At 38.0% G+C, this 57,671-nt stretch carries 51 protein-coding genes (1 of these 51 running past the window's edge); 26 read left to right on the top strand and 25 right to left on the bottom strand.

The features are described 5' to 3' along the window. From ACFSR8_RS14935 to glyA, 3 genes are all read right to left on the bottom strand, one after another. A protein-coding gene (locus ACFSR8_RS14935; protein WP_380293458.1) for a hypothetical protein crosses the window boundary here: on the bottom strand, positions 1-299 show its 5' portion. 259 nt of this gene lie to the left of the window's left edge; 299 of the gene's 558 nt are visible here — the first part of the coding sequence; its start codon is at positions 297-299; its stop codon lies off the left edge, out of view. Between the two features lie 4 nt (positions 300-303). After that, entirely contained in the window at positions 304-627 is a 324-nt protein-coding gene (locus ACFSR8_RS14930; protein WP_380293456.1) for a hypothetical protein, read from the bottom strand. A gap of 362 nt (positions 628-989) precedes the next feature. Next, entirely contained in the window at positions 990-2,264 is a 1,275-nt protein-coding gene (gene glyA / locus ACFSR8_RS14925; RefSeq protein WP_380293454.1) for a serine hydroxymethyltransferase, read from the bottom strand. A gap of 192 nt (positions 2,265-2,456) precedes the next feature. Here glyA and fahA point away from each other — a divergent pair, with 192 nt between their 5' ends. The 3 genes from fahA (at position 2,457) to ACFSR8_RS14910 (ending at position 5,612) form a co-directional block, all read left to right on the top strand. After that, a complete protein-coding gene (gene fahA, locus ACFSR8_RS14920; RefSeq protein ID WP_380293452.1) occupies positions 2,457-3,740 on the top strand; it encodes a fumarylacetoacetase in 1,284 nt (427 codons plus the stop codon). Positions 3,741-4,003: 263 nt separating this feature from the next. Next, positions 4,004-4,270 carry a hypothetical protein gene (locus ACFSR8_RS14915; protein ID WP_380293450.1) on the top strand — a complete coding sequence of 89 codons (267 nt, stop codon included), beginning with the start codon at positions 4,004-4,006 and terminating at the stop codon, positions 4,268-4,270. A 154-nt stretch (positions 4,271-4,424) separates the two neighbouring features. Then, complete coding sequence (locus tag ACFSR8_RS14910) at positions 4,425-5,612, top strand: hypothetical protein (protein ID WP_380293448.1); 1,188 nt, start codon at positions 4,425-4,427, stop codon at positions 5,610-5,612. 120 nt (positions 5,613-5,732) lie between these two features. Here the strand turns inward: ACFSR8_RS14910 and ACFSR8_RS14905 are convergent, their stop codons facing one another. From ACFSR8_RS14905 to ACFSR8_RS14895, 3 genes are all read right to left on the bottom strand, one after another. After that, positions 5,733-7,181 carry an ATP-dependent nuclease gene (locus ACFSR8_RS14905; RefSeq protein WP_380293446.1) on the bottom strand — a complete coding sequence of 483 codons (1,449 nt, stop codon included), beginning with the start codon at positions 7,179-7,181 and terminating at the stop codon, positions 5,733-5,735. Positions 7,182-7,446: 265 nt separating this feature from the next. Then, positions 7,447-9,135, bottom strand: a complete 1,689-nt coding sequence (locus ACFSR8_RS14900; RefSeq protein ID WP_380293444.1) for an RluA family pseudouridine synthase — start codon at positions 9,133-9,135, stop codon at positions 7,447-7,449. Further along, entirely contained in the window at positions 9,122-9,526 is a 405-nt protein-coding gene (locus ACFSR8_RS14895; protein WP_380293442.1) for a gamma-glutamylcyclotransferase family protein, read from the bottom strand. The genes ACFSR8_RS14900 and ACFSR8_RS14895 overlap by 14 nt, the downstream gene beginning before the upstream one ends. A 141-nt stretch (positions 9,527-9,667) precedes the next feature. On the opposite strand from ACFSR8_RS14895, the gene ACFSR8_RS14890 reads away from it, so the two are divergent. From ACFSR8_RS14890 to ACFSR8_RS14875, 4 genes are all read left to right on the top strand, one after another. Further along, entirely contained in the window at positions 9,668-12,412 is a 2,745-nt protein-coding gene (locus ACFSR8_RS14890) for a sensor histidine kinase (protein ID WP_380293440.1), read from the top strand. A 52-nt stretch (positions 12,413-12,464) separates the two neighbouring features. Further along, the gene (locus tag ACFSR8_RS14885) at positions 12,465-13,085 is read left to right on the top strand and encodes a response regulator (RefSeq protein ID WP_380293438.1); all 621 of its coding nucleotides are present in this window, start codon (positions 12,465-12,467) and stop codon (positions 13,083-13,085) included. A 76-nt stretch (positions 13,086-13,161) separates the two neighbouring features. Then, positions 13,162-15,549 (top strand): T9SS type A sorting domain-containing protein, encoded by a 2,388-nt coding sequence (locus tag ACFSR8_RS14880; RefSeq protein ID WP_380293436.1) that lies wholly within the window; start codon positions 13,162-13,164, stop codon positions 15,547-15,549. Between the two features lie 98 nt (positions 15,550-15,647). Continuing rightward, positions 15,648-16,400 (top strand): LamG domain-containing protein, encoded by a 753-nt coding sequence (locus ACFSR8_RS14875; protein WP_380293434.1) that lies wholly within the window; start codon positions 15,648-15,650, stop codon positions 16,398-16,400. A gap of 95 nt (positions 16,401-16,495) precedes the next feature. Here the strand turns inward: ACFSR8_RS14875 and ytxJ are convergent, their stop codons facing one another. Beyond that, a complete protein-coding gene (gene ytxJ / locus ACFSR8_RS14870; protein ID WP_380293432.1) occupies positions 16,496-16,882 on the bottom strand; it encodes a bacillithiol system redox-active protein YtxJ in 387 nt (128 codons plus the stop codon). Positions 16,883-17,235: 353 nt separating this feature from the next. Between ytxJ and clpB the strand changes: the two genes are divergently transcribed. Together clpB and deoC are read left to right on the top strand one after the other, a co-directional pair. Beyond that, entirely contained in the window at positions 17,236-19,839 is a 2,604-nt protein-coding gene (gene clpB / locus ACFSR8_RS14865; protein ID WP_380293430.1) for an ATP-dependent chaperone ClpB, read from the top strand. A 271-nt stretch (positions 19,840-20,110) separates the two neighbouring features. Next, positions 20,111-20,872 carry a deoxyribose-phosphate aldolase gene (gene deoC, locus ACFSR8_RS14860; RefSeq protein WP_380293428.1) on the top strand — a complete coding sequence of 254 codons (762 nt, stop codon included), beginning with the start codon at positions 20,111-20,113 and terminating at the stop codon, positions 20,870-20,872. On the opposite strand, the gene ACFSR8_RS14855 is transcribed toward deoC, so the two are convergent. The 4 genes from ACFSR8_RS14855 to ACFSR8_RS14840 are packed head-to-tail and all read right to left on the bottom strand — an operon-like array spanning position 20,869 to position 24,407. Next, the gene (locus ACFSR8_RS14855; RefSeq protein WP_380294050.1) at positions 20,869-21,717 is read right to left on the bottom strand and encodes a 5-oxoprolinase subunit C family protein; all 849 of its coding nucleotides are present in this window, start codon (positions 21,715-21,717) and stop codon (positions 20,869-20,871) included. The genes deoC and ACFSR8_RS14855 overlap by 4 nt on opposite strands. Further along, positions 21,710-22,435: a 5-oxoprolinase subunit PxpB gene (gene pxpB / locus ACFSR8_RS14850; RefSeq protein WP_380293426.1), complete on the bottom strand. Its 726-nt coding sequence runs from the start codon at positions 22,433-22,435 to the stop codon at positions 21,710-21,712. The genes ACFSR8_RS14855 and pxpB overlap by 8 nt, the downstream gene beginning before the upstream one ends. Further along, positions 22,435-23,175 carry a 5-oxoprolinase subunit PxpA gene (gene pxpA / locus ACFSR8_RS14845; RefSeq protein WP_380293423.1) on the bottom strand — a complete coding sequence of 247 codons (741 nt, stop codon included), beginning with the start codon at positions 23,173-23,175 and terminating at the stop codon, positions 22,435-22,437. The genes pxpB and pxpA overlap by 1 nt, the downstream gene beginning before the upstream one ends. Beyond that, positions 23,175-24,407 carry an Nramp family divalent metal transporter gene (locus ACFSR8_RS14840; RefSeq protein WP_380293421.1) on the bottom strand — a complete coding sequence of 411 codons (1,233 nt, stop codon included), beginning with the start codon at positions 24,405-24,407 and terminating at the stop codon, positions 23,175-23,177. The genes pxpA and ACFSR8_RS14840 overlap by 1 nt, the downstream gene beginning before the upstream one ends. 330 nt (positions 24,408-24,737) lie before the next feature. On the opposite strand from ACFSR8_RS14840, the gene ACFSR8_RS14835 reads away from it, so the two are divergent. After that, positions 24,738-27,197: a BNR-4 repeat-containing protein gene (locus ACFSR8_RS14835; protein ID WP_380293419.1), complete on the top strand. Its 2,460-nt coding sequence runs from the start codon at positions 24,738-24,740 to the stop codon at positions 27,195-27,197. A gap of 204 nt (positions 27,198-27,401) precedes the next feature. On the opposite strand, the gene ACFSR8_RS14830 is transcribed toward ACFSR8_RS14835, so the two are convergent. Further along, on the bottom strand, positions 27,402-27,986 hold the full coding sequence (locus tag ACFSR8_RS14830; RefSeq protein WP_380293417.1) for a hypothetical protein: 585 nt from the start codon (positions 27,984-27,986) through the stop codon (positions 27,402-27,404). A 322-nt stretch (positions 27,987-28,308) separates the two neighbouring features. On the opposite strand from ACFSR8_RS14830, the gene ACFSR8_RS14825 reads away from it, so the two are divergent. Both ACFSR8_RS14825 and ACFSR8_RS14820 read left to right on the top strand, forming a co-directional pair. Continuing rightward, positions 28,309-28,686 carry a hypothetical protein gene (locus tag ACFSR8_RS14825; protein ID WP_380293415.1) on the top strand — a complete coding sequence of 126 codons (378 nt, stop codon included), beginning with the start codon at positions 28,309-28,311 and terminating at the stop codon, positions 28,684-28,686. Next, positions 28,676-29,602 carry an IS3 family transposase gene (locus ACFSR8_RS14820; RefSeq protein WP_380294048.1) on the top strand — a complete coding sequence of 309 codons (927 nt, stop codon included), beginning with the start codon at positions 28,676-28,678 and terminating at the stop codon, positions 29,600-29,602. Before ACFSR8_RS14825 ends, ACFSR8_RS14820 begins: the two co-directional genes overlap by 11 nt. A 340-nt stretch (positions 29,603-29,942) precedes the next feature. On the opposite strand, the gene ACFSR8_RS14815 is transcribed toward ACFSR8_RS14820, so the two are convergent. The 4 genes from ACFSR8_RS14815 to ACFSR8_RS14800 all read right to left on the bottom strand — a co-directional run bounded on the left by ACFSR8_RS14815 (position 29,943) and on the right by ACFSR8_RS14800 (position 32,686). Further along, on the bottom strand, positions 29,943-30,356 hold the full coding sequence (locus ACFSR8_RS14815) for a hypothetical protein (RefSeq protein WP_380293413.1): 414 nt from the start codon (positions 30,354-30,356) through the stop codon (positions 29,943-29,945). Beyond that, complete coding sequence (locus ACFSR8_RS14810) at positions 30,353-31,252, bottom strand: hypothetical protein (protein ID WP_380293411.1); 900 nt, start codon at positions 31,250-31,252, stop codon at positions 30,353-30,355. Before ACFSR8_RS14810 ends, ACFSR8_RS14815 begins: the two co-directional genes overlap by 4 nt. 119 nt (positions 31,253-31,371) lie before the next feature. Beyond that, entirely contained in the window at positions 31,372-32,172 is an 801-nt protein-coding gene (locus ACFSR8_RS14805) for a hypothetical protein (RefSeq protein WP_380293409.1), read from the bottom strand. A gap of 160 nt (positions 32,173-32,332) precedes the next feature. Continuing rightward, entirely contained in the window at positions 32,333-32,686 is a 354-nt protein-coding gene (locus tag ACFSR8_RS14800) for a 4Fe-4S dicluster domain-containing protein (RefSeq protein WP_380293407.1), read from the bottom strand. A gap of 84 nt (positions 32,687-32,770) precedes the next feature. On the opposite strand from ACFSR8_RS14800, the gene ACFSR8_RS14795 reads away from it, so the two are divergent. The 8 genes from ACFSR8_RS14795 (at position 32,771) to ACFSR8_RS14760 (ending at position 41,200) form a co-directional block, all read left to right on the top strand. Next, positions 32,771-33,829 (top strand): acyl-CoA reductase, encoded by a 1,059-nt coding sequence (locus tag ACFSR8_RS14795; RefSeq protein WP_380293405.1) that lies wholly within the window; start codon positions 32,771-32,773, stop codon positions 33,827-33,829. A 77-nt stretch (positions 33,830-33,906) separates the two neighbouring features. Continuing rightward, entirely contained in the window at positions 33,907-34,971 is a 1,065-nt protein-coding gene (gene serC, locus ACFSR8_RS14790) for a 3-phosphoserine/phosphohydroxythreonine transaminase (RefSeq protein ID WP_380293403.1), read from the top strand. 139 nt (positions 34,972-35,110) lie between these two features. Beyond that, positions 35,111-36,061 (top strand): D-2-hydroxyacid dehydrogenase, encoded by a 951-nt coding sequence (locus tag ACFSR8_RS14785; protein WP_380293402.1) that lies wholly within the window; start codon positions 35,111-35,113, stop codon positions 36,059-36,061. A 116-nt stretch (positions 36,062-36,177) separates the two neighbouring features. Beyond that, positions 36,178-36,813 carry a DUF937 domain-containing protein gene (locus ACFSR8_RS14780; RefSeq protein WP_380293400.1) on the top strand — a complete coding sequence of 212 codons (636 nt, stop codon included), beginning with the start codon at positions 36,178-36,180 and terminating at the stop codon, positions 36,811-36,813. 226 nt (positions 36,814-37,039) lie between these two features. Next, a complete protein-coding gene (locus ACFSR8_RS14775; protein WP_380293398.1) occupies positions 37,040-37,483 on the top strand; it encodes a DUF6146 family protein in 444 nt (147 codons plus the stop codon). A 35-nt stretch (positions 37,484-37,518) separates the two neighbouring features. Further along, a complete protein-coding gene (locus ACFSR8_RS14770) occupies positions 37,519-37,821 on the top strand; it encodes a DUF6787 family protein (protein ID WP_186563970.1) in 303 nt (100 codons plus the stop codon). A 363-nt stretch (positions 37,822-38,184) separates the two neighbouring features. Continuing rightward, positions 38,185-40,620, top strand: a complete 2,436-nt coding sequence (locus tag ACFSR8_RS14765; RefSeq protein ID WP_380293396.1) for a TonB-dependent receptor — start codon at positions 38,185-38,187, stop codon at positions 40,618-40,620. 13 nt (positions 40,621-40,633) lie between these two features. After that, positions 40,634-41,200, top strand: a complete 567-nt coding sequence (locus ACFSR8_RS14760) for a type 1 periplasmic binding fold superfamily protein (RefSeq protein WP_380293394.1) — start codon at positions 40,634-40,636, stop codon at positions 41,198-41,200. Positions 41,201-41,252: 52 nt separating this feature from the next. Here the strand turns inward: ACFSR8_RS14760 and ACFSR8_RS14755 are convergent, their stop codons facing one another. Both ACFSR8_RS14755 and folE read right to left on the bottom strand, forming a co-directional pair. Further along, complete coding sequence (locus ACFSR8_RS14755) at positions 41,253-41,519, bottom strand: hypothetical protein (protein ID WP_186563973.1); 267 nt, start codon at positions 41,517-41,519, stop codon at positions 41,253-41,255. 69 nt (positions 41,520-41,588) lie between these two features. Next, positions 41,589-42,176, bottom strand: coding sequence for a GTP cyclohydrolase I FolE (folE, locus tag ACFSR8_RS14750; protein ID WP_380293391.1), 588 nt, complete (start codon positions 42,174-42,176; stop codon positions 41,589-41,591). Between the two features lie 156 nt (positions 42,177-42,332). On the opposite strand from folE, the gene ACFSR8_RS14745 reads away from it, so the two are divergent. Beyond that, positions 42,333-42,995, top strand: a complete 663-nt coding sequence (locus ACFSR8_RS14745) for an ABC transporter ATP-binding protein (protein ID WP_380293389.1) — start codon at positions 42,333-42,335, stop codon at positions 42,993-42,995. Here the strand turns inward: ACFSR8_RS14745 and ACFSR8_RS14740 are convergent. Then, entirely contained in the window at positions 42,992-44,170 is a 1,179-nt protein-coding gene (locus tag ACFSR8_RS14740) for an MFS transporter (protein WP_380293387.1), read from the bottom strand. The two genes, ACFSR8_RS14745 and ACFSR8_RS14740, sit on opposite strands and share 4 nt — an antisense overlap. Positions 44,171-44,243: 73 nt before the next feature. Here ACFSR8_RS14740 and ACFSR8_RS14735 point away from each other — a divergent pair, with 73 nt between their 5' ends. The 5 genes from ACFSR8_RS14735 to ACFSR8_RS14715 all read left to right on the top strand — a co-directional run bounded on the left by ACFSR8_RS14735 (position 44,244) and on the right by ACFSR8_RS14715 (position 49,797). Then, positions 44,244-45,029, top strand: coding sequence for a TIGR02757 family protein (locus ACFSR8_RS14735; RefSeq protein WP_380293385.1), 786 nt, complete (start codon positions 44,244-44,246; stop codon positions 45,027-45,029). 243 nt (positions 45,030-45,272) lie between these two features. Beyond that, positions 45,273-45,623 carry a 50S ribosomal protein L19 gene (gene rplS, locus ACFSR8_RS14730; RefSeq protein ID WP_380293383.1) on the top strand — a complete coding sequence of 117 codons (351 nt, stop codon included), beginning with the start codon at positions 45,273-45,275 and terminating at the stop codon, positions 45,621-45,623. Between the two features lie 865 nt (positions 45,624-46,488). Next, positions 46,489-48,699 carry an NADP-dependent isocitrate dehydrogenase gene (locus ACFSR8_RS14725; protein WP_380293381.1) on the top strand — a complete coding sequence of 737 codons (2,211 nt, stop codon included), beginning with the start codon at positions 46,489-46,491 and terminating at the stop codon, positions 48,697-48,699. 53 nt (positions 48,700-48,752) lie between these two features. Beyond that, positions 48,753-49,577 carry an N-acetylmuramic acid 6-phosphate etherase gene (murQ, locus tag ACFSR8_RS14720; RefSeq protein WP_380293379.1) on the top strand — a complete coding sequence of 275 codons (825 nt, stop codon included), beginning with the start codon at positions 48,753-48,755 and terminating at the stop codon, positions 49,575-49,577. Further along, a complete protein-coding gene (locus ACFSR8_RS14715) occupies positions 49,561-49,797 on the top strand; it encodes a DUF6095 family protein (RefSeq protein WP_380293377.1) in 237 nt (78 codons plus the stop codon). The genes murQ and ACFSR8_RS14715 overlap by 17 nt, the downstream gene beginning before the upstream one ends. Before the next feature lies 1 nt (position 49,798). On the opposite strand, the gene ACFSR8_RS14710 is transcribed toward ACFSR8_RS14715, so the two are convergent. The 6 genes from ACFSR8_RS14710 to ACFSR8_RS14685 all read right to left on the bottom strand — a co-directional run bounded on the left by ACFSR8_RS14710 (position 49,799) and on the right by ACFSR8_RS14685 (position 57,539). After that, on the bottom strand, positions 49,799-50,299 hold the full coding sequence (locus ACFSR8_RS14710) for a hypothetical protein (protein WP_380293375.1): 501 nt from the start codon (positions 50,297-50,299) through the stop codon (positions 49,799-49,801). Between the two features lie 150 nt (positions 50,300-50,449). After that, positions 50,450-52,885: a helix-turn-helix domain-containing protein gene (locus ACFSR8_RS14705; RefSeq protein ID WP_380293373.1), complete on the bottom strand. Its 2,436-nt coding sequence runs from the start codon at positions 52,883-52,885 to the stop codon at positions 50,450-50,452. 443 nt (positions 52,886-53,328) lie between these two features. Continuing rightward, the gene (locus ACFSR8_RS14700; protein ID WP_380293371.1) at positions 53,329-53,703 is read right to left on the bottom strand and encodes a hypothetical protein; all 375 of its coding nucleotides are present in this window, start codon (positions 53,701-53,703) and stop codon (positions 53,329-53,331) included. Next, positions 53,700-55,385 (bottom strand): hypothetical protein, encoded by a 1,686-nt coding sequence (locus ACFSR8_RS14695; protein ID WP_380293369.1) that lies wholly within the window; start codon positions 55,383-55,385, stop codon positions 53,700-53,702. The genes ACFSR8_RS14700 and ACFSR8_RS14695 overlap by 4 nt, the downstream gene beginning before the upstream one ends. 3 nt (positions 55,386-55,388) lie before the next feature. Further along, entirely contained in the window at positions 55,389-56,084 is a 696-nt protein-coding gene (locus tag ACFSR8_RS14690) for a hypothetical protein (protein ID WP_380293367.1), read from the bottom strand. 117 nt (positions 56,085-56,201) lie between these two features. Continuing rightward, positions 56,202-57,539 carry an exonuclease domain-containing protein gene (locus ACFSR8_RS14685; protein ID WP_380293365.1) on the bottom strand — a complete coding sequence of 446 codons (1,338 nt, stop codon included), beginning with the start codon at positions 57,537-57,539 and terminating at the stop codon, positions 56,202-56,204. Between the last annotated feature and the right edge of the window lie 132 nt (positions 57,540-57,671).

The raw sequence follows: 57,671 nt of genomic DNA, 5'->3' as shown, positions 1-57,671 counted from the left end.
TTAAAATCTTTCAAAATTGACTTTAATATGAAATTGGACAGTCCAAATATATGATCGATGGTTTCTGCTGAAGTTCGTCCTGAATCACTGGGTTTATAGGCCAAATCTTCCGGCCGTAAGCCTTCCGTAGCCCAATAGTAACGAAACCCCAAACCGTCCACCATTCTTGAAGCTACAGTTCCGGCTGTATAGTTTTCTGCATGGTCTGGAATTTCGGCGTAAGGTAATTTAGTGTTATCCTGTGCCATAAAATTTGTGGAGATTAAAAGGGAAATTAGTACTAATCTTAGTTTCATCATTTTGTTATTTGGGATCTAGGCTCATGACATAGTCATAGCTCTGGTTAAACAATTTGGCCATTTTATCCAAATCCTCAAGCAAAGCATCAGGTATCAACACATAGCCTTTCATTACGGCTCCATAGGATTTGTAGAGCGAAGAATTAAATTCAGAAATGTATTTTTCTTGCACCTCCTTGGAGAATCGCACTCCTATCTCCCCTGCTTTATTCAGTAACGTAAACATGTGCCCATTCGCAGAGGTATAAATCATGGATTTTCCTTTCCTTTCAAACCGCGGACATTTGTCCACAATGGCGTCGTAAATCTTTAGTTTTTCTTCCCACATGTTTTCTGAGTTGATTATGACTTTAAATATAAGGCTTCTTAAATTTGATTGCCTAAAAGAAATCTAAAAAAATGATACAGGTTTTGCCAGATTTAAATTGAACATGCCTGCTTCCGCGTTAAGGATAGAAGCGGCATCCTTTTGCTTGGTTGGAGTTGGGCACGAATCTTAAAAATTTAGAACTGGATTTTCGATGGATTCCTGCCTTTGCACGAATGACAGAAAGCAAAAGATATAGCGGATAGCCTGACCCGAGGACGATTGTTTCAAATAACACCCTAAGCTTGCATCGAGGGTAACGCCCAAAATGAAAAAGCCCGAATATTGAATTCAGGCCTTAAACTATATTATATATTGTTTTTTTATGCCACAAACAACGGCTTATCAGCCATCATGGCATTCACCTTGTTCTTTACACCTTCAATAATTGCTTCATCTTCATGGTTGCTCACCACTTCATCAATGAGGTCGGCAATCGTTGCCATGGCATCCTCTTTTAGGCCACGCGTTGTAACGGCGGCAACACCCAAACGAATTCCTGAAGTTACAAATGGTGATTTGTCATCAAATGGCACCATGTTTTTGTTCACGGTGATGTCGGCTTTTACCAAAGCTTCTTCTGCTTCTTTACCAGAAACGTTTTTATTGCGAAGATCGATCAACATACAGTGGTTGTCGGTACCACCAGAAATAATCTTATAATCCTTATCTACCAATGCCTGGGCCAAAGTAGCCGCATTCTTTTTCACCTGTAATTGGTACTGTAAAAATTCATCCGTTAAGGCTTCGCCAAAAGCGATGGCTTTAGCCGCAATGATATGCTCTAAAGGTCCTCCTTGGTTCCCTGGGAAAACAGCAGAATCCAACAAAGAAGACATCTTTCTTAATTTTCCACTCTTTAAGGTGATTCCGAATGGGTTTTCAAAATCCTGACCCATCATAATCAGTCCACCTCTTGGTCCTCTTAAAGTCTTATGAGTGGTCGTGGTTACAATATGACAATGCGGTAATGGATCATTTAAGATACCCTTGGCTATTAATCCTGCTGGGTGAGAGATATCGGCCAACAGAATGGCACCAACGCTATCTGCAATTTCCCTAAAACGTTTAAAATCTATATCGCGCGAATAAGCAGATGCACCGCAAATGATCAATTTTGGTTGCTCTGCCGTTGCTATCTCATGTATTTTATCGTAGTTTAAAACCCCGGTTTCTTCCTCAACTCCGTAGAACGCAGGATTGTACAACTTTCCTGAAAAGTTTACTGGCGACCCGTGGGTTAAATGCCCACCGTGCGATAAATCGAAACCTAGGATTTTATCACCGGGCTTTAAGCAAGCGGCAAATACTGCCGTATTCGCTTGACTTCCAGAATGTGGTTGTACGTTAACGTAAGCCGCGCCGAACAACGCTTTTGCCCTGTCTATAGCAATTTGCTCTATTTCATCAACTACCTCACAGCCTCCATAATAGCGCTTACCCGGGTAACCCTCGGCATATTTATTGGTTAAAACGGAACCTGCCGCCTCCATCACCTGTTGGCTTACAAAATTCTCCGATGCGATTAGTTCGATACCATGTAATTGGCGCTCTTTTTCGGCCTGAATTAATTCAAAAATTTGTTCGTCGCGTTGCATAACTTTTACGTGTCGTTTAATAATTCGGCAAAAGTAACAAATAGAATAGTTAAAAACATCAAAAAGGGTAGATTTACTTACCAAGTTATGCACGATTTATTAACCCTAATCTTAAACTTAGATTTTGTCGTTTTTTTTATCATTTAAATGAAAAAATTATGTAGGTTTGGAATAGACTAAAAACAAAACCCTATGCCTTTGTCCGCCAACAATCCAGATAGAACGTCGTGGTTGCACGTCGATAAAAATTCCGATTTCCCCATACAGAATATCCCTTTTGGTGTGTTTTTAACCCGTGATGACATCATCACCATCGGGACGCGTATTGGGGATACGGCCATCGATTTGGGTGCTCTGCACCAATTGGGCTACTTTGACGGGATAGCATTGACCGATGACATCTTTTTGCAAGATTCGTTAAATGATTTTATTGCTGATGGTCGAAAGACCTGGCGCTCGGTGAGAAATCGTATTGCTGAAATATTTGATGCTGAAAACCCCATTTTAAAAGGGAATAAAAAACATAAGGAAATTGTATTGTTCCGATTGGATGAAATTGAAATGAAGTTACCCGTGGATGTTGGCGATTATACCGATTTTTATTCCAGTATTGAACATGCCACCAATGTTGGAAGCATGTTCCGCGACCCAGAAAATGCATTATTGCCCAACTGGTTGTATATACCAGTAGGGTATCATGGCAGGAGCTCGTCCATTATTCCATCGGGAATACCGGTGCATCGACCTCAGGGACAAACACTTCCCGGAGATGCAAAAGAGCCCGTTTTCGGGCCTAGTAAATTAGTTGATTTTGAATTGGAAATGGCGTTTATTACTACGGACGCCAACGACTTAGGCGAACCCATTCCCATTGAAGAGGCCGAGGAATACATTTTTGGATTGGTGCTGCTTAACGATTGGAGCGCTCGCGATATTCAGAAATGGGAATATGTGCCTTTAGGACCATTCTTGGCTAAAAATTTTGCTTCGTCCATTTCACCTTGGATTATCACTTTGGATGCATTGGAGCCTTATCGTGTTGATGGGCCAAAACCAAAGAAAAAACAACTACCCTATTTACAATCCAAAGGCCCAAAAAGTTTTGATATCAACCTAGAAGTAGCCATTCAACCCCAAGGCTCAAAGGAAACTACAGTAAGCAAGTCCAATTTCAAATATATGTACTGGAATATGGCGCAACAATTGGCACACCATACCGTAAACGGTTGCCCTGTAAACTCTGGTGATATGATGGGTAGCGGTACAATTTCGGGGCCGACGGAGGACAGTTACGGCTCCATGCTGGAACTCACCTGGAAAGGTGAAAAACCACTGAAAATGGCCGATGGCTCCGAACGGAAATTCATCAACGACAATGATACCGTAATTATGCGGGGCTACTGCAAAAAGGATGGCACCCGAATTGGTTTTGGCGAGGTCTCTACCAAATTGTTGCCTGTTTTTGGAAAAAAGTAAGCCCCTCCTTCCCGATAACTATCGGGACTCCCATGGGGGAGGAAACCCTACTCAAGCCTGAAAATTTATCGGAGTTTTTAGGTCATTGAAATTTTCAATATTCTGAGGTGTTAATAACTTTCAGAATATTCTCAAATCTGGCTTTGAAAATTAGCATATTTAGTCATAATTTTATTCTTCTCAATTGAGAAAGCACAAAGACACCCCAAGTCCACTTCCATAAATTTTGACAATAGTGTTGTTTCACTCTCAAAAAAAATTGAATGGAAGGAAGTACTGCAATCATTATCAATCTTTTACCAGCCTTTTTTACTTTTCTTGTAGCTATAGAAAAAGTGGTGCACTACTACACCAATCCTTGGGCCAACGAAAACCCACCCATATTGAACATTATATTAATAGCACTTTGTTTGGTCTGTATTGTAATTGGGGCTTTACTAAGTAGTTTCATTGTGATTTCAATAAACGTCTTAGGGATTCTGGTAAATGCCTATTTTCTCTATACCCATTTCAGCTTGAAGTCTGATTAGGTTTTAGATTACAGCCTGCTATATTTAGTAGTTATAAACTTACATATTTAGACTTACACTTGCATTTCATCTGATTTATTAGCATTTCATAGGTTTTATTATTATTTTGGCACCACATTTGGAAAGGTAACCCCAAACCTATAAACCTTAACCCATGAAAAGAATTTTACTTACCTCATTACTATTGGCCTTTATTTTGTCGTGCAGTACTAGACGACAAATGGAAAAAACCATAAGCTATGGCAATTACGACCGCGCCATAAACGATGCCATTGGCAAACTAAGCATTAATAAAGATCGACGAGGAAAAGCAGATATTATTATGCTATTGGAAGAGGCCTACAATAAAGCCGTAGATAGAGATTTGAACGACATCAACCTTTTAAAAAAGGACAACAATCCGGAAAACTACCTAAGAATTTTCAATGGATACGTTAGCTTGGATAATCGTCAGGAAAAGCTAAAACCCCTATTACCGTTGCAGGTGCAAGGCAGGGCAATAAATTTCCAGCTTCAGGATTATTCTGATGAACTCATATTTTATAAAAATGGTGCATCGCAACGTTTGTATAACAATGCCCAAGCCCTTATAAATTCAAATAATAAATTGGATATCAGGGCGGCATATGATCAATTAAGTAAAACTGAAAGCATCAACCCGAATTTCAAAGATACGAGAGCGCTTATGCAAGTAGCGCACCAAAGGGGTACCGATTTTGTATTAGTGGATATGATTAACGATTCTGGGAAAATTATTCCTGTACGTTTGGAAAACGACCTGTTAAATTTCAGCAGTTATGGCATCAACAATTTTTGGATGCAATATCACGGTACGCCGGAGGAAAATGTGAACTACGATTTTAATTTAAGAGTGAACCTGCGGGGCATTAATATTTCGCCTGAGCAAATCAAGGAACGCCAGATTATCAAGGAAAAGCAAATTGCCGATGGAAAAGAGGAACTGATAGAAGACGGCAAAGTGGTAAAAGACAGTTTGGGCAATGCCATAAAAGTAGATCGAATGCGTACTGTCCGATGTGAATATTACGAATTCACCCAATTCAAAGCCTCACAAATAACGGGCAATGTGGAGTATATCAATTTACAGAACAACCAGTTGATAGATGCGTTCCCAATTACCAGCGAATTCGTTTTTGAGCATATTTACGCTACTTCACGTGGTGACCGACGCGCCTTGGAAACAAGCCTTATTCCATTTTTGGAACGTCGCGCTGTACCCTTCCCTACCGAAGAACAAATGATTTATGACACAGGTGAGGATTTAAAACTGCAACTGAAACAGATCATTAATTCGACTTCTGTAGCTGTGGCGGGGATTTAAAAGATATTATAAGAACTCCCTTTTCAAGAGAGTTTTTTTGTATTTATCCTAAATAATATGCGTAGGACGACCGAAAGGAGTCTTACGTCATATTTAGTGTAACAGGATAGGTATTTACATTTACACCAATCGCATCATTATTTCTATTGATTCAATTAATTCAGTTTCAGTATAATCTACATTACTTAAATTTTCAGGATGATGGATTTTGTGTCTTATATATGTCATTAACGTTACTAGTGTTGCCGGTTGTGGAATACCTTGGATTACCTTAATCCAATTTTTCGTTTGAACTTGACCTTGTTGAATGAAATATGCTTCAATCAAGTTGGTTGTATGTGCATTGTTTGACCATTGTAGATGTCCATAAAGTTCGTTATGAAATTCAACTGTTGGCAATCCAAAAGCTTTATAATTAATTTCACCCCAGGAAGGACTCCAAGGAAACAAATTAGATGCTGTGACGCTATCAAATGATATTTTATCATTTCCATCTTTGGTGCAAACTGTAAGTTCGGTATTTGGTTTATTAACACAATCCTGATAAACATAAGGAGAATGCGTTGTGCAAATTATTTGATTACTATTGATTATATAGTCAAAATAGGGAATTAGTGATTTTTGAAGTTTAGGGTGGAGATGTAGCTCTGGTTCATCAATTAAGATGATTATATCTTCTTTTGAAAGTGTGGCCAATGTTTCAAGAAAAACCAAAGAAACAAGCAACTCTATACCAGAGCCTATTTGATTAGTTTGTAGCTCAACATTGTTAATAACCTTGCTTAAAAACATATTATTGAAAGGGGCATTGGAATCAAGAATCTTTAACTCCAAGGTAGGTACATTGAATTTTTGTAGTTTGTTATTTAGCGAGTCAAATGTTTTCTTGATCAATTTCTTATCGATAGTATCGATAATATCTGTTTCGACTTTTGTTTTATCTACTGGAATCGATGACGCTGGATTGGAGTTTCGTATATTTCTTTGAAATCTCCAGTTAAAATCTTCAATTACAGTTTCAATTGAAGTTCTAAACCCCTTTTTAATCTGTTTTTCTCGTGTCCTTGAAAAATAAAAACTTCGTGGCAAACCTTCTGTTTGAACCGGAAAGGACAATAATCTTTCGTCAAATCGAAAATCTGACCCGTTTTTCCTTTTTTGAACCCAACCATTAGCTGAATCTTTTTGTCTGTTTGGCAGAACATAATGTTGAGTTACTACTAACTCAGTAAACATTTTACCGGCTTTAGCTTTGTCTCTTTTTTTAGCTCTCAAGAATATACCATCACAAACAACAGTTTGCTTTGTAAAGCCATCTGGAAGAAATGCATTGAAGGTTGTGTCGAATTTGATTTGAATTTCTATTGGATCATCTGTTCCTTGATAAAAGTCTGTGAAATTCATTCTATCGGAAAGAAAGCTTGGTGATAAGCAAAAGTTCAACGCCTCTAACAGGGCTGTTTTAGCGACTCCATTTTCTCCAATCAATATAGAAAGACTATTTAAATCCAAATCTTGGATTTCTTCTATACCTCTAAAGTTCTTAATATTTACTTTTTCAATTTTCATAAAATCCAGATAACGGTTAGATATGGATTCATTTTAATGAACTATATCGTTCGATACTGAAATCAGTTCAGCACAAGTAAACGAAGTTCGGATTTTACCATCAAAAAATCAATACAAACTTATCAGTATTTATAAACAAAACCGTCATTACGAGGGAGGTACGACCGAAGTAATCTCACTCAACAAAAAGACCTATTTTGAATAATCATAAATGATTCGTAACCATAAATTGTAGATTGCTTCGTTGCACTCGCAATGACGGAGACTAAAAAGGCACCCCACAAACCACCTCCAAAACCTCCTGCGTCACGGGATGTAAAAAGGTTATTTGTTCCGCATGCAAGAACAACCGCTCCCCTCTTTTACCATATAAGTCATCTCCAACAATTGGCGTATTTAATCCATCCGCGTGTGCCGAATGTACCCGTAATTGATGGGTACGCCCCGTAATGGGGTAAAAATGAATCCGCGTTTTGCCGTGTTTTACTTCAACCACTTCAAATTTGGTTTTGGCAGGTTTACCGTGTTCAAAACATACCAACTGCTGTGGACGGTTATCCAAATCCACGCGCAACGGCAAATCGATGATGCCTTCTTTTTGAGTGATTTCACCATCTAATAGCGCAACGTAGCGTTTTTTAACTGTGCGGTCAATAAACTGTTTTTGGAGGTTTTTATGGGTCTTTTCATTTTTGGCCACCAACAATAATCCCGAAGTGGACATATCCAAACGGTGCACCAACAAAGGGCCTTTCGCCTTTGGTAAATAGCGTCGCATTCGTGTCAATACCGATTTCTGAATATGCTTCCCCGGCACGGACAAAAACTCATGAGGTTTATTGACCAAAAGCAAATAGTCGTCTTCATAAACGATTTCCAAAGGTGCGTCATATTCGGCAACACTTTCAATAGGATTATCTTCAACTACCAAGCCCTGCATCATATGTCCCAAAATGGGTTCACATTTGCTTCGGCACGAGGGATAAAACTGTTTATGCTTTCGTACTTCGGATTTTGGAGATGCTCCCCACCAAAACTCTGCCATGGCAATGGGCTTTAAATTATGCTCATATGCATATTGAAACAACTTCGGAGCCGCACACTCCCCCGAGCCTGCTGGCGGTGGTACTTGGGCATTATCAAAAATATCGAGCAAATCCTTGGTGTCACCTTTGGCATTGAGAAATCGGTACTGCTCGTGCAAACGTTTTTGAAGTGAAGCTGATAAAGTCGCACGCTTTTTCTTTAGAGTTTCAATTGGGGCTAAAACCTTTTCTAACTGCTGTTGCAAATTTTCAATTTTAGCCTGCCCTTCCGCTTTAAAATCCCTTAATCTAAAATGATAATAAATGCTTTGTTTGTCCAAATCCTTTAAAACCACTTCAGATTCTCCAGGTGACAGTTCGGCTAGGGCTAAATCCCGCTTCGCTTTGCGTGCTTTTTTTTTGGCTTTTAATTCTGCTTTAAAAGCATTTAACTCTTGATCAAAAGTGTTTTGCCCCTGTTCTAAATCCTGTTTCGCATTTAGCAATTCGGGTGCAGTTTCCAATGCTTCAATTTGACGGTTTAACTCATTGAGTTCGGTTTCTCCTTTTTTATAAAAACCAGTGGCATCCAAAGTATCGAACACAGTTGGCACAAAGCCTTTGTGGGCATTGCTCTCTGCCAATTTTCCTGAAAAGGCTACCAGATAGCCTAAAACGCCCTTTTCATTTTGCACCACCATCACGCCAAACATCTTCCCGATAACCAAGCCTTTAGCTTCAGGCCGCAATCCAAAATTATGCTGAAAATCAGTTTGCTCCTCTAAATAGTTTTGCAAATTTCTTGAAGCCAGCCTGCTCAGCTCGTGCGGTTCGTAGTAAAACGGAAAGGTGAATTTCTTTGGGAGCTCAATTTCCAAATCAAGATCCAACGGATGAAAAAGTGTATCGGTAAATTTAGCAGTTGCCATCTTTCAAAAAACCCCCAGAAAGCATCCTAGGCGCATCTTTTACATTTTGGTTGTAAAGATACACCCAAGCTTTTATAGCATCACCATTTTTGGTAAAACAATCGATGATTTCCCGTTTAAACAAACTTGAGGCCTCATCCAAAGGGTTATAACCTTCATAATCGTCCAAAACCTCGAAAACAGTGGCCGTTTGTTTTAATTTAAAAATAGAGCCGTAAACAGTATCGCCGGAATCAATACTTCGTATTGCACCCGGAAACCAAGATATTTTGAAGAGTTTCCCCTGAAAATAGCCTTTGCCAACGTATTCAGAATTACGCAATAAAAAGCGGTACATGTCATTATCCAAATCTTTTTGTAGCGTACCATAAACGAATAGAAAATCCAACATAAAACTTTAAAAGTAAAAATACATAACTACATGAAGCATGTAGGTCTAAAAATTCTATTCTTTTTGTATTTTGTCTTTTTGAAAACCGTTATATACATACTTTTAATCTTGTGCAGTTGCACCATTTTTGCCCAGCAAAAAATGATGCATTTTAACACAAACAATGGCCTACCGCATGATATTACCTACGGATTGTTTCAGGACAGCTCTGGGTACATTTGGATTGGAACGGACAGCGGGCTGGTAAAATTTGATGGGCACCAGTTCAAAATTTACACTTCCAACGACGCCTTATCATCAAATTTTATCATTGCTATTAATGAGCTGTCCAACAAAAATTTGGCGATTGCTACATGGAGAGGTGGTTTGAACATCTTCAACCCATATACGGAAGAAATAATCTACTATCTGGAGGGGCCCAAAAAATTATCAAATATCGAAATTTTCAGGGACACACTTTACAACTATCATGACTATAGGAACAACGTATTTTGGGCGGACGATGATGAAATTCGACACAAAAAAATAGTTTATAGCCCAAACGAATCCAACCGCTTGAAAGAATTTGATATTAGTCGTACGGATTTGAGTTCTGCAGAATTTAAGGTAATTGAGGATTCCTTATATTTATTTTCATCGCGAAAATACAGACAACCCCTTAAAGGCATTTATATCCAAAGAGGGAATGAAAAAGTTTTGAAGTTTCCTTTTTTAGAACATAAAATAATCACCTCTTTAAACAAAGTCAATAAAGATGTTTTTATAGCTGGCCATGAAAATGAAGCCATACTTTTTAATCAAGATAAAATCCTCGAAAGTTTTCATCTAGACACAGGAAATACCCGAATATTAAAAGTTGAAACACAAGGAGATTATGCCTATTTAATGAACGCAGATGACAAGGGTTTTATGCAGTTGTTTTCGTTTAATTTGAAAACTAAGCATAAGAAGAACCTAGCTGAAGTGTATGGTATTAAATCAACCATTTCGGATTTTATGTTCGACCATGAATCGAATTTATGGATATCAAGCTTTGGAGATGGACTTTACTGCATTTTCCCTGAAGACACCGCTGTAAAAAACATTCCTCTCAACAAAAACATTGTAGATATTGCTTTTTTGGACAATAAGGCCTTTTTACTTTCAAATAGAAATGTATTTGCCATTGAAGATTATGCGCTTACTGACAGTATTGCCTTGCAGGGGTTTGGAAAGCATATTATCAGATTTAAGGATAGTATAATCATCAGCTCTTTAGAAATAAATTCAAATTCGCTTGGAGAAAATATTTGGGAACACTATGGGTATCGGAGGTTTTATCTTGAAAAACACGGAAGCATCGTCATTAGTAACAAAATCGAATTCAAGGATTTATCGAAACACTGTGGATACGACAAACTTAGATATAATGTCTTTGACGCTTTCGAACTTTCTGATAATCTCTTTTTCTGCACCAATGATGGTCTTTATCGCTATCATGAAGATGCAAACAAAATTGAAAAGCATCTTACGAGCAATAAGGCTTTGGACAACAGTATCATTAATACTTCAATCCAAAAAAAAGACTCTATATTTCTTGGAACCAACACTGGGCTTTGGGCATTTTCTGGAAATAAAAGTGATTTAATAAGTCAAGACGGCGACCTTATAAACCAACAAATTAATGCCTTATTTCTAGACCATGACGATAAGATCTGGATAGGAACCCAATCCGGTGCATCCATCTTTCATAATGGAGCGTATAGAAATTTAACCCAAGAAAGCGGATTATTGTCGTCTTATGTTAGCAAAATCAAAGAAGACGGCAACAATAACATTTGGATTACGGGGAACAAAGGTGTTTCTATTATAAAAAATAACGGGACACTTACAAAAACAAATCCACCAATTCTCAATATCACTCAAAAAGACAATCGGTTTTATTATTCGTCCATTTCGTTTAATAGGACAAAACTTATCAACCAATACCAACTAAACGATGAAGCCTGGACAAACCTTGATAACCGAAGCGGAGTTCTGGATTTCAGCAATTACAAAAAAGGAGATTACACTTTAAAATTAAGATCGAAAAAACTGGATAGTGATTGGGCTATTTCAAGAAAATACATATTCGCAATTACTATACCATGGTACAAGGAAATGTGGGTCCTATTTTTTTTAAGCGCTGTTGTAGCTTCAGCTATAATCCTCTTCATTTTAAAACGGCTAAAACAGTCAAAACTTAAAACAAAACAATTGCAAAGCGCCATTAAAAAAAGAGAAGCACTTGAAAAAGAATTGGTTGCCGTAAGGCATAATATTGCCCAAGATTTCCATGATGACCTAGGTAATAAATTGGCACGGATTTCAATTCTATCAAGCTTACTAGAAGGCGAATCGAAAAGTTTGTATCCCGAAAACAAGGAATTGTTATCCCAGATAAGCACTGACGCCGACTATCTTTACAAGGGTACCAAAGACTTTATTTTTACTTTGAAAAACAAAAGTGATTACCTAGAGGAGGTTGCAACTTATATTTCTGATTTTGGAGAAGACTACCTAAAACAGTTCAACATTGTTTTTGAGGTGGAAAAACAAATCACATCAAACGTTAAACTACCATATTATTGGAGCAAGCAAATCATTTATATTTTTAAGGAAGCACTCACGAATATTGCTAAACACGCCCAATGCGAAAAAGTAGATCTAACTTTCGAATATAACAGTACTGATCTGAAGATTTGTTGTAAAGATGATGGCAAAGGCTTCAAATTTGAACAGGTAAGAAATAAAGGTGGATTGCAGCATATAGAGGAAAGGGCAATTTCTATTGGATGCGATCTGACCATAGATTCAAACGAAAATGGCTACGGAACTAAAATTGTTTTTAGAGGAAAACCACATTAATCATGTGGGCTAAAAATACCGGCCACCTATTATATTTATTGTTTTTAGAAGTATGGAACATAACATCGTTATCATAGAAGACAACATCCCATTATCCAAAGGATATGAGAAAATAATTGGCAAAACTGAAGGTTTTAAAGTCGTAGCCACTTATCATAATTGTGAAGACGCCATTGAAAACTTAAAGCACGATAATCCCATAATCGTTTTGATGGATATTGAGTTGCCAAAAATGAACGGCGTTGAAGGCACTAAAAAAATAAAACAACTTAATCCCAATATTGAGATTGTAATTGTAACGGTTTATGAAAACTCTGAGACCGTGTTTGATGCGTTATGCGCTGGGGCTTCAGGGTATATTACCAAAAACACCTCGCCATCCCAATTAACCTCGGCTTTAAAAGAAGTAATGGACGGCGGTGCGCCAATGAGCATCAATATTGCAAAAATGGTGGTGCAGTCATTTAGAAAATCCGCAAACTCCATATTATCAGAACGGGAAACTGAAGTTCTCACGCTATTAGCCTCTGGTAAAAGCTACAATAGCATTGCTAAAACTCTTTTTATTAGCGTAAATACGATTCGTTTTCATATTAAAAATATCTACGAAAAACTTCAGGTATGCACACGTGAAGAAGCCATAGAAAAGGCAAACAAAGAGCGCTTGATATAAATTCTACATATTTTATGTAGTCCAAGTAATGGGCTATACTGGTAGTTTTGACTCATAATTTTTAACCAAATTTATTATGAAACAATCTTACCTATTATTCTTATGTGCTTTATTGTGCAGTTTTCTCAGCGCACAAACAACCGCAATTCCAGATGCAACCTTTGAAAACTTTCTTATTTCACAAGGCATTGACACCAATGGCGCCAACGGAAATATTTTAAATGCCGACGCCCAAAGCGTTACAACATTACTTATTTCAGAGGTACCTGTAAGCAACTGGAGTGGCATTGAAGCCTTTATTAATCTTACGGAATTAAGAATTACTGCATCTGGGCCAACATCAACCAATCAAGCGACTGCAACTTCCATCAATTTAAGTGCATTGACCAATTTAGAATATTTAATGTATCGCCGAAATGCGCACTTAACTTCCCTGGACGTATCTGCTAACATTGCTTTAAAAACTTTAGTGGCAAGTCAAAATACGGTACAGACTCAATTGATTCTTAATTCTGGGTTAACTGATCTTAATATTTTTGGAATTGGACCCGCTGGCGGACTGACAATCAACTTTTTGAACAGTACGGCTTTACAAAACCTTGTTGCGTATGGCGGTAAATTAACCTCGCTTGATTTATCAAATTGTAATAATTTAATTGATGCTGAAATTTACTCATCAACATTATTGAATTCCATAACCTTACCAACAAGCTCATCCCTAGAGAGGCTTAGAGCCGATGGCTTGGTGGCTTTATCTAGTATGGATTTATCAAAACAATCCAACCTAAAAATACTCAATTTAGGCGGGAGTTCGGGATTAACAAGTATAGATTTATCAAACAATATAAACCTAGAAACCATTAATGTTAAGGATTCCCCAATCACTAATATCGACTTTAGCAACACCAGCGTTTTAAAATCCATTAACGCTGAAAATACGGTATTTACATCGGTAGATTTGTCTGATTGCCTGGGGTTAGAGGTAGTTTTATTTAAGAATTCCAGCTTAACAAGTTTAGACTTGAGCAATCAGGCGAATATAATCGATATAAATTGTAACAACAGTAGTAACCTAAATTCTGTGACACTCGCACCAACAAATACCCTAACAGATTTTAGATCCGAAAACACAGTTATCGGTACTTTAGATTTATCGAACCAAACGGCTTTATCGACTTTATTTATTTTACCAAACAATAGCCTAACAACTCTTAATGTATCAGGCTGTACAAGCATCAGCGATTTAGATGTGGGTAACGGCAATACAGGCAATGTAAGCAACCTTAACGTTTCAAACTGCACAGCTCTGGAGACATTAGATTTTAGAGATAATAACATTAATGTTTTAACTCTTGGCTCTTCCCTACCTAGTTTAACTCACATTTATGGTATGAATAATCAACTTTCTACTATAAATCTAAGTGCTTTTACAGCTTTAGAATTTATCGATTTGAGCAATAATTTTTTGAATATCCTTACTCTAGGCACGCATAATAGTTTAACAGAAATCAATGCATCGGGAAATGATATCTCAACACTTAATATTACCGGTGCTCCTAGTTTGCAAACGCTTAATATGGAGACGAACAGTTTGTCGTCTCTAGACTTTTCTAACGCTACGAACCTTCAGTTTTTGAACCTAAACGACAATAATTTTAATACCATTAATGTATCACCAGCTATCAGTTTGTCTTCCTTTACTATTAATGATAACACAGGCTTAACAGGAATTACAGTTGGAGCTAGCAGCCCTATACTTGTATTAAGAGCAATTAATTGTAATTTATCAACACTTGATTTATCAAACTTAATTAACCTAAACTCTTTAGAAGTGGGCAATAATAATCTGTCAAGTCTAGATTTCTCTAACATTAACAGTATTGTTGTTGTGGATATTTCATATAATCAATTTACTACGTTACCAAATATTCCGGCCTCTGCGAATGCGATTAATTGTAGCAATAATTTAATTCCCCTGTTAGATTTTTCAAGTTTTAACATTTTAGGAGACCTAGTATGTGGTAACACAAGTTTAACTAGTTTAAATGTTAAAAACGGCACCAATCAGACCAATAATCTAATTGTAAACTCTACCGGAAGCCCAAACTTAGGGTGTATTGAAGTAGATAACGAAGCCGACGCTAATGGAGGCAATGTACCATATTTTATGTGGCAAAAAGATGCCGGAACCGTATTCTCAGAAAATTGCGCTTCGCTATCGACAGAAAACTTTGGTACTGATAGAGTTGCTCTGCATCCAAATCCAATTCAATCAGAATTCAAATTGGATTACAGAAATCAAAACATTAAAAGTTTACAATTATATAGCCTTCATGGGCAACTTATAAAACATTTAAACCCTTCTTTAAAACGTTTTGATGTTTCCAATTTAGGCAACGGGATTTACCTACTTAAAATTGAAACAGAGTTTACAAGTTCAACCTTAAAACTCATAAAAGAATAAGTGCTGGATAAATTCAAAAAGTACATATTAGAAATCTTTCTTTTTACATTTTATTCACTTCTAACCATAATATTTTATTTAACCCTAAATCTTTTACAATGAAGACAACATGTTTAAAAACCTTAGCCTTTATGTTAATTGTTACATTTTCATGTAGCAACAATGACGACGGAAATAACCAACAAACGGTGAACGATGGCCCATTCCCGTCAGACGGACTACTGGCCTACTACCTATTTAACAACAATAGCAACGACAGCTCAACAAACAGCTACCATGCGACTGGTAACAATATTGTATATGAAGAAGACAGAGAAGGCAACCAAAGTAGTGCGGCCGCTTTCAATGGTTTTAACGCTTTTGTTGTCTTTCCAGAGGAGATACGCTTTAAACCGATGCAATCCTCTACCCTTTCGTTTTGGATAAAAACAGGAATGCAATCGCGGTACGATTTGTTCGATCAAAGAATCGGCTCTTCAAACAGCAATAATCATAATCACGGCATCATTGTAAACGCATCAGAATATGGAAACATGCAATATGTGTACCCAAACTATAATGAAAATGAGGGTACTAATATAAACGAGACGATTCCCGTTAGAGATGCTTGGACTCATTTTGTTTATGTGAAAGACGCAACCAACGGCATAATGAAAATTTATGTAAACAGTGTTGAAGTGTACAGTGGATCATTCACAGACCAAGATTTTAAAATCAATGGAGAACTTCTTCTGGGCGTAAACTACAACGAAACGTATCGGTTTGAAGGTCATATAGATGACATCTTCATGTACAATCGTTCACTAAACACTTCGGAGATTACAAAACTTTTTAATTACATGCCCCAATAGAGTGGTTAATAGCTGATTTTTGGTTTAAAGTTGGTTAAATCAATATGTAAGAAGGGCTTCATGGAATATCCCATGAAGCCCTTTAAATTTTACTATTATACAAATCTAGACAGATCCACCTCGTTTACTTGTCCGTGGGAGGCATGCGCCACCAACTCCCCATTTTTAACCACCAAAAGCTGTGGTGATTCGTGCATCAATTGAAACTTTTCGGCAACTAAATCCGAAATATTCCGATAGCTCAAAATATCCAAATAGTACAAATCCAGCTCCTTTTCGCCAAAATTATAATCCTTGATAAACTGGCGTTGCACCATACTGCTGATACCACAGCGCGTAGAATGCTTAAAAATAACCTGAGCAGTAATCCCAGATTTCTGTCTTATATAATCGATTTGCCCCGCGTCGTTTAACGGAATCCACGGCAGTACCTTTTCCTCCCGCTCCGTTTTTTCACCAAATAATTTATTCAATAATCCCATTTATGCTATTAATTGTGCTTTCAAGGTTAAACGTAAAGTATGCGCTTTTAGTGTAATTAATTTTGGGCGTTACCCACACCCTTCGAGTTCCTCAGGGCAAGTGGGTCGGGCTTTACGTTCCAAGTCCTCACTCGTACCTCGCTGTGGGCTTTCCACTGCAATCCCTAGCGCACCACTCTTGCGCACTTACTCATACATACCCTAAGTCGATTATCTTTTCCATAGCTTACAACTGACTAAAAGTCACGTTCTTCAGAAAAAATCAAGACATTTTGTCTTAAAATACGTCGCTTTCGGAATTGGTAAGATAATTGACCTAAAGGAAGCGTAAAGGTAAAAAGAAAATACAACAAATGAACTTAAATAATTATACAATAAAATCACAAGAAGCCATACAGCAAGCCCAACAAATTGCTCAAGACTTCGGCCACCAACAAATTGAAAATGAGCACATTTTCAAAGGTATTTTTGAGGTGGACGAAAACGTACTGCCGTTCATTTTGAAAAAACTGAATGTCAACGTTTCTATTTTAGAACAGGCCCTAGATAAACAATTAGAGAGTTTTGCCAAGGTTTCCGGAGGCGATTTAATGCTATCGCGCGAAGCTGGAAAAGCATTAAACGAGGCCTCGATTATTGCCAAAAAGATGAAGGATGAATTTGTATCCATCGAGCATTTGATTTTGGCCGTTTTTAAATCGAATAGCAAAATTGCCCAAATGTTGAAAGACCAAGGCGTAACCGAAAAAGGTTTGAAAACAGCGATTGAAGAATTACGCAAAGGCGAAAATGTGACTTCCCAAAGTCAGGAGGACACCTATAATTCATTATCTAAATACGCCAAAAACCTGAACCAATTGGCAAAGGACGGCAAGTTGGACCCGGTTATTGGTCGCGATGAGGAAATCCGAAGGATACTTCAAATTTTATCCCGTCGTACCAAAAACAACCCCATTTTGGTGGGTGAACCAGGTACCGGAAAAACAGCAATTGCCGAAGGCTTAGCACACAGAATAATTGATGGAGACATCCCTGAAAACCTAAAAGAAAAGCAAATTTTCGCATTGGATATGGGCGCGCTGATTGCTGGAGCCAAATATAAGGGTGAGTTTGAGGAACGACTAAAGGCCGTCATTAAAGAAGTAACAACAAGCGATGGCGATATTGTTCTCTTTATAGACGAAATCCATACCCTTGTTGGGGCTGGAGGCGGACAAGGCGCTATGGATGCCGCTAATATTTTAAAACCTGCCCTGGCCCGTGGCGAACTGAGAGCCATTGGCGCAACCACTTTGGACGAATACCAAAAGTATTTTGAAAAAGACAAAGCCTTGGAGCGTCGTTTTCAGAAAGTAATGGTAGATGAACCCGATACCGAAAGTGCCATTTCCATTTTGCGTGGTATTAAAGAAAAATACGAGACACATCACAAAGTACGTATAAAAGACGATGCTATTATTGGTGCGGTGGAACTATCGCAACGCTATATTACCAACAGATTCCTACCGGATAAAGCCATTGATTTGATGGATGAGGCGGCTTCTAAAATGCGGATGGAAATCAATTCAAAGCCCGAGGAATTGGATGTTTTGGATAGAAAAATCATGCAGTTGGAAATTGAGATTGAAGCCATTAAGCGTGAAAAGGATGAAAGTAAATTAAAATCCCTACGCTCCGACCTGGCTAATTTGAAGGAACAGCGTAACGATATATTCGCCAAATGGAAGAGCGAAAAAGAAGTGGTTGACAACATCCAAAACACAAAATTGGATATCGAAAACTTCAAGCTAGAAGCCGAAAAAGCGGAACGCGAAGGGGATTACGGCAAAGTGGCCGAATTGCGTTACGGCAAGATAAAAGAAGCCCAAGAGCAACTTGAAGCGCTTCAAGAACAATTAAAAGCACAATCCGAAAACTCTTTGATAAAAGAGGAAGTCACCTATGATGATATTGCAGAAGTGGTTGCCAAATGGACGGGTATTCCTGTAACAAAAATGCTGCAGAGCGAACGCGAAAAGCTACTGAAATTAGAGGATGAACTGCACAAACGCGTTGTTGGCCAGGAAGAAGCCATCGAGGCCGTTAGTGATGCCGTAAGACGGAGCCGGGCTGGATTACAAAACCCACAAAAACCTATCGGTACATTTTTGTTCTTAGGCACAACAGGTGTAGGTAAAACGGAACTGGCAAAAGCGCTTGCCGAATATTTGTTTGATGACGAAAATGCGATGACAAGGATTGACATGAGCGAATACCAAGAGCGTCATGCCGTAAGTAGATTGGTGGGCGCACCTCCAGGGTATGTGGGTTACGATGAAGGTGGTCAATTGACCGAAGCCGTGCGTAGAAAGCCCTATTCCGTGGTATTGTTGGATGAAATTGAAAAAGCACACCCCGATACCTTCAATATTTTGTTGCAAGTTCTTGATGAAGGGCATTTAACGGATAATAAAGGTCGTGTGGCTGATTTCAAAAATACTATCATCATCATGACGTCTAATATCGGGAGCCATATCATACAGGAACGATTTGAGGCGACTAAAGATATTGATTCCGCCATTGAAGCTTCAAAAGTAGATGTATTGGCGCTTTTGAAACAAAGCGTAAGACCAGAGTTTTTAAACCGAATTGACGACACTATTATGTTTACACCACTTACAAAGAAAAACATTGTCGCCATCGTAGGTTTACAGCTTAAAAACGTGACGAAGATGCTGTTGCAACAAAACATCACTTTTGATGCTACTTCGGAAGCCATTAGCTATTTAGCTGAAAGAGGCTACAATCCCGAATATGGCGCAAGGCCAGTGAAACGGGTGATTCAAAAAGAAGTCCTCAACGCCTTAAGCAAGGAAATTTTGGCTGGAAAAGTAACAACAGACAGTAATATTCTACTGGATGCCTTTGACGACCAATTGGTCTTCAGAAATCAGAGCGATTTGGTAGAAAATGCATAAAATTTAGTTTTGGTTGGTTAGTAGAAAAGCAACGCGATTCTTTTATTAAGATGAACGTTGCTTTTTTCGTTTTTACTGTACATCGGGAACTTTGCCAATTTTGTCGAAAAGAGGTTCGACCAATCGTCCAATAAATCGTTAAAATCCATTTTTTTTAAAATTAAATCTTTAACTTAGCCCAACATTTTTATGTCCCAAATCCAACATAAAATTCACCCTTTTTGTTTCCCTCTTGTTAACTAAATTATAAACTATTAAATAGAAAACCTCTATGAATATTGCACAGTACATTGATTACACTTGCCTCAACCCTTCCGCTACAGAACATGATATAGTTGAGTTATGTAAACAGGCCATTGAGCATAATTTTCATAGTGTTTGTGTCAATAGTTGCTATGTGGCTATGGCGAAGCAAATCCTTAAAGATTCCAATACTAAAGTATGCACAGTTGTAGGATTTCCTTTTGGATCAGCAGACAGTAAAGCAAAGGTCTTTGAAGCCGAAAATGCCATAAATGATGGGGCGGATGAAATTGATATGGTACTAAATCGTGGGTTTTTGAAAAGTAAAAACTACGTAGCCGTGTTACGGGATGTGCTGAATGTAAAAACCGCAATTGGAAAAAAACCATTGAAGGTCATTCTCGAAATTTCGGAATTAAACAAAAACGACATCATCAAGGCTTGCGAAATTTGCCTTGATGCCAATGCCGATTACATTAAAACCTCCACTGGATTTGCAAAAAGTGGGGCAACGTTTACTGCCGTGAAAATCATTAAAAAAACGGTTAAAAACAAAATGAAGATAAAAGCTTCGGGAGGTATAAGCGACTTTGAAACCGCATTGAAATTTATTGATGCCGGCGCGGATAGAATTGGCACTTCTACACTGATAAAATCAGAGTACAATGCTCGCCAAATTCGGAATACCAGGATTTTTAAGCAATACATTCAGACTGTGGAGAACAATAACAGTGACACTACGAAGCAAGATGAAGAGTCCACCGCAACCGTCAAAGCAAATAAAGATTAATCTACCAATTTGAACTTGATGCTTTGCCCCATGTATTTCTGGGCCAATACGTTGATGGCTGTTTCTTTCAATTGAAATATTCTTGGATAGCCTCCCGTCGTTTGACAATCGCGCATCAAAATAATCGGTTTTCCCGAAGGTGTTAGCTGTACTGTTCCAGGTAATACGGGAGCCGTGAGAATAGGTGCCAAATCATTTGCCACTGTTTGTTCCAGACGATAACCCATTCGATTGCTGTCCTTTGAAATAGTAAAGCCTTCCTCCAACAATTTGGATTGTTGCGTCTTGTTTAATTTATCATATTCCGGACCTTTAAATACCTCAATATTATCTTTTAAAATATAATCCCGATTGACTTTAAAGGATGCGTTTTTTGGTTTGAGTGCATCGGGCGTCTCATCAATTGAAATGGTATCGCCTTTATTAAGTCTATTGGATGCGGTAATTCCACCGTACATACTATAACTACCCATCACCTTTTCTCCTTTAAAACCCCCTTTAACTGCCAAGTAGCTTCTAAACCCATCGTTGAGCCTTCCAAACGATAAAACGTCTCCCTTATGGACAGATATGGTTCGGTTCAAAGGCACACTTTTGTCATTGATATTTGGGAAACTAGCGGCACCGCTAACCGCTATTACAGCCGGGCAATGAAACTCGAGTTTTAATCCCATCATGGTGATTTCCAAAACTGGTGAGTTTTCTGGATTTCCAACCAAAGTATTGGCCACAACAGCAGCATATCTATCCATTACTCCCGAATAAGGTACCCCAAACTTTTGAAAACCGATACGGCCAAAGTCCTGAATACTCGTAAATATCCCAGGCTGTAAAATCTCAACCATCAATCACCTCGCTCTCCATTTGATATACGCCTGCTTTTACCAAAGTTTTGATATCCTCATAGCCCGAACGTGAAATTGGCACAAATTGTACTTGGTCCAATGCACTTGCAAAACAGGACTGTTCTTTATGCGGATCGAAAAATGAAATTGGCGAATTACCAATAATATGCCAACCCCCGGGGCTTCCGCTTGGGTAAACTCCAGTTTGTTTACCTCCAATGGCCACAGCCCCCTTTTCAATTTTTAAGCGTGGCACGGCCTTTCTTGGTGTGTGAAGTGTTTCATCCAATCCCCCTAAATACAGAAATCCGGGCAAAAACCCAATAAAGTAAACGGTATAAATAGCTTTTGAATGCATTTGAACCACCTCTTTTTTTGACAACTTTTTCTCTTTGGAAAGCGCATCCAAATCAATACCAAAATCGTCATCATAACATACCGGGATTTTCCATAATCGTGGCGGTCGTGGCTTAATTTCTGACGGATTCCTATAAATTTCTTTTAGTCGCCCAACTTCTTCATCGAAGGAAAAATAATTTTTATAAACAACTAATAGTGAATGGTATGCAGTAGTTACCTCAAAAATATGTTTTAACTGATTTTCAACAGAAAATTTAAATAAGAGTATGTCCGATAGGATGTCCTCATCAATTTTAGCAGGCCATTCTACCAAAATAGCGCATTCTCCAAATCTTTGGTATTTGAGTTGGAATTTCATCAACTAACTTGGATGCCTTTGGCCTTCAATCGAAGGAACAATTCCCTAACCAACCTTACCGCATTGTGATTATCCCCGTGAATGCAAAAGGTATGTGCCTCAATAGGCTGCAATGCCCCGCTGATGGTTTTCACTTTCTTGTCCTTAATTATCCTGAAAACATGCTCGAACATCAGGTCAGGGTCTTGGATAAGCGCATTGGCCTCTGTCCTGTCGACCAGAGTAAGGTCGTCATTGTAATTTCTGTCCGCAAAGGCCTCATAAATAATAGGGATGTTATTCTCAATTGCAATTTTGGCAATAACGGAATTGAAAGGCACATAAAGCTTAACGGGCGCAACTATGGTTTTCATGGCCTCAACAAAACAAGTGGCTGTTCGGCTATCGATAGCGGCCAAATTATACAATGCGCCGTGCGGCTTTACATGGTGCAGGTCCAAATTTTCAACTTCCAGCACATGCCTTAAGGCATCCATTTGATCCTCAATTGCCGTAAACAAAGCGGCACAGGACATCTCCATGGGCACACGGCCAAAGTTGTCTTTATCTGGAAAAGAGGGATGGGCACCAATTTTCACACCGTGATCCTTGGCAAGTTTCACAGTTTTTTGCATGGTTCTATGGTCTCCGGCATGCCCCCCGCAGGCAATATTGCACGAGGAAATATAAGGCATCAGTTGGGATTCATTACCAATACCTTCACCAACATCTGCATTTATATCAATGATGAAATTGTGCACTAAAATAGGTTTAATTGCAACACTTTATGGAGCGCTACAAAGGACAACAACAAACTTAGCACTAAGATATGACAACCAAAAATATTTTGCCAGAGATTGTTTTTATAATTCCCCAAAATGGAGGTTTTATTCACTACCCATAGCAGGAATCCTGCAACTACCGGCAATAAAATGCCATTTGCCACTTGGGCAAACTTAATAATGGCAACGGGCTTAATGCCTAATGAGGAGAACACCACCCCGAGTAGCAACACGAACCCCCAAACACTCCTAAAACGTAATGAACGCAGCCCACCGTTCCACCCCAAGCAACCTTTTGCTACATAGGCCGCCGCAAGCGGTGCAGTTATCACACTCGTGATGCCTGCCGCAAAAAGGCCTATGGCCAAAAATACTTTTGCAAAACTTCCAAAAAGAGGCTCTAAACCTTTAGCCAAATCAGCCGCACTTTCTACGGATGTTGATGGTACCGAAGCTGCAGAAACAATAATACCCATCGATACCATACCCCCTAAAATGATAGCGATAACTGTATCTTTTCTGGCGTATTTCAAATCGGATATATGTTGCCATTTCTCTTTGACCAGCGAGGCATGTAAAAACAAATTGTAAGGTACAACTGTAGTCCCGATTAAGGCAATGATAGTAAGCAAACTATCCTTTGGAAATTTTGGCACCAAGGCACCTTTTAAAACATCGGAAAGATTGGGTTTGGTAATCACGGCAGTTGTTAGAAATGCCAAACTCATTAAAACTACTAAAGATACCAATAGTCTTTCCAAAATTTTATAATTGCCAATGAAGAGCATGACGAAAGCCACCGCCCCAATGGCAAGGCTATACAGGTTAAGGGAAAAGCTTCCGAAGTTCAATTTTTGACTACCAAAAATGGCTTCCAAACCCAAAATCCCGCCACTGATATTCCCTGCTTCATAGGCCGCATTGCCCAAGATTATAGCGGACAAAATCAAAAGCACCGCAAAGCCCTTAAAAATAGGATTTTTGATTTCGCCTTTAATAATTTCCGAAAGCCCCTTTTGGGAAATAATGCCCAAGCGTGCCGCCATTTCCTGAAGCACGATGGTAGCCCCCACAGATAACAACATGGCCCAAAGCAGTGCAAATCCAAAATTTACGCCTGCCAGCGTACACACCGTTATCGTACCCGGACCAATAAATGCGGCCGCTATTAATGGGCCGGGGCCGATGTTTTTTAGGAGATTTTTGAACAAAGTATAAACGTTTGAAGGTAATTGGCTAAACTAAGCCTTTATAACCTCAGCAATTTAGGTGTTTTTTAAAGGGTTTGCAATTGGATTGGGAATTTAAAAAAATAACTGTTGCGAACTGGTGGTGGCATAAGGCAGAATTAATATCTAAACTTGATAAAACCACTCGTTGCAAACTAGCGTCAGTTAAGAGAAAGGGACCTTACCCTTTTGTGCAATTTTAAAGTAACATCATTTTATACCCCTAAAGCACAGGATAATTCTATTTGATATTTATTTTAGTTTAATGAAGTATTTTTATTCAATAATTAACCATTTTAACAACCAACCACTATGCAAATTAAAAAAATTCTTTTCACATGTATGCTGTGCCTGTCTACTCTTTTGGCTACAGCACAATTTGTCAGTTTAGACAAAACAGTTATATCTTCAAACTGTTGGGCAACTAACCCCGTAATAGCAACTTCAACCCAGCAAAATGCAATTGCGGTGTACCAAAATTTTGTGTATTTGACTTATTATGATGCTACATCCAGAAAACTAACCATTGCCAGAAATAATAACCACGGCTTAGGCACTAACTGGGTATACGTTGAATTACCACACACTTATGAACAGCGAAATGGAGTTTGGGACAATCACAATACCCCTAACATCATTGTGTCCCCAAACGACGGGAGAATTCATCTGGCTTTTGATATGCATGCAGGAGACCTTAGGTACATCATTTCTTCCCCAGGAGCGGCAACAATTAGCGATGCAAACTTTACTTCGAGTTTATTCGGTTCAACACAGAACTATCTGGAATCAAATCAAACGTTGATTGATCGTGTGACTTATCCTAGATTTTTTGTAGGAGACAACAATAAGTTATTCTTTATGTACCGTGACGGTGGAAGTGGTAATGGTCATACCTTTTTGGTTAAGTACCGTGACGATGGGTTTTGGGATGCCCCTGTTAAGATAATTGAAGCTAGTCATGGTGGATCAACACGGTGTGCTTACTTCAATAATGTCCATTTCAAAAATGGAAGAATATACTGGAGCTGGGTATGGAGGGAATCTCCAGATGGGGCGACCAATCATGATCTGATGTTCATGTACTCAGATGATAATGGCGTAACTTGGAAAAACAGTGCGGGGAATTCGGTTTCCCTCCCTGTAACCCACGGTAATTCTAGCATTGTGGTTAAAAATATTGCGCAAGATTCTGGTTTGGCAAACCACAATGGTTGCGCTGTGGATGGCAATGGAAACGTACATGTTGTATTAAGACATGGAAGTAACTATAAGCACCATTTCGGTATCCAAAATGGCAATCAATTTACTTGGTCTGAGCAGACCATTGCTTCATTTACGGGTGATCGACCAAAAATGTACGCAGACCCTATAGATAATGACATATACTTCCTCGTAAGGCAGGGCAGTAATAATTCGCTTAGACTGTTTGAAACTCCCGCAAACGGCGGGTTGTACAATCAGTGGACAGAAATACACAGCGATGCTGACTCTTACAAGACCTCCACCAATAGTGTGATGAATGCTACGGGAGACAGGCTCATGAGTATGGTAGTGTCTAATGACAATCGACTTCAGATACTCAACTGGAACCTTGGGGCCCCAAGCAATAATTCTCCATCTGTAAGCATCACCTCTCCAGCCAATGGGGCATCCTTCAATGATGGTGATAATATTACCATTACAGCGGATGCTTCTGATAGTGATGGATCAGTGAGTCAGGTAGAATTTTTTGTGAACGGCAGTAGCGTGGGTATCGATACCAGTAGCCCATATTCAGTGAATTGGACGATTGGTGTTGGCTCCTACGATTTAACAGCAGTTGCTACGGACAATGAATCGGCATCTACCACATCGAGTGCAATTAACGTAACTGGAAATAGCACAGTCAATACCCCACCAACTGTAAGTGTGACCTCTCCAGCCAATGGGGCATCCTTCAATGATGGTGATAGTGTTACCATTTCAGCTGATGCTTCTGATAGTGATGGATCAGTGACTCAGGTAGAATTTTTTGTTAACGGCAGTAGCGTGGGTATCGATACCAGTAGCCCATATTCGGTGAATTGGACGATTGGTGTTGGCTCCTACGATTTAACATCAGTTGCTACGGACAATGAATCGGCATCTACCACATCGAGTGCAATTAACGTAACTGGAAATAGCACAAGTACGCCAACAGAAGCTTATGTTAATTCCATCATCACCGATCATCTGAATGTAGGCAAGGGGAATAAGCGAGGAATAGCCACGGTTACCATATTGGATAATATTGGTAACCCGGTTGCAAACGCTTCAGTTACGGGAACCTTCTCCGGTACGTTTAACGAAACAGTTAGCGGTACAACCGGTACTAACGGAAATGTGGAATTACAAACCTCTTCTACAGCTAAGGGAGGGGTTACAGTCAATTTATGCGTGGATAATGTGACCCATGGAAGTCTGATTTACAACAGTTCTCTCAATGTAATCACATGTACGGGGGCATCGGCAAAATTTTCGAAAGCAAAAGACGCTGATTCTAATATTGGAGAAAATCAAAGCGTTTCAGTGTTCCCAAATCCTGCAACAGACCGGTTGTATATTACCTTGAAAGAAAATAATTCACAAGCGACTTTCAAGATATATAATCTTACGGGGCAACTAATTATAGGTGGAAAAATTTCCAATGCCGTTAATACGATTAAGGTTGATAATTTACCTGTAGGTATATACATCATTCAAACTTTTTACAACAATACAATTAAGAACTTTAAAGTAATGATTGGTGAATAATGAAATTCCCACCATTTTTATTACCCCCGGCTATAAAAGGTGGCTGGGGGTTTCTTTTTTCATCTCAGACTAAATCTAGATTGCATGGTACCTCCCAAGTTTGTAACTAGTGTTTAGTTAAAAACAAAAGCCTACGCGTTATCCCAAAAGCTTTTGCCTTAATTATTTTTTGCCCTATCTCTGTTCCACTCTTACCGCCACTAGTTAAAAACTAGCGGGAGCGGGGTTATGCGGTCCATCAAATTCGTACCCGATACGCAGATAGATAGGCTGTTTTACCGTTTTTACCCAATTGGCGTAGCGTTTGATCACCGCATCGTAAATACCGAGTATGGTATTTTCGGTAACGTTCCATTTCCCCACCATCCACATAGCGCTGTGCAATGCCGCGTTTGGAAATGCATTCACCAACATTTGATGGTTTTGGCTGGTGCCCGTGCTATTGGTATGCTTTTTTGTGACACCGACAAACTCGGTAACGGCCCAATAAGCAGACCAGCCCCCGGGGTTGGGCTTCTCAGGAAACTTGCGCTTATATTCTTTAATACGCTCCTCGGTTTGCCCCATCACCAACACCGTTTTGCCCGCAGGTGGCACATACTTTGTTTTTTCATAGTCATACACATAATTGGAATCCACCTCGGTTCTGATTTTGGATACCATGGCCTCTACTTTTTCATTTAGCAGTTTTGCCTTGTTGTTTTGTGCGAAAGAGGACGCCAAAACAAGCGTAAAAATCATGGCACTGTATAAAAATCTTTGCCAAAAGTTGAATCGTATCGGTTTCATAAGCAGTGTTTTAAAACCCTCAAAATACGATTTATGTGGTAATTAAACTAGGGGTTTTGGGGATGTATGGGTGGTGTATAGTGATCATTCCCATAAGGTCTATAAGTTTAGACCAATCTATACTTTCAAGCGGTAGGATATGTGGCACATACGGTCTTATTGTTGTGGCTTATATATGGGTTACAAATTATTTTGTGACCCAAATATACTAAAATATGAGCCACAAATGTGTTTGTGATTTATTTATGGGTTGCAATTCTTTTTTTACGCTTTACCTTACTCTGTCTTGTCCTGAAATAGGTTTACACAAAAGTGTAATAACATGAAAAGATATTCCAGGACATCTTCATCAAAATTTCAAAATAGGTACAGTGAGGAATTTAAGAGATTTTTGTGCAATGAATTTTTGACAGGAACTGCCACAAGAAAATCAATCGAAAAGAAATATAATATCGGCAATAATCAATTAACTGTTTGGTTAAAAAAAAATGGTTATGACTACACAAAGCCTAGAATCGTACCTTTGCCCCCAATGTCAGATCAACCAGAAAACCTACCGGATAAAGATGAAGCTTCTCTACCCCAATTAAAAAAGGAACTTACAGAAGCTCGATTATTAGCGGAGACCTACCGAAAAATGATTGAAGTAGCTGAAAATGAATTTAAAATAAGGATTGTAAAAAAGTCCAATACCAAGTAATCCAAGAGATGAAAACCCTTTATCCCAAGGTAAGTTTGGCAGGTTCTGCCGATTACTTGGTGTCACCCGTCAGGCCTATTATCAACATTTTTGGTATCGCGAACAATTATCTTTTGAAGAAGACCTAATTGTTTCTGAAGTACTTAGAATTAGAAAAAACCATCGCCATATGGGCGGCAGAAAATTATATGAACTATTACAGCCATTTTTGTTGGACCACCAAATAAAAATGGGCAGGGATAGATTATTTGATATTTTATCGGCCAACCGCCTTTTAATTAGGCGAAAAAAGAAGCAAACCATAACGACAAACTCTTTCCATAGGTTTAAAAAGTATTCAAATCTGATTAGAGACTTCATTCCCACAAAACCTAATCAGCTCTGGGTAAGCGATATCACCTATTGGAAAATTGATGGCGGCTTTGTCTATATCAGTCTTATTACCGATGCCTATTCCAGAAAAATAGTGGGATGCCATTTATCCGACGGCCTGCAGACTTCTGAGACTATTCAGGCATTAAAAATGGCATTATTAAGCTTACCTGAAAATGATCAATTACAACTTATTCATCATTCCGACAGAGGCACCCAATATTGTAGTTATGAGTACGTAAAACTCCTAAAAACATACGGCATCCAAATTAGTATGACGGAAAAAGGGGATCCTTTAGAGAATGCCATTGCCGAAAGAATCAATGGAATAATCAAAGAAGAGTATTTAAACTATTATCAAGCAAATAGCCCTGAACAAGCTACTGAATTATTGAAAACATCTGTTGCACTATACAATAATGAAAGACCTCATATGAGCATAGGAAACCTTAATCCAAATAAGGTTCATCAAAACAATTTAAAAACAGAAAAATTATGGAAGAATTATTACGTAAAAAGCCCTATCATTGTAAACCAATACTAGGACTAAATATAAGTTGTAAAGCTATTTTAGAATTAATGTAAAATATGTAAACTTTTTTTAGGACGAGACACTCTTATGTCCACTAGTTGAGCGAAGACTTAAAAGTATTTTTAAGTTCCGGCTTTTTGGTTTTTAGGTTTGGAAATAAAGTATTAACGCAACTTGTGATAAGCCAAAGGGGGCCATAAGTATTAACTTGTTTTTCATGGTGTTTTCATTTCAATAATTTTACTTTTCTGCTTTTAAACAGTTCTGTTTTTGGGGAAGCTAACATTTGGGATAATACTGAGCTCTGCCAAAATTCTAATTCTTAACTCTTTACAATATTATCCCATAAACATTATTCAATATAATATTCCCATTTCACTTTATATTTAAGTACAATAGAGTCATTTAATTTTTCAACTAGAAATAAATTGGGGAAAACTTTATGCGGATATAGAGGATTGATTTTATTTACAACTTTTACCAGATTATCAACATCTGATAATTTTATGCTTTTTAAATGTTCAATTTTACAACTATCAACTTTGTTTTTATTTCTTAAAAACAAAAACATCTCTTTCCCAATGTGAAAAGTTATGTCTCCATTACGTTTTACCCCCTTTGAATAGAACTTTTCATTTTCTTTTTTTCCATTTATTTCAACCGTATATGTTTTTCCACTTAACTTATCGAAATATAGGTAAGTATTATTATTCGTTTGAGAATAACAAAAATGACATATAGAAACAACAAAAACTATGATTTTCATTCTGTACAATTTTGATTTGGATATTGACTAATGTAATTGTTTATTACTTGGTTTATCCTATCTTTCTCTTCTTGAGTTAAAGCATCTTTCCAAGCGACTAAATTATTGTGATTTAACCCTTCCCAAGCTAAATCTAAGTACAATTGATCGGGCTGGGAATTATCATCAACTACCTTGCCAGTATCAAACTCCTGCAATACTCTTCCAATAGTTTCTCTATAGTGGGCAGCCATTTGCTGATGTTGCCATGTACTATTTATATTATTTCCATATCTATAATAGTAATCTAACATTCCTAAATAATCCCCTTGATACAACGTAAACTGCAATAAGTCAACATCAATACTACCATTATCATTTGCCAAAGAAAGTAACTTCCTAAACATTTCAGCATGAATAACCTCGTGGATGATAGTTTTAGCAACTAAAAGATTGGGACGTTTTTGATAACTGGCATCCTTTAGGGGGTTTCCATTTAGCACGATATCAATAACATAATCCTCTGGCGCCCTTGTAAATGCTTTTCTAGTATTTGAGGACATTGCTTCATCTATTTCAAATTTTATATGAGATACAGGAAAATCACCGTCAAATTTTTTGATGGCATTCTTAAAACTTGTGCTTGAGCTAACCAACTTATTATAAATGCACTTTGCTTTGTCTTTAAGTTTATTAATAATTTGGTCATCAAAATCCACCTCACCACCATCCTTTAAGACCTGAATAGCTTCTTTTGCAAAATCACTGGCTGCCACGTTACAAGTGCCATCATCATTTTTGTTGGCCTCCAAGTACTGGCTTACCTTATAGGTGGCCAAGTTGCTGTTCAAAAAATCCAGCTCGACCTGGGTCAGGTCAGGAATACAGTTGGTGATGGTTGCTATGGCCTCTGACATGAGGTTGACTCCAACAGGGCCATCAACATCGGTGCCGTCGCAACAATCGGTACTGTTTTTGGTGCTACTGCCTTTGTAGGTGTGGCTGTAGGGAGCTAGGGTGATAATCCATGTGCCACCTACGCCGTGTCGCTACTGCCTCCACCACTGCTGCTACTGCAGGTGCACTCTGAGGGGTCTTCATGGCTATAACCGCAGGGGCTACAGACCCAAACCGCCGTGCCACCGCCTCCGGTAACAATACCACCGCCCGTATTACCGGCTTGCGGATCGGATATATCACCGATGGTCGTCGAACCCGCACCGCCTCCGCCAGTTGAGCTTCCCCCGTTAAAGGTGACATGCCTACAGTCCACGATCTCGTCTATGTTCTGGATACAAGTATCGCTACTTGATTTTGAAAAAATTCCGGAACCAGAACTATAGGGAAACACAAATACAGTCCCAGAGAACTCGGCAATGGATTTTGCCCCGTGGCGATAGGCCTCCGCAAAATCAGGAGCCATCCTGTATTCCAAAATGGCCATACTGGGCGCACCACTGGAACCGTTTACCACCAAATTAAAAATTGAGTTGGGCTTTGGTGTCTTGGGAAGAAGAACGAATGAATAGTTCTGGTTGCCCAAGGTATCGATCACTTCGAGTACGTTTTCGATGGAAATAGTGCCAAAAGGCGCAACAATACTGCCCGATTTTGATGTAATGCCTTTTGAGACCGTACCATCTTTACCTCCCAAAAGGTTGACGATACCGGGAATCTTTTTGCCCGAGACATAATTGATTGAAAGATCGGTGCCCGCCATTTCTTGTTCGGTTTCTTTAACAGTTGTAACATCCTCTTTTTGGCAATTGGTAGCTATAAATGATACTCCCAAAATGAGAATTCCAATCGTTAACAGACTTTTGAATTTATTTACCATAACTTAAACTTTTAAAAATCCTATGATTATAGAAGCAAAGTTAACTTTTAATTAAAAGAAAATCTATACGTTTATATACGTATTTTCTTAAGTATAAAAAACCCCAAGCAAAAGCTTAGGGTTTCATTATATTTTAATGTCGAATATCTACTCGACTCCACTACCCATCTGGGTGCATAAAGCGTTGTTTGGCCAATAGTTCCTCTTCGGTTTCTACATGGTCATCATCCGGTACGCAACAATCTACGGGACATACCGCCGCACATTGTGGTTCGTCGTGGAAACCTTTACATTCGGTACACTTATCAGGTACGATGTAATACAGTTCGTCACTTACGGGTTCTTGGGCCTCTTCGGCATCTACTTCCCTGCCGTCGGTTAGCACCACAGTGCCCTCCAAACTGGTCCCGTCCTTATAGCGCCAATCGTCGGCACCTTCGTAAATTGCAGTGTTAGGGCACTCTGGTTCGCAGGCCCCACAATTTATACATTCGTCTGTTATTATAATTGCCATAGCGTTTTTTCTTTTTATTTTTGCATCTGTTTTTTCAACAGAAAAGCAAAAATAAAGCCAAAACCCTTCATAAGCAAATTAAGGATGCAATTACAGGAAAGAATTAACGCTTTTATAAAATTAGGAGATTTTATACGGCAATTTTCTAAAGCAAACATCCAAAAAGCCGAAAACCTTGAACATAACGACCTGTTTTTTGATGGTTTTAAACATCAGCTCAAACTGGCCGAGGAACACAACGGTTGGTTTACAAAAGAAAACATTCGGTTTGCTTTAAATTCTTGGGCAGAAGCTTTGACTTTTGATAATTTGTCCAAATGGCTGGAACCTTACGAATTTGATACTATTGTACCCAAACAGGTGGCCATTATTATGGCAGGAAACATCCCTTTGGTGGGCTTTCACGATTTTTTGTCGGTGTTGATTTGTGGCCATCGGGTATTGGTGAAGCAATCTTCAAACGATAAACATCTGCTCCCCTATTTGTCCAAATACTTGGAATATGTTGCTCCGGGATTCAAAGGCCAAATCAAATTTACGGAAGAAAAAGTCGAAAATTTTGATGCCGTTATCGCTACGGGAAGCAACAATACCGCCCGCTATTTTGAATACTATTTTAAGGGCAAACCGTCCATCATTCGCAATAATCGAAATTCGGTTGCTGTGTTAACGGGCCATGAAACCGAGGAAGACTTAAAGCAACTATCAGAAGATATTTTTAGGTACTACGGTTTGGGCTGTAGAAATGTATCCAAATTATTTGTCCCGAAAGGCTATGATTTTAATCGATTTTTTGAGAGTATCTATCATTGGCACCCCATCATCGATAAGGCAAAATACGCCAATAATTATGATTACAATAAAGCCGTATATTTAATGAGCGAATTTGATATGTTGGAAAACGGCTTTTTCATCATCAAAGAAGACCAAAGTTACTCCTCGCCCATTGCTACCCTTTTTTACGAATTTTACCAAAATATTGACGAACTGAAAGCCAAACTTAGTGCGGATGCCGACCAAATTCAGTGCATCGTCGCCAGTGGTTTTGCTGAAAACGAAATCCCATTTGGGTGTACACAAAAACCCCAACTTTGGGATTATGCGGATAGTAAAGATTCCGTTAAATTTTTATTATCGATTTGATGAAAAAATTATTGAATTTTTAATAAAATTTCGCTTTTTAATTAGCAACTTTGCATCTTTAAATTTTACCAACAAAAATGAAGAAACATAACTTTAGCGCAGGACCAAGTATTTTACCCCCAGAAGTATTGTTAAAAGCGTCGCAGGCCGTTGTAGATTTAGACGGCAGTGGCTTATCGCTTATCGAGATATCCCACAGAAGCAAGGCTTTTGTTGACATTATGGAAAACGCAAGGTCATTGGCCTTGGAATTGCTTGGACTTGAAGGCAAAGGTTATAAGGCGTTGTTTTTGCAAGGCGGTGCCAGTACCCAATTTTTAATGGTAGCATTAAATCTTTTGGAGAAAAGAGCGGGCTATTTAAATTCTGGTTCTTGGGCGGCAAAAGCCATCAAGGAGGCCAAAATTTATGATGATATATATGAGGTAGGCTCTTCCAAAGATGCCAACTATAATTATATTCCAAAGGGTTATGAAATCCCTGAGGATTACGATTATTTCCACTGCACATCAAACAACACCATTTACGGGACGCAGATGAAGGAATTCCCGAATTCCCCGATTCCGATGGTGTGCGATATGAGTAGTGATATCTTCTCCCGTACTTTGGATTTTACCCAATTCGATATCATTTACGCCGGAGCCCAAAAGAATATGGGCCCTGCGGGAACGACTTTGGTTGTGGTGAAGGAAGATGTTTTAGGAAAAGTATCCAGAAAAATTCCATCAATGATGGATTATAAAGTACACATCGATAAGGGCAGTATGTTCAACACGCCTCCAGTATTTGCGGTATATACTTCTATGTTGACCCTAGAGTGGTTGAAGGAACAAGGCGGTATTGCAGCCATTGAAAAAGAAAATGAAAAGAAGGCGCGATTGATGTATTCTGAAATCGATTTGAACCCATTGTTTAAAGGGTTTGCAGCTAAGTCTGACCGCTCCTTAATGAATGCGACCTTCACCTTGGAAAATGAAAACCTAAAGGAAACCTTTGAAACCATGCTGAAAGAAGCTGGTATCAGTGCCGTAAACGGACACAGAAGTGTTGGTGGTTACAGAGCATCCATGTACAATGCCTTGCCGATTGATAGCGTAAAGGTATTGGTTGAAGTAATGAGTGAATTGGAAAGCAAAGCATAAGTCAGTAGGCAGTAGCAGTTCTCAGTCCCGATTGCTATCGGGAACATTGCTACTCAAAACTATTGAAGAAAAAATAGAAAACTTGAAGTGGATGAGTGAGACAACTTGAAACTTTGAACTTATAACTTGAAACTTAAAAATGAAAGTATTAGCAAACGACGGAATTTCCCAAAGCGGTATTGATGCCCTTGAAAAGGCAGGATATGAAGTGAGCACTACAACCGTGGCGCAGGAGCAATTGATTAACTACATCAACGATAAGGACATTGCGGTACTATTGGTACGCAGTGCTACAACAGTTCGTAAAGATTTAATCGATGCTTGCCCAGGACTTAAAATAATTGGTCGTGGTGGTGTAGGTATGGATAATATCGATGTGGAATACGCCCGCGAAAAAGGATTGCACGTGATTAACACCCCTGCCGCTTCCTCACACTCTGTAGCGGAATTAGTGTTCGGTCACTTATATGGTTTGGCCCGTTTTTTACATAATTCCAACCGGGAGATGCCGTTGGAAGGCGACAGCAATTTTAAAGGTTTAAAAAAGGCTTACGCAAAAGGTACCGAATTGAAAGGCAAAACTTTGGGTGTGTTAGGTTTTGGACGTATCGGACAAGCCACAGCGAAAGTTGCACTTGGTGCAGGAATGAAAGTCGTAGCATTTGACCCTTTCTTGGAAAAGGCCGATTTGACTTTGGAATTCTTTGATGGCCAAACAGTTACTTTTGAAATCGAAACCATTTCAAAGGAAGACGTTTTAAAACAAGCAGATTTTATCACCCTGCACGTACCGGCACAAAAGGATTACGTGATTGATGAAGCTGAATTCAATATGATGAAAGATGGTGTGATTTTGGCCAATGCTGCCCGTGGCGGCGTGGTGAACGAAGTTGCTTTAGTAAAAGCCATTGAAAGCGGAAAAGTAGCTAGAGCAGCATTAGACGTTTTTGAAAAAGAGCCAAAACCAGAGGTTCAATTATTGATGAACTCAGCCTTGTCTTTAACACCTCATACGGGTGCAGCAACTAACGAGGCGCAAGACCGAATCGGCACGGAGTTGGCATCACAAATCATCAGCATTTTGGGATAGCAATACCTCAATTGTGACCTAACAATAAAATTGGAGTCCTAACTATAAACGTTGGGACTTTTTTTGTACATTAAGCTTCCAAATTTTAACTCTTATTAATTAAAAAAAATACAATCATGTCAGGAATTTTAGATTTATTAAACAGCGATCTCGGGAAAACCATCATTAGCGGTGTAGCTGGGTCCACTGGTAACGACCAGCAAAAAACAAGCAGTGTATTAACTATGGCCTTGCCCGTTTTAATGCAGGCTATGAAACGTAACGCTTCCACACCACAGGGTGCTGAAGGATTGATGGGTGCTTTAAACAACAAGCACGACGGTAGTATTCTTGACAATTTAGGAGGTCTTTTTGGCGGTGGTGTTGATGAAGCAGTGACTAACGATGGGAGTAAAATCCTTGGACATGTATTAGGAAGCAAGCAGAGAGGCGTTGAGAAAATAATTGGCGAAAAATCTGGTTTGGATGCTGGCTCGGTCGCCAATATTCTTAAAGTGGTGGCCCCTATTCTTATGGGCGTTTTAGGCAAACAAAAACGACAAAACAATGTAAGCTCTGCAAACGATTTAGGTGGCTTGCTTGCCGGATTACTTGGCGGTAGCGGAGCCAAACAAGAGCAAAGCTTTTTAGAGTCGATTTTGGATGCAGACGGTGACGGTAGCGTTGTTGATGATGTAGCAGGCATGGTATTAGGCCAATCCAAAAGCAAAGGTGGCCTTGGTGGCTTGCTGGGAGGCCTTTTTGGAAAGTAAAAATTTCCCCATAATATAGCTTTATTAATGCCGAATCCTTTAGATTCGGCATTTTTTGTTAGCCTGATTCGGCTCTCCACTTTTGGGAACGGTTTTTGTACCTTTATACATAGAGAACAAATCATAGTGTTCCAAAGACTAAATAAGAATGACGATTCACTCATTGTTACTTTACTGAACTTTAAAATCGACCTACTTTTGAGGTATAAATTAGAAACTTTACTCAATGAGACATTTTATCTACACCTTTCTTGCATGTATATTTATCCTAAGCTGTAACACTTCAAAAAAAACAAAAGAAGCTGAAATCAAGGATGAAAGAGCTCTTGTGGAGAAGCAAAATGATACCATCAGAATTGCAAACGACGAGCTGGAGTATGAGATAATCATAATCGAACCAGGTTTTAATTTTTGGCTGGCGTCCAATGCCCGGCAAAGAGGGCATTACGGCCAAAGCTTTATGGAAAACCGAAACTGGATATATGTGATTGAGTGGAACCAGCGTGTATTGCAACCGCAACGCTTCAGCCCAAGACTATATGAACTCCAAATAAACTATGAACCAAATATTGATTATGGCTATGAGGTAAATTATTTGCTTTACCACTACTTTATCTACTTTCAATTGAAATACAACCAAAGATTAGGGCCGTTCGTTCCGAGAATTTAATTCCTTTTTAATACTTTTGCACCTAAATTGCAAGAGTGAAAAAATTAAAAGAACGTTGGGGCATTGAATCAAACCTACAAATCGTTTTAATACTCATTGTATTTGCGGTTACCGGATCTACGGCGTCCTACATTGGGAAACCAATTCTTTCCGCATTAAATATTACTCCAGATACTTTTAGCACCTTCGGGTATTGGGTTATCAGAATACTTATTCTGTTTGTGATGTACCAATTTCTTCTTGTGTTTTTCGGCTGGGTGTTTGGGCAGTTCAAATTCTTTTGGAACTTTGAAAAGAAAATGTTGTCCAGATTGGGATTTAAGCGATTTATGGAATAGTGCATGGACTAAAACAACATATTGTTTTTAGGTTATCTACCATTTTACTGGTAGCAACCCTTTTTACCCCTACAGCTATAAAGGTTGCCCATATTTTTGAACATTACGAGCATGTGCTTTGTGTTGGGGGTGATGACACACATATTCACAAAGTGGATTTGGATTGTGAATTCCAGAAATTCCAAATCAATAATCACTTTTTAACACCACAGGATTTTGGTGACTGGGTTCAAATTACCCATCATCATAAAACTCAAATTCTAACATACAGATTCCTAGATAATCATCGGCAATTATCTTTTTCATTACGTGGCCCGCCTGTTTTAGTTTAAGCCCACTGGTTTTGAACTAAAACATAAATTAATGAAACACTATTTGCTGATTTTGGCCTGCTGTTTTTTCGGCGTGGTCCATTCTCAAAATTGTACATATACCCTTTTAGGTGAAGTGAAAGACTTTCACGATGGTACTCCTATGTCTGGTTCCACCATCTATATTGAGACGCTCAATACCTATACCACTGCGGATATTAATGGGAAATTCATCATTAAAAACCTCTGCGATGGCAAGCTAGTATTGGTCGTATCCCATGTGGGCTGCGAAACCCAACGCGTGGAAATCGATATCAATGGTGATACTTACAAGGAAATCAACATGGAGCACCATGTTGAAGAATTGCACGAGGTGAAAGTATCCGGGAATACCACAAGAAAGTTGACTAAAACGGCTCAGGAAACCCAAATAAATACCGAGACTGTTGAGCGCTTTAGCGCCCTAAATCTAGGTGACGCTTTAAAGCAAGTGAGTGGTGTTTCGTCCATAAACACAGGAAATTCTATTGTAAAACCAGTCATCAATGGCTTGCATAGTAGTAGAATTTCTGTAATTACTAATGGTGTTTTATTGCAAGATCAGGAATGGGGCATCGAACACGCACCTAATATCGATTTGAATGCCGCCGGAACTATAAATGTTATAAAAGGGGCCAATGCTTTGGCTTACAGTGGGGATGCTATAGGTGGTGTAGTTGTATTAAAACCAACTGCAGTTATAGCTGAAGATTCACTTTACGGAAAGACCATTTTAAGCGGACAAACTAACGGAAGAGGCTATAACGTGGCAAGTTCTTTAACCAAAACATGGGAAAAAGGATGGTTTGTAAACGGACAGGCTTCCATGAAACATTTTGGAGATTTTGAAGCCTCTGACTACGTTTTGACCAATTCCGGTTTGAAAGCCAAGGGATTTAATGTGAGTGGTGGTTTTAAAACTTTTGAAAAAGGGTTTAACATCAATTATAGCTATCTCAGTAATGAAATTGGTATTTTAAGGTCGGCACATATTGGAAGCATAAATGATTTGGTAGAGGCCGTAAATAACGGACAGCCTATCGTTATTGAAGACTTCAGTTACGACATCAATTCACCAAGACAAGATGTGACACACCAAATTTTGAAAGCAGAGTTTTATAAACGTTTTAAGCAATTTGGACGTTTTCAAGTGCAATACGATTTTCAGAACAATCAGCGCTTTGAATACGATGTAAGGCGCGGTGATGATGGCAAACCCGCAGTGGATTTGAATTTAAAGACCCACTCCATTTTGGCAGATTTAAAATTGGATGCCAATAGTAGCACCATTTACAATTTTGGAATTCACGCCAGGTACCAAAACAACTTTGCCAATCCGGATACGGGTATAAGGCGATTGATTCCTGATTACGACAGATATGACATCGGGGTATTCGCCATTTCAAATTTAAAATGGGGCGATAACACCAATGTGGATTTTGGACTGCGCTATGATTTCAACAGAATTGATGCCCAAAAATTCTATCAGACTTCCAGGTGGCTGGAAAGAAATTACAGCAATGAGTTCAATGATATTATTCTCGGCTCCGTTTTTGGTAGGGAAATTCAATACGGTGTCATCGATTTTGATGCGCAGCAGTTATTGACCAACCCGGTTTATAATTTTCATAACGTATCCATTTCCGCTGGAATTTCACATAAAATTGATGACCAGAATTCTGTAATGTTCAATTACGGCTTATCCCAACGGGCGCCCAACCCTTCTGAATTATTTAGCGATGGTTTGCACCATTCTGCCGCAAGAATTGAATTGGGTGATTTACGAATGGAACAGGAAACCTCAAATCGCTTTGGTGCATCCTATAAATTGAAAACATCGAAATTAGACCTGAATGTTGAAGCCTTTGCCAACCACATTAAGGACTTTATTCAAATCATACCTTCTGGAACGGAACAGACCATAAGAGGAGCATTCCCCGTTTGGAATTACTTGCAGACCAATGCACTTTTATATGGTGTGGATCTTTCAGGAAATTACCAGTTTAACGAGCAGTGGCAAATCAATCACACATCCTCCTTCATTAAAGGAAGAGATACCAAAACTGAAACCGCATTAATTGATATGCCCGCTTTTAGGACTGTTAACGTATTAGGATACAGCAATGAGAAATGGCTCGGCTTTAATGCCAGTCTGGAAAGTGAATGGGTATTTGAGCAAAACAACTATCCTAATTTTAATTTCGAAACCTTAAATCCGACGACGCAAGAAATGGTTTTGGTGGACATCAGCACGCCGCCTCCAGCCTATCATTTGTTGCATTTTAGAAGTGATATTACAGTCCCGTTATCAGAACGAACAAAATTGAACATTGGACTGACCGTGTTCAATGTATTGAATACTTCCTATAGAGAATACTTAAATAGATTAAGATATTTTGCCGATGACTTGGGAAGGAATTTTATGTTACAAATAAAGTTGAACTATTAAATTTTTAAAAAAAATGAAAACCTTAAATCGAATTTTAATTTTAGCAATGCTTGTTGGAACATTCGTTGCTTGTGATAATGACGACGACACCCCAGCACCTGTTGTTGAGGAAGAAGTGATTACCACAATGACAATTACCTTAACACCAGTTGGTGGAGGCACAACAGTTACTATGCAAACCAGGGATACAGATGGTGATGGCCCAAACCCTCCCGTTGTAACTGATCCAGTAAATTTAACGGCCAATACTACCTACAATGGAAGTATAGAGTTACTGAATGAATTAGAAACGCCTGCCGAAGATATTACCAAGGAAGTTGAGGAAGAAGATGAAGAACATCAATTCTTTTTCGAGGCAACCAACTCCATAGCAACATTTGCTTACAGTGATACTGACGGAGATGGCAACCCTATTGGGTTAAGTTTTACACTTACCACTGGTGCTGTCGGAACTGGAACTGTTACGGTGACCCTAATTCATGAACCAATGAAGGATGCCAGTGGTGTTAGTAATGGTGATATGACTAATGCTGGAGGCGAAGAAGACATTACCGAAACATTTAATGTAGTGGTACAATAGACCTTTTTGCCTTTTGATAAAAAATCCCTTTCTTTTGCCGAAAGGGATTTTTTTACACTTCAATTATCGTTTCCTTGGGCTTGAACACATACGTGTATAACCACATCAAAGTAAAAGTAGGAATCACATCCAGCCCTGGCATAGCTTCTTCAATAAACGCTATCGCTGCCGCAATTTTACCTTGTTTGCCTTTGTAAAGTCTTGTCATTAAGTAAGCTGATAATGGTGCCCATGCAATATCAAATGGTGGAAACACGAAAGAGATGTATCCACAGGCGTCCAACACCAAGCTAAGTGCTAATTTTTTGTATTTATTCATTCAATAACTAATTTAACTGATAAGTACAATAAGCATACCAAATGTTACACCTATCAACAAGATAACTAACTACTTACCAATCAATTTTAAGAATTCATTACGGGTTTCTATTTTTTCGAATTGCCCCCTGAAGCCTGAGGTCGTCGTAATAGAATTTTGCTTCTGCACCCCCCGCATCATCATGCACATGTGGGAAGCCTCAATAACCACAGCTACGCCTTGTGGCTTCAAGGTATCGTTTATACAATCTAAAATCTGTTCTGTTAGGCGCTCTTGCACTTGTAATCGTCTGGCAAATACATCCACAATTCTTGGAAGTTTACTCAACCCCACAATATGTCCGTTAGGAATATATGCAATATGTACTTTTCCGAAAAAAGGTAAAATATGATGCTCGCAGAGCGAATACAATTCAATATCCTTCACAATTACCATTTCGTCGTAAGACTCCTTAAACATGGCACTTGTCAAAATTTCAACGGGGTCTTGATTATATCCCTGCGTTAAAAACTGCATGGCCTTGGCAGCTCTCTCAGGGGTTTTTAAAAGGCCGTCCCGGTCAGTATCTTCACCTAAGTCTTCAATTATTTTTTTATAACGCTCCTTAACATCATCCGTTACCCGAATACTGTACTCTTCAAAATTCTTGTATGGCATCTTTTCCGATTATAGCCTCAATATATAAATTTCAAAATTTATTTTATCGGTTTACACCATCATTTGTGTTGAAATAGTAATTTCAAACAATAATTTTAAATCATAATTGTGGGTAACGACTTAAAATGGTAAATTCACGCCTGTTATTTATAACCTATGATTCAAGCCAAAAACATCCATAAATATTATGACGATCTGCACGTTCTTAAAGGCGTGGATATTGAAGTAAAAAAAGGTGAAGTGGTTTCTATTGTTGGAGCTTCGGGAGCTGGAAAAACAACACTTTTACAGATTTTGGGCACTTTGGACAAAGCTTCAAAAACTGAAGATTTTAGTTTGGTTATCAATAACAACGAAATAAAATCGCTTAACGATAAAGCATTGGCTAAATTTAGAAACCGACATATTGGTTTTATTTTTCAGTTCCATCAATTATTACCTGAGTTTACAGCCCTAGAAAATGTGTGCTTGCCAGCGTTTATAAAAGGCACGAATAAAGCCGAAGCTGAAAAACGTGCTAAAGAGTTATTGGACTTTTTGGGACTATCGCATCGCTATGACCATAAGCCCAACGAACTTTCCGGTGGTGAGCAACAGCGTGTTGCCGTAGCAAGGGCATTAATAAACAAACCTGATTTAATTTTTGCAGACGAGCCGTCCGGAAATTTGGATAGTGAGTCTGCCGAAAACCTGCACAATCTCTTTTTTCAGCTTCGGGATGAATTTGGGCAGACCTTTGTTATCGTTACCCATAATGAGGAATTGGCCGATATGGCTGATAGAAAACTGGTGATGGTAGACGGAAAGATTGTTTCCTAGGATTTCTTTTCTTTCAGCAGTGCCATTAATCCAAAGATAGGTCCTATCGATAGGATTAGAAACAAATATTTCGCATCGATAATTAACTCCAGGGTATTCAGAATTTGAATGCTTATTATGGTTATCGCAAAACCAATAGAATTTACAATAGTTAAAGCAGTACCCTTTACTTCGGCTTCAGTATTTTGAGCAACCAATGCTGAAAACAAAGGAGAGTCCGCTATTACCGCCATTCCCCAAATTACCAAAAACATAAAATTCAATATTTGAAATTTTGACAGAAAAATGAATGGCGACAAAATACAGCAAACACAAGAAATACCCAGCGCGAATGCAGCCACGTTTTTTGATGTATATTTTTGTGATAGATATCCTGAAAGTACACAACCCAATGCCCCAATGGCTATTACCATAAAGCTAACCAAGGAAATATTAAATTCTATTATTCCATGATAATTCTGATAAGCCGCCAGAACTACAGGAAGAAAAGCCCAAAACGCATAAAGTTCCCACATATGCCCAAAATACCCAAAAGCCGCAGACCTAAAATTTGAAGGCTTAAAAACTTTGTAAACAACAGAAAAATCAAACTTAGATGCCGGTTTTCTGTATGGGCCATTTGGAACCAACACCAATACTATAATACCTCCAAAAATGGCCAACCCGGAGGTGGCATAAATCACTGATCGCCATGACGGAAACCATCCTAAACCCCTCAAAAGATGTGGTAAGGCAGTTCCTAAAACTAGGGCACCGACTAAGAACCCAAGTGATTTCCCTAAACCCTTACTGAAATAATCTGCGGCTATTTTCATTCCCACAGGATAAATACCTGCCAAAAAAACGCCTGTTACAAACCGAAAGACCAATAAAGAACTTGTTGTATTAAATTCAAACACAATAAAAAGATTAAATATGGCGCTAATTATGGCGCACCCAAAAAACACCTTTGAGGGTGAATACCTATCTGTTATTGTATATAAAGCGAAAACAAACGTCCCAAAAATAAATCCCAACTGTACGGCAGAAGTTAAGTACCCCAAGGCATTGCCCTCTAAACTAAAGCTTTCCGTAATTCCGCCCATAACCCCATTACCCGCAAACCACAGGGATGTACAGCAAAATTGGGAAAACACTATAATAGGAAGTATACTTGATTTATTAGGGCGAATCATAAATTGGCTACTAGGTTTAGTAAAGATCTTAGTCTATTTTGCATTTAGCTAATTACAGCTATTTTTGCCAAATATGAATAAAATAGGAAATAAACTTCCAAAGGCGGAACTTAAAATCTTCTTAGATGAAAAGGTAGAACAGTACAACAACCCAAAATTTATTGAAACCGACCCCATACAGGTACCCCACCGATTTTCAAAAAAAGAAGATGTTGAAATATCAGGTTTTCTGACGGCCACTATTGCATGGGGCAACCGCAAAAGTATCATTAACAATGCCCAAAGGCTGATAGAACTTTTGGACAGTGCACCTCATGATTTTGTTTTGAACCATCAGGAAAGTGATTTGGAAAAACTTGAGCCGTTTGTGCACCGCACCTTTAATGGCGGCGATTGTATTCAATTTATAAAATCGTTGCAACATATTTATAAGAATCATGGTGGCTTGGAGGGGGTATTTTCAAAACATGCGGAAAAGGATTCGCTGCAAAAATCCATTTCAAAATTCAAAACGCTGTTTTTTGAAATTGAACATCTGCCTCGCACTCAAAAGCATGTAAGCGATCCGTTGAAGAATTCGGCCGCGAAACGTATCAACATGTATCTGCGGTGGATGGTCCGGCAGGATAATGCCGGGGTGGATTTTGGGATTTGGAAAACCCTCTTGCCCAGCCAACTGTCGTGCCCTTTGGATGTACACTCCGGAAATGTGGCCCGAAAACTAGGCCTGCTGAAACGAAAGCAGAATGATGCCAAAGCGCTTTTGGAGCTGGACAAAAATCTGCGACAACTGGATGCTGAAGACCCTGTAAAATATGATTTTGCGCTTTTTGGATTAGGGGTTTTTGAGGGGTTTTAAAATTATGTCTAAACCTTCACTTTTGTTCTGCACTGCGTTAGGGATTGAACGGCCTGTTTGAAATCCCCGACGAAGGAGGGATTGAGTAGCGAAAGCCCGACCCCTTGTGGGTAACGCCCAAATAAAAAATAAAATTAATAATTGTGCATTTTGTATTATTAATTATATTTGCACCCAATTTCGGGTTAACCTCTGGCGAGAATCGTGAATGTTGTTTCGAATCAACTGTTTAAAGATAAAGACATGGAATCTTTAGTAAAATTTGTTCAAGACGAATTTGTAACAAAAAAGGACATACCGGATTTTGGTGCCGGTGACACCATTACCGTTTATTACGAAATTAAGGAAGGTAACAAGACGCGTACCCAGTTTTTTAGAGGGGTTGTGATCCAAAGAAGAGGCTCTGGTTCTTCTGAGACATTTACCATCAGAAAGATGTCGGGGTCTATCGGCGTTGAGCGTATTTTTCCTATAAACTTGCCTGCTTTGCAGAAAATTGAGGTGAACAAGCGTGGTAAAGTACGTCGTGCACGTATTTACTACTTTAGAGGGCTTACTGGTAAGAAAGCTAGGATTAAGGAAAAAAGACACTAGTAGAAAAACTAACAACTTGAAAAAGCCTTGGATTTGCCCAGGGCTTTTTTTTATGAACAAAAGTTAATAAGTGCTGTTGATAAGCGGTTGACATATAAAACGTTACGAAAATTTGGCAATACGGAACTTTTGGCGTATATTAGGTGAGGAATTAAAAATAACGGTGCAAGCCGGTTTTGCAACTCATGCGGATTTAAATTTAAAAATTCCGTAAAAGAAACGTTCTTTACACATATAATTGTTTTTTTAGGCTGAACTATTTAAATGAAAATACAAATAATGAAACCGAAGGTTACAAACATTCCCCAAATGTAAATTGCTGGAATGAACGCGTAACTAAAAGCTTAAAAATGAGAAGGACTTAAAACGCCCGAGGCATTTGAAAGTGATGTTTGAAATGATTTCCTCATGAAAATGAAGAAAGAAAAGCAAACACTAAGAAAAACAATTACATCATGAAACATGATAGTAATAAGTTCAATACATTTTGAAAATTACATCTTATGTTTCATTTGAAATACCGTTACTTGAATTGAAAAGATCTGTATGAAAATGCAGGTTGATTTTAACAGCAATGTTAAATTAGGTCACGTAAAGTTATTTCAAGGAAAGCCATGTCAGAATAGATTAAATTCTATAGTGATATGGCTTTTTACTTTTTATATTATATGATATGCTATTTTGACAATTCGATACTTCTCAGAGGATATATTAAAATTATGCGAAATGTTTCCGGGTTCTCTGTTTTTCCCTTCCATATGCTTCTATTATAACTATCAAATTTCGTATATTCGCAGTCGCTAAAAACGAATCGAATTTTCTCTGCTGTTTTTAGCTCTTTTATTCATAAAAAAACGCGACGCGAATGTCTAAAATTATTTATACAAAAACTGACGAGGCACCAGCTTTGGCAACACGATCCTTTTTACCAATCGTGGAGACTTTTGTGAAATCTTCTGGTATCGAAATTGAAACTAGGGATATTTCCTTGGCGGCAAGAATCCTTGCAGTTTTTCCCGATTTTTTAACGGAAGAACAACAGGTTTCTGATGATTTGGCAATACTTGGCGAATTGGCAAAAAGACCCGAGGCCAATATTATAAAATTGCCGAACATCAGTGCTTCAGTACCTCAGTTGAAAGGAGCCATTAAGGAGTTGCAGTCCAAAGGTTTTGCGCTTCCAGATTACCCTAATGAGCCGGAAAATGACACGGAAAAAGATATCAAAGAGCGTTACGATAAAGTAAAAGGAAGTGCCGTAAACCCTGTTCTACGCGAGGGTAATAGTGATAGACGTGCGCCAAAGGCTGTTAAGAATTATGCGAAAAAGAACCCGCACAGAATGGGTGCATGGTCTGAAAATTCAAGGACCCATGTGGCCACTATGAGTGCCGGCGATTTTGCCCATAACGAAAAATCGGTGACTCTTGGTGAAGCGACAAGTATCAAAATCGTGCATGAGGACACCAATGGCAATGCCTCTGTTTTAAAAGGTAATTTTCCTTTATTAAAAGGCGAGATTATTGATGCCACTAAAATGAGCAAAAAGGCATTATTGGCGTTTTTTGAAGCTCAAGTAGCGGATGCTCGTGAACAAAATATTCTGTTTTCATTGCATATGAAAGGCACCATGATGAAGGTGAGCGACCCGATTATTTTTGGGCATTCGGTAAAAATATTCTTCAAGGATGTTTTTGAAAAGCATGGTGAAACCATTGAAGCGCTTGGTGTTAACGTTAATTCAGGTCTTGGGAATTTATTGGAACGTATCCAGGAATTACCAGCTGATAAGCGCCAAGAAATAGAAGCGGATATTGCCACTACTTATGAAAAAGGACCTGGCATTGCAATGGTAAATTCCGATAAAGGGATTACCAATTTGCATGTACCAAGTGATGTAATTATCGATGCTTCGATGCCTGCGATGATTCGTACTTCTGGTAAAATGTGGAATGCCCAGGGCAATCTTCAGGACACTAAAGCCGTTATACCGGATAGCAGTTACGCAGGTGTTTATGCGGCTACTATAGATTTCTGCAAGGAGCATGGTGCTTTTGACCCAACCACTATGGGGACAGTCCCAAACGTTGGCTTAATGGCTCAAAAGGCAGAAGAATACGGTTCTCACGATAAAACTTTTGAAATTGTATCCGACGGTGTTGTGAAAGTTATAGATGCTTCTGGCAACGTATTGTTGCAACACGATGTTGAAGAAGGTGATATTTGGCGCATGTGCCAAACAAAGGATGCTCCAGTTCAGGATTGGGTAAAATTAGCTGTTACCCGAGCGAGAGCTTCGCAGACTCCTGCAGTATTTTGGTTAGACAAAAACAGAGCGCACGATGCGGAATTGATTAAAAAAGTAAACACTTATTTAAAAGACCACGATACCTCTGGGTTGGATTTAAGAATTCTTGCTCCAGTAGATGCAACGCTTTTCACTTGTGAAAGATTGAAAGATGGGAAAGATACCATTTCAGTCTCTGGTAATGTGCTACGCGATTATTTAACGGACCTATTCCCTATTCTTGAAGTGGGAACTAGCGCAAAAATGTTGTCTATTGTGCCTTTGATGAATGGAGGTGGCTTATTTGAAACTGGTGCAGGAGGTTCTGCTCCAAAGCACGTACAACAATTGTTGGAAGAAAACCATTTACGCTGGGATTCTTTGGGTGAGTTTTTAGCGTTGGCAGTTTCCTTGGAACATTACAGCGAGATAAACAGCAACCCAAAAGTTAAAGTCTTGGCCGAAACATTGGATGAAGCAACAGGAAAGTTATTGGATAATAATAAAGGCCCATCAAGGGTTGCCGGAGAATTGGACAACAGGGGTAGCCATTTTTACCTTGCTCTGTATTGGGCACAGGAATTGGCAAATCAAAATGAGGATCAATCCTTAAAAAAAGAGTTTGCCCCTATTGCTCAAAAATTGGTGAAAGCCGAGTCCGATATTGTAACAGCCCTAAATGAAATTCAAGGTAAACCTGTAAGTATTGGGGGGTATTATCTTCCTGATGAATCTGAAGCGAATAATGTAATGCGACCAAATTCGACGTTTAATTCGATTTTAAATTAAAATATCAAAGCTTCCATTTCGGGAGCTTTTTTTATAATTAGTATTTTTGAAAAATGAGTTTCACCAAAACTACCGAGCAAGATTCCAACCATGACCATCTGGAAAAGATGAGTGTTTCGGAACTGTTGAAAAACATCAACGATGAGGACAAAACTGTACCTTACGCCGTTGAAAAAGTCCTGCCTGCAATTGAAGCTTTGGTCCATCGAATTGTTTTAAAACTGAAAGAAGGTGGACGACTATTTTATATGGGTGCTGGGACTAGTGGTAGATTAGGAATTGTAGATGCTTCGGAGTGCCCACCTACCTTTGGTGTTTCGCATGATTTAGTTATTGGTTTGATAGCAGGTGGCGATTCCGCAATTAGAAAAGCTGTGGAGTTTGCGGAAGATTCCACTAGTCAAGGTTGGAAAGATTTGCAAGCATATAAAATTAGCCCAAAAGATGTGGTAGTAGGGATTGCCGCTTCGGGCACCACCCCATATGTTGTTTCCGCTTTGGAAAATTGCAATCAAAATAATATCATTACAGGATGTATTACCTGCAACCAAAATAGTCCTTTATCAAAAACTGCCCAATTTCCTATTGAAGTGGTAGTTGGCCCGGAATTCGTCACAGGAAGTTCAAGAATGAAAGCTGGTACCGCGCAAAAGTTAGTACTCAATATGATTACCACATCCACTATGATTCAGCTGGGCCATGTAAAAGGTAATAAAATGGTGGATATGCAATTGAGCAATAACAAGCTAGTGGACAGAGGCACAAAAATGATAATGAAAGAAATTAAAGTTTCGGAAGCCGAAGCTTCAAAACTGCTTAACGAACACAAAAGCGTGAGAAACGCCATAAAGCATTATAACGATGAGCGAGGAACATAGAACCAATAAAAAAGTATTAGTAAAAGGCATAAAAACTCTGGTATTTGCCTTGTTAAGCCTTTTTATGGGGCCAATCCTACTAAGTTTTGCATTCAGCAAACCAGATGATAAACTGTATTTACCTTTGCTAATTATGGGCTGCGCCATTTCTGCTATGGCAGTGATCATGATGTTCAAAGGGATTAGAACCATCATGAACAGTATGTTCAAAAAGAAATAAGCTATTCAGATGATACCTGCTTGGGTGTAGTTGGATTATATCCAAATTCAGCATCATTGATGGTAATCCCTAAACTATCGAATATATAATTAATAATGGCGTAATGATGAATGGTATGGCTGTTAGCTTGCGCCAATAAAGAGCCGTACGTGTAAGGAATCTCTGTTTTGCCCAGTCCCAGATCATCCGAAACCAAAACAGTGTCTTTAATATCAAAAGAAGCCATATTCAACTTTTTGATAATACTATTTAAATAGTCCTGCGCATGTCCACAATCACATTCCACTACTTTGTTTCTGCTCCTTGCAGTTAAATCCACTTTATTATTTTCATCCGAATTAAAAATACAATCATAAAAATCAAGGATATGCCTAATATGACATCCGATACTAGAATAATATGGTGGGACGGAGGCATCGCACAACTGTGCATTAGTCAAATTGTCTAATAAAACTTGGGATTTTTGAAGTGTTTTTAAAGTAGATTGGATGATGACGTTCATGGACACTAATTTAGCTAAATAATTTGAATTTCAAATAGAATGCTCGTTTAGTCAAACCACGCTCAAATCCTTACAAAAAGTAATCAAAATATCTAAATGCTTTCTGAACTCCTCCTATTGTTTTAAGGGGAGGTACCGAAAGCGGAGGGGTCAGGAATTCAAATCCTCAAGTACCAACCGCAATTCACCATAACTGTATTTATCATCCAACTGATGTTTTAAATCCGATAGGTTTTCAAAGGTTTTCTGCGGAATAATTTCCTTTAGTTCATTGTAATGCGTTTCAGGAATTAAATCCTTTATTTCCACTTCACCAGAAGGTATAAAACTAGCCAAATGCCCGATGATGGTATTGATATTCAACTCCCGAACATCCGCAATCTCCTGCACGGATTTCCCCGATTGAAACAATGATAAAGATTCTTTTTTGGTATCCCCTTTTTTACGCTTTGGTTTGGGCGCATCAAAAATTTCGGCTTCCGCAGAAGTCTCAATATTATGGTCGTCACAATAGGCTCGGATTACTTTTAAAATAGCGGAGCCGTACTTTTCAACCCGGGTTTTACCCATACCATTTACCTTCAACAATTCTGGTTTGTTGGTTGGCAAAGTCTCACACATTTCATAAAGTGCTTTTTGCGTAAAAATTTGAAAATGCACCAAGCCTTTTTCTTCAGCAATTTCATTACGCAACATGCGCAATTTTTCAAATAATTCCACATTGCTAGTACCCTCAACAACCGACTTTCTTCTAGTTTTGGGTTTTTGCTTCTCATTGAAAACGGATTTCGCGCGAAGTTCCAAAAAGTGCTTTGCATCAAAGCCATCCGTTAATCCGTTAAAATATAAAACCTTTACGGCAAGTAACTCCTGAATGGTATCCAAAGGCTTGTCAATATCTTTTTGAATCGCTTTGTTATCCGTAGTAAATGCAAAATGCTTCAAAGGTTCTAAAATCTTAGTCTCCGTTTCGGTTTTAAAATAGGCAATCCCTTTTTTAAATCTTTCTTGTATTAGGACACTATCTTCGGCCATTCCTTCATTTTCTGATAGCCGTTCCAATTGTACCTTAAATCCATTTGCCACCTTCAAGAAATTAGTAACACAGTCTTTAATAGGCAAAAAGGTGGATTCAACCGAGCCTTCGATTACCGTGCGGTTTTTATAATAAATATCCAAAATGCGATTTACGGGATACAAAAATTGATAAAACCCAAAGATTTCGGCAATCGCATCCAACTGAAAACGTTTCTGCGAATCTTCCAACACCTTTTGATCCGGCGCATTTTCAGCTGCCTGAGTATTAAAACTATCCACATTGGCATCAGAAATAATCTGATTTGAATGGATTTTACTTTTTAACACCAGGCCTTCCAAAGACTTACATCTGCTTAACGCCACATATGTTTGCCCATGGGCAAAAGCACCTTCAGCATCGATAATCGCCTTTTCAAACGTTAGCCCTTGACTTTTATGAATCGTGATGCTCCACGCCAAGCGCAAAGGCATTTGGGTAAAACTTCCAATCCTTTCTTCGGTAATAGCCTTCGTTTCTGCATCCACGGTATATTTAACGTTCTCCCATTCCTCCGGTGTTACAATAATATTGAAGTCATCATCCGTACAGTGAACCGTCACTTCATCTTTATCTAAATGGATAACCTTTCCTATTTTTCCATTGAAATAGCGTTTTTCCGGACTACTATCATTTTTAACAAACATCACCTGCGCTCCAACTTTAAGTTCCAAAACCTCCTTATTTGGATAGGACATTTCAGGGAATTTACCTTTCACTGTGGCCTTATAGGTAGACGTTTTGGAACTAAGTTTCTCCAACTCCTTTCTGTTGGTAGCCTCTGCCCTATTATTATGGGTAGTTAGCGAAATATAACCCTCGTCCGGCTCAGGTTTAAAATCCGGGATATAGCGTTTATTTAGTTCTGTTGCCCCAGCGTCGGACAATTTATTATTTCTAATCTCATTAAGAATCTCGATGAATTTTGGGTTTTCCTGGCGATAAATATGTTTCAGCTCGATTGTAATCGCGTTACAATCCATAAAGGCCTTACTGCTGAAAAAGAAACCGTTTTTGTATTCATGCCGCAACAACGCCCATTCGCTCTCTTTGATAACGGGCGACAATTGTTGCAGATCACCAATCATCAACACCTGTACGCCACCAAAAACCCTATTTCGATTTCTAAACCGTCGCAACGTCCTATCGATGCCATCCAGCAAATCCGCACGTACCATACTGATTTCATCAATCACCAAAAGATCCATCGACTTAATGATATTGATCTTTGTTTTGCTAAATTTTCGATTAAAACCCTTGCCAGCATTCAAATCCGTATCCGGCAAAATTGGGCCAAAAGGCATTTGAAAAAAAGAGTGGATCGTAACACCTTTTGCATTAATCGCCGCAACACCCGTGGGCGCCACAACTACCAAACGCTTCAAGCTATGCATCTTTAAACGGTGCAAAAAAGTAGTTTTACCCGTTCCGGCCTTTCCTGTTAAAAAAATACAGCGATTCGTATGGTTTACAAATTGCCAAGCTAGGTCCAGTTCTTTATTTTCGGCCATGTAATACTTTAGGATTTAAAAAATGAAGATACTAATTTGAAAGATTTTTATGGCGGGTTTTTACAAAAAAGTAAAAACCGCGCTATCCGCTGTATCTTTTTATTCACGTCATTGCGAGAAGCGCAGCAACGAAGCAATCTGTTAAATGTATAGACCAAACCAAACCTCAGTTCTTCCCAAACCATAAAAAGGATGCCGCTACTATCGCTCCCGCACTTATCTGCCAAGGTCGTTTAAAAGCCAAACAACAAGTTTTTATTTACTAAATTCATTGTACGAAAGTAGCCTCAATAATATTTAGAAGTAATCCTTCAAACGCGCCGTTCAAAAACATATAAAACTGTTTCACAACAACATGTACCTCTTAATTGACTAGATCGAATTAAAAATATCTTTACTTAAAAAGTAGTTATCATTTACTGTAATAAATATTTTATGCGTATTTATGTGTTTTTATATGATCTGATCAATAGTTCTAATTCATCTAAAAAAATAGGCTTTCCTAAAATTTTTAAAAAGTCTATTTTTTTTAGTTTTAGTTTTTCTTTGACATCATGGCCAGTCATGACCACGATCCGTTTATAATTGTAGTTATTTATGAAATCATCAATAATGGCATATCCATCCTTTTCGCTATTCGTTGATAAATCAATATCAACAAAAGCCACCGCATAATCATTTAGTGATTCAAATTTTGTAAAGGTTTGAGATTTCTCGTAATACTCAAAACTTAATTCTTCATTAAAATCAAGAAAATTAACGTCATCAAATGATCCTTTTACTCCTTGAACCTCATTTTCAAATATTAAAATCTTCATGCTAATTTTAAAGTTATTTTAAAAGTAAATAATTCTCTAGATTTATCTATACTTATTTCATTCTCAATTAATTTTCTTCTTAGTAGAAGACGAACGAAGCTCAAACCATGAGTATTTCTTTTGTATATTTCGTCATTATCTTCGCGGTTATACAACTCACAAATTTTCTTTAACTCTCTGTAGTTTTTTTCAAAATCCTTTATTGAATTAACAAAATACATACTTATTTCAGTTTCATTTTCTTGTGTAAATACTATGCTTACAAAATCATTAGAATATTTGCTTATATTTTCAATAATATCAGTAAACACAAAATCATAAAGCATTGAATTAAAGCTGATTTTAGTATTAGAGACATCTTTAATGTCAACGAAGATTGATTCGGTAGAATTAAAATGGTGTAACCAATTTTGCCTAAAAACATCAATAATTCTCTTTACAGAAACAATTTCATCTTCTTGATTTAATAAATTATCTACCCCCTTTATTAAAACTTCTGCTTTTCTTAAAATCTCTTTTACTTTTTCATTATTAGTATTATTTTTTAACTCCTGTTTAATATAATTCTTCTTTTTTTCTGATAGTTTTTCAGGCTTTTTGTACAATCTATCAACTAAATTAATTGTTCTAGTTATTGGAGATAATTTGTTTTTTACAAAATGAAGTGCATTTTGTGCGTCCAAAACATGAGTAACCTTTTCCTTAATAATTTCCGTTTGCTCTTTTTGCAAATTATCAAGTCTATTTGTGACGTAAAATATTCGGGCTATATATTCAAAAATTGGTCTTAAGCTAGAAACTATTGCCCCTCCTATATATCCCAAATATGACTTCGTTGCAATTAAAAAAACATATTGGTGGCGTAGAATTTCATGTTTTACCCAAACCAAATTATCATATTCTTTTCCATCTATAACAATCTCTTTTGTAAACAATAAAGTACTTTTTTCATCTTCTAAAAAAGAAAATAACTTTTTCTTTTCTTCCTCAACTATTTTAGGATCTGTCTTAACAAATTCTGACCCTTTAATAAGAACTAAATTTTCTTTTAACCTAACAAAAAGATAAAGATTTTCAATAGTCAAAAAGTTTTTGAGAGTTTTCTTTTTGTTTATGTGTGCTTTAACATTTTCTAATATATGATGATTAGTATTATTATTTACATTTTCAATAAATAAATCCCCTATTGATTCAATAACTTTTTCATTTAGAACTCTAAAATATTTTCTAACAAAATAGAAGAAAACGAATCCATAAAATAAGACTGGGATTAATTGAAATGTCCATATAAATTTAAAATTACAAGCAACAAGAATTGATAAATGAAAAAGAATTATGAAAACTAAAATATTACTTTTCCTATTAGAATGACTGTTCATATTAAACAGCAATAGCATATAGGGCATATAATTAATAGTTGAACTTAAGTCTTTCCTAAATAAAAAGATTCCAATAATTAACAAATCCAAAATCAAACGGCACTTCCCCTTGTATTTTTTCTTGGTTAACTTATAGTTGATTAGCAATAATATTAAATATAAAGCTGCAGTTATTAAATAAGTTAAAGGCTCATAAAAATTATCATTTCTATCATAAATCAGGAAAAGCAAAACAAATAATACTAGCCTCAAAAAAATTGAGTTAAATTTGCGTATATCGTAATCGATTTCCTCTAAAGTCATTTTTTAAGATATTTTAAACTTATCTAATAATTCTCTAACTAAATAATTACCAATAATTAGAACAAATAAAATTTTCAACGAAATAATTAAGACCACTCCACAAAAACTAATCGGTTTGACCTCCATCTTATAATCATTGTCAAAAATATATAAAACTAGGTTGCATAAATTGTTCAAAAACTTATTTGTTGTTATTAATTGCTTTTTTACTTCAATCACTTCCATAAATTGATATGGAGCCGTTGAAAAAATCAATAAGGAAAAGAAGATTGTTAAAACTAAACTAATTATCAATGTCCAATAATTATAAGCACTAGATTTATGAATAATATTTAGAATATTTTTTATTCTGTTTTTTCCATTCTTCAAATCAGCCAATGAGCAATTAATCTCAACTTGATTTGAAAATTTAATTATTTCCCTCGCCTTTTCAGTATTTCCATTGAGAACGAGTTTTTTAATAAAAAAAGACAAAAGATCCTTTTTCATATGATTATTAAACCCTGACAACATTTTTCTAACTTTAGAAACATCTAAATTGTAGTAATTATAAGCTCTTTTATCATAAAGCTCAACATATTTACTTAAAATAATTTTCATGTCACTAAATGCTTCGAAATCGTAATAATTATTTACTGTACGACTCTTTTTCTGAAAATCATTAAAAAGCTTATTAAATAGAATATAATCCTCTGCCATAATCGGTTTATTAAAGCTATTGATTAAAATAAAAAAAGAAAAGTAATCAAAAATATTAAGACTTTTCCTTAAAAATTGAAGATTTATTAAAATAATTTAATTATAAAATATTGCTATTTATAATTGAGTTAATACCTTCCTAATAATCTTTTTAATATCACTATTATCCTGTTGCCGTATTAAAAAGGGTTCTAACTCTTCTGTGGTAGTAACCTGTCCGGTTTTATCAATAAATCCATAACCTAAATACCTGCCTTGTGCTATCATAACAAACGCATCTTCATGGGCATAGCGTCCCTTTTGTTTTAAAACAACATCTTTTTTATGTTGTCGTAAGCTTTCTAAAGCGTGTAAAACACGTTGGTTATATGCTTCTGGTGGTTCTTCATCTTTACAAATCCCTTTACAGGTATGAATCTTAAAATGGTTGCAACTGGCTACGGATTCTTGCAAATGGCAATACTTCGGACACAATTCAAACCTACTGCAAATATCTTCAATCTCCTGCCGACATTCCGTAATGGAATTTAAAATAAGGATGGGGCTTGGGGTAGCCCTAAGCGAATTATAGGCAATATGCATAATTCCCTTTCGGTCAGTATAGCTAAAAATAGCATAGCGTTTTTGAGCGCGTTTGGCTACTTGGTTATACTCTGGATAATGTTTTTTAATAGCGGCATCTTCCATCAACAGCGCACTCAATTCAGATCCTGAACGCTCAAAATCAATATCGGCTGTCTCTCGACACATCGCAAGAGATTTTTTGGCCTTGCTGTAAAAATGGCTCAGTACCCGTTTTTTGATGTCCTTAGCTTTACCCACATAAATAATCTTACCTTTTTTATTCTTAAAAAGATATATCCCCGGGGAATGAGGCAGGTTATTGAACACCGAAGTAGGCAAATGCGATGGTAACGTAGCTTCCCTTGAGGATTTTCTTAAAAACGCTTCAAAGACCGTATCGGCATGCTCCTGATGTAGTAAAACTTCAAACAGCACCACAGTAGCTTCTGCATCGCCCCTTGCCCTATGTCTATCTACAATAGTAATATGTAAATCATTACAAAGTTTCCCTAAACTATACGATTTATGTCCGGGAATTAGTTTTCTGGCCAATCGAATCGTGCATAACTTCTTTCGGTTGAAATCAATTCCCAAGGTTTTAAATTCATTCCGAATCATGTTATAATCAAAATTCACATTATGCGCCACAAAAATACAGTCGGCCGTAAACGCTAAAATAGTCTGTGCAATATCTGGGAATGTGGGAGCGTCAGCAACCATTTCATTATCAATTCCTGTGAGTGCCATAATATAATCCGGTATCCAAATCTCTGGGTTAATTAAAGTGGTAAACTCATCGATAACTTGTGTACCATCGTATTTAAAAATAGAAATTTCGGTAAGTTTATTGCTCTTTCCCGTCGTTTCAACATCTATTATGGTGTACAACATAATTGGAAGAGATCTCGTTTTGTACGTATTGGTATTAAAGATATTGAAATTAAGGGCAAAAAAAAGGTCCAACTACGATTGTAATTGGACCTTCAAAAAAGGCGGCGACCTACTCTCCCACGGATTGCAGTA

It is taken from the genome of Hyunsoonleella rubra (genome assembly GCF_042684665.1).
Taxonomy (GTDB): domain Bacteria; phylum Bacteroidota; class Bacteroidia; order Flavobacteriales; family Flavobacteriaceae; genus Jejuia; species Jejuia rubra.
The sequence above is the reverse complement of the archived record's forward strand: the minus strand, read 5'-3'. Positions and strand labels throughout refer to the sequence as shown.

Coding starts and splice junctions, on each gene's coding strand:
- ACFSR8_RS14815 (WP_380293413.1), bottom strand. CDS start 30,356: ATGAAAATCATAGTTTTTGTTGTTTCTATATGTCATTTTTGTTATTCT.
- ACFSR8_RS14715 (WP_380293377.1), top strand. CDS start 49,561: ATGAGCGAGGAACATAGAACCAATAAAAAAGTATTAGTAAAAGGCATA.
- ACFSR8_RS14745 (WP_380293389.1), top strand. CDS start 42,333: ATGATTCAAGCCAAAAACATCCATAAATATTATGACGATCTGCACGTT.
- ACFSR8_RS14685 (WP_380293365.1), bottom strand. CDS start 57,539: ATGTTGTACACCATAATAGATGTTGAAACGACGGGAAAGAGCAATAAA.
- ACFSR8_RS14895 (WP_380293442.1), bottom strand. CDS start 9,526: ATGTTGGATTTTCTATTCGTTTATGGTACGCTACAAAAAGATTTGGAT.
- ACFSR8_RS14825 (WP_380293415.1), top strand. CDS start 28,309: ATGAAAAGATATTCCAGGACATCTTCATCAAAATTTCAAAATAGGTAC.
- ACFSR8_RS14780 (WP_380293400.1), top strand. CDS start 36,178: ATGTCAGGAATTTTAGATTTATTAAACAGCGATCTCGGGAAAACCATC.
- serC (WP_380293403.1), top strand. CDS start 33,907: ATGAAGAAACATAACTTTAGCGCAGGACCAAGTATTTTACCCCCAGAA.
- ACFSR8_RS14905 (WP_380293446.1), bottom strand. CDS start 7,181: ATGAAAATTGAAAAAGTAAATATTAAGAACTTTAGAGGTATAGAAGAA.
- ACFSR8_RS14835 (WP_380293419.1), top strand. CDS start 24,738: ATGCAAATTAAAAAAATTCTTTTCACATGTATGCTGTGCCTGTCTACT.
- rplS (WP_380293383.1), top strand. CDS start 45,273: ATGGAATCTTTAGTAAAATTTGTTCAAGACGAATTTGTAACAAAAAAG.
- ACFSR8_RS14930 (WP_380293456.1), bottom strand. CDS start 627: ATGTGGGAAGAAAAACTAAAGATTTACGACGCCATTGTGGACAAATGT.
- ACFSR8_RS14785 (WP_380293402.1), top strand. CDS start 35,111: ATGAAAGTATTAGCAAACGACGGAATTTCCCAAAGCGGTATTGATGCC.
- glyA (WP_380293454.1), bottom strand. CDS start 2,264: ATGCAACGCGACGAACAAATTTTTGAATTAATTCAGGCCGAAAAAGAG.
- ACFSR8_RS14855 (WP_380294050.1), bottom strand. CDS start 21,717: ATGGTTGAGATTTTACAGCCTGGGATATTTACGAGTATTCAGGACTTT.
- deoC (WP_380293428.1), top strand. CDS start 20,111: ATGAATATTGCACAGTACATTGATTACACTTGCCTCAACCCTTCCGCT.
- ACFSR8_RS14875 (WP_380293434.1), top strand. CDS start 15,648: ATGAAGACAACATGTTTAAAAACCTTAGCCTTTATGTTAATTGTTACA.
- fahA (WP_380293452.1), top strand. CDS start 2,457: ATGCCTTTGTCCGCCAACAATCCAGATAGAACGTCGTGGTTGCACGTC.
- ACFSR8_RS14795 (WP_380293405.1), top strand. CDS start 32,771: ATGCAATTACAGGAAAGAATTAACGCTTTTATAAAATTAGGAGATTTT.
- ACFSR8_RS14765 (WP_380293396.1), top strand. CDS start 38,185: ATGAAACACTATTTGCTGATTTTGGCCTGCTGTTTTTTCGGCGTGGTC.
- ACFSR8_RS14885 (WP_380293438.1), top strand. CDS start 12,465: ATGGAACATAACATCGTTATCATAGAAGACAACATCCCATTATCCAAA.
- ACFSR8_RS14705 (WP_380293373.1), bottom strand. CDS start 52,885: ATGGCCGAAAATAAAGAACTGGACCTAGCTTGGCAATTTGTAAACCAT.
- ACFSR8_RS14735 (WP_380293385.1), top strand. CDS start 44,244: ATGAATAAAATAGGAAATAAACTTCCAAAGGCGGAACTTAAAATCTTC.
- ACFSR8_RS14880 (WP_380293436.1), top strand. CDS start 13,162: ATGAAACAATCTTACCTATTATTCTTATGTGCTTTATTGTGCAGTTTT.
- ACFSR8_RS14915 (WP_380293450.1), top strand. CDS start 4,004: ATGGAAGGAAGTACTGCAATCATTATCAATCTTTTACCAGCCTTTTTT.
- ytxJ (WP_380293432.1), bottom strand. CDS start 16,882: ATGGGATTATTGAATAAATTATTTGGTGAAAAAACGGAGCGGGAGGAA.
- ACFSR8_RS14755 (WP_186563973.1), bottom strand. CDS start 41,519: ATGAATAAATACAAAAAATTAGCACTTAGCTTGGTGTTGGACGCCTGT.
- ACFSR8_RS14890 (WP_380293440.1), top strand. CDS start 9,668: ATGATGCATTTTAACACAAACAATGGCCTACCGCATGATATTACCTAC.
- ACFSR8_RS14810 (WP_380293411.1), bottom strand. CDS start 31,252: ATGTCAGAGGCCATAGCAACCATCACCAACTGTATTCCTGACCTGACC.
- ACFSR8_RS14805 (WP_380293409.1), bottom strand. CDS start 32,172: ATGGTAAATAAATTCAAAAGTCTGTTAACGATTGGAATTCTCATTTTG.
- ACFSR8_RS14775 (WP_380293398.1), top strand. CDS start 37,040: ATGAGACATTTTATCTACACCTTTCTTGCATGTATATTTATCCTAAGC.
- ACFSR8_RS14740 (WP_380293387.1), bottom strand. CDS start 44,170: ATGATTCGCCCTAATAAATCAAGTATACTTCCTATTATAGTGTTTTCC.
- ACFSR8_RS14690 (WP_380293367.1), bottom strand. CDS start 56,084: ATGGCAGAGGATTATATTCTATTTAATAAGCTTTTTAATGATTTTCAG.
- clpB (WP_380293430.1), top strand. CDS start 17,236: ATGAACTTAAATAATTATACAATAAAATCACAAGAAGCCATACAGCAA.
- ACFSR8_RS14900 (WP_380293444.1), bottom strand. CDS start 9,135: ATGGCAACTGCTAAATTTACCGATACACTTTTTCATCCGTTGGATCTT.
- ACFSR8_RS14830 (WP_380293417.1), bottom strand. CDS start 27,986: ATGAAACCGATACGATTCAACTTTTGGCAAAGATTTTTATACAGTGCC.
- ACFSR8_RS14700 (WP_380293371.1), bottom strand. CDS start 53,703: ATGAAGATTTTAATATTTGAAAATGAGGTTCAAGGAGTAAAAGGATCA.
- pxpB (WP_380293426.1), bottom strand. CDS start 22,435: ATGAAATTCCAACTCAAATACCAAAGATTTGGAGAATGCGCTATTTTG.
- ACFSR8_RS14695 (WP_380293369.1), bottom strand. CDS start 55,385: ATGACTTTAGAGGAAATCGATTACGATATACGCAAATTTAACTCAATT.
- folE (WP_380293391.1), bottom strand. CDS start 42,176: ATGCCATACAAGAATTTTGAAGAGTACAGTATTCGGGTAACGGATGAT.
- ACFSR8_RS14800 (WP_380293407.1), bottom strand. CDS start 32,686: ATGGCAATTATAATAACAGACGAATGTATAAATTGTGGGGCCTGCGAA.
- ACFSR8_RS14725 (WP_380293381.1), top strand. CDS start 46,489: ATGTCTAAAATTATTTATACAAAAACTGACGAGGCACCAGCTTTGGCA.
- murQ (WP_380293379.1), top strand. CDS start 48,753: ATGAGTTTCACCAAAACTACCGAGCAAGATTCCAACCATGACCATCTG.
- ACFSR8_RS14910 (WP_380293448.1), top strand. CDS start 4,425: ATGAAAAGAATTTTACTTACCTCATTACTATTGGCCTTTATTTTGTCG.
- ACFSR8_RS14710 (WP_380293375.1), bottom strand. CDS start 50,299: ATGAACGTCATCATCCAATCTACTTTAAAAACACTTCAAAAATCCCAA.
- ACFSR8_RS14760 (WP_380293394.1), top strand. CDS start 40,634: ATGAAAACCTTAAATCGAATTTTAATTTTAGCAATGCTTGTTGGAACA.